The organism is Actinosynnema sp. NPDC053489 (assembly GCF_044544865.1).
Classification (GTDB): domain Bacteria; phylum Actinomycetota; class Actinomycetes; order Mycobacteriales; family Pseudonocardiaceae; genus Actinosynnema.
Genome location: NZ_JBITXT010000004.1, coordinates 284,142 through 340,321, shown reverse-complemented (window position 1 = coordinate 340,321; position 56,180 = coordinate 284,142). Strand labels below are relative to the sequence as shown.

Here is a 56,180-nt window from a genome sequence, read left to right as displayed (position 1 = left end):
GACGGGCACATCGCGTTCGGCGAGTTCGCCACCGACCCGTGCCGCTCCCTCTTCAGCCGCTTCTTCACCCACCCCCGCCTGCGCCGCACCACGAACGCCAACGTCAACGTCACCACCGACGGCGACCGCGACTTCGCCCTCACCGAGACGCCGATCGCCGTCGAGTTCGACCGCGAGACGCTGGCCACCGTCGGCCTCACCGACTACGACGACGCCCTCGACGGCCACGTCACCACCGCCCACCCGCACCGCGCGCCGCTGACCGGCGACCTGGTCAACTACGTGCTCAAGTTCGGCAGGCGCAGCGTCTACCAGCTCTACCGGCAGCGCGACCTGACCCGCGAGGTGCTCGCCGCGATCCCCGCCGACCGACCCGGCTACATGCACAGCTTCGCCATCACCGAGCGGCACGTCGTCCTCGCCGTCTTCCCGCTCGTCGTCAACCCCTTGACGCTGCTGCTGCGCGCCAAGCCGTTCATCGAGAACTACCGCTGGCGGCCCGAGCTGGGCACCCGGTTCATCGTCGTCGACCAGCGCGACGGCAGGGTGGTGGCCGACGCGCGCGCCGACGCCTGCTTCGCGTTCCACCACATCAACGCCTACGACGAGGGCGACCGGGTCGTCGTGGACCTCTGCGCCTACCCCGACGCCACCGTGGTCGACGCCCTGTACCTGGACCGGGTGCGGGGCGAGGCCGAGCTGCCGCCGGCCTTCCCGACCCGGTACGAGGTCAGCCTCACCGGCGGCGGCGTGCGGTCACGGCGGCTCGCCGAGGACTCGCTGGAGCTGCCGCGCATCGCCTACGACACGCACAACGGGCGCGACTACCGGTACGCCTACGGCGTCGGCGCGCGCGACAACGGCACGCGCGACTTCGTCAACCAGCTGGTCAAGGTCGACGTCCGCAACGGGCGGACGTGGCGGTGGCACGAGGCGGGCGGGTACCCGGGCGAACCGGTCTTCGTGCCCGCGCCCGACGCCCGGGCCGAGGACGACGGCGTGCTGCTGTCCGTGGTGCTCGACAGCGGGGCCGGCCGCTCCGGGCTGCTGGTGCTGGACGCGGCCACGTTCACCGAACTGGCCCGCGCCTCGGTGCCGCACGCGATCCCGTTCGGCTTCCACGGCCGGTTCACGTCGCGTCGATCGTGAGCACGCACCCGTCGGGGTCGACCGTGGGGACGTCCGGCTCGTCGAACCAGTGGCCGCCGTCGCCGAGGTAGCGGAACCGGTGCGTGCCCGGCGGGAGGACCACGGTCACCGTGCGCGTGCCGTCGCGCCGCGGCACCAGCTCGTGCACGCCGGGGGTCCAGTCGTTGAACGTGCCGACGACGCTCACCGGCCCGCGCGGGTCGTCGAGCGGCAGCGAGAAGGTCACGCGGCGCTTCGGGCCGAACAGGCGAGTGCTGCGGAGCATCGTTCCCCTCGCGAGTCGATCTTGCCAGGCCTTCGGCCACCAGGGTTCCGCCACCGTGCGGGCGTTTCAACCCGGCACGCCCGTCCGAACCGCACCCTCACCCGACGAGGTGACGCGACGCCGCTACCGGGCGCCGACGTGCGCCGCCGGCGCGGCCAGGTCCTCCAGCAGGGCTCGCGCGCCCCTGCCGCGCAGCGTGTCCAGCGCGGAGGTGTGGGCCCCGTCGGGCAGCCCGCTCTTGATCAGCTCGTAGGGCGCGACGTCCGGCACGAACCGCACGCCCACCCGGTCCAGCGGCGGCCGGTCGTTGCAGAAGGCGTCCTCCACGACCCACTGGCTGAACGGCTCGGTGATCACCGGCCAGCGGTCGTCGATGCGGAACTCGCGCTCGACCTCGTCCCGGTCCTCCGACGTGGTCGCCGGGGTGATCCGGTCCGCCATGCTCCCGGGGAAGGTGACCCGCTCCGCGATCCACCGCGCGAGGGCCGGGTCGCGCCGCCGGGCCGGCGCCATGACCGACTCGCGCACCGCGGCGGCGGAGTCCGGCAGGTTGTCGCACGACAGGACGGTGAACGGCGCGCGGCGGGCGCGGCGGCGGGCGCCCAGGGCGTCGACCAGCAATCCGAACACGGAGTCGCGCGCCCGCTCGGGGTCGTCGGGCACGGCGTAGCCGTCGGCGGTGATCGTCAACGTCACCAGCCGGATCTCCGGGTCGGACAACCGCTCCCGCACCGCGTCCGGGTCGTCGGCCGGCAGGAGGTGCTCGACCATGCCGGCGACCACCCTCGCCTGGCCGGCGTGGGACCCGCGCCGGACCACGGTGAACAGGTTGTCCTGCGCGCTGAGCACCTCACCCGTCTCGGGGTGCTTCATCCCCACCTCGATGACGCCCCAGTGGGTGAACCCCAACTCGGCCGGCTTGTCGAAGTACATCGCCTGGTGCGCGCGGTGGAACCCGCCGACCCCGAAGTGGACGACGGCGGGCCGCAGTCGCGAGCGGTCGTAGGCGGGCACCACCACGCGGTCAGCGGAAAGGCCGAAGAGTTCATTCGAGAGTGGGACAGCTGCTTCAGCTTCAAGATTTTCCGTCACGGCAGTCTCCGCAAGTGATCGGCCGTCCGGCGAAATCCCCCCTACCGGGTGGCACCACGAACAATCGTGAACGAGGTGCCCACCGTTCCCGGCCGCGCGGGCCTGGGGGTCATCGGGTCGAATCCGTGTGGACGGCGAGGGTGGTCGGCGCGCTTTTGACCGATGCACCGCAGCGATGATTCCGACTGCCCCGCATCGGGCGGGGCAAACTCGCCGGCGGAAAGCGTTTTGCGTCACCGACGGTCCACTGTGGATCACGCCGGTTACCGATCGGTCCGGAAATCTCACTCGTTCGAGTGGTAAGCCGAAACGCCGGACCGAGCGGGGGGTGAGGTGGGGATCAGGAGGGCGCGGCACTCCTGCCCACTTCGAACATATATCACACCGGGGGTCTTGTGGCAAGGCCCCGTTCGTGCCGCACAATCGCCCGGCCGAGGCGGACGTGCGGAACACGGGCGGAGGGGTCGGTGGTGCGAGTGCCGGACGAGGGTCGGATCACAATGGTGCAGTCCCTGCAAACTTGCAGTGAGTGCACTTTTATTCCTACGCTGGCCCGGTGACCCCGCAGGGAGCCGAGGGGCTCCGCGACCGCAAGAAGCGGCAGACCCGCGAGGCGCTCGGGCGCGCCGCCGTCCGCCTGGTCGCCGAGCACGGCCTCGACCACGTCACCGTGGAGGACATCAGCGCCGCCGCCGACGTCTCGCCGCGCACCTTCTTCAACTACTTCCCGAGCAAGGAGGACGCCGTCCTCGGCCCGGACCCGGACGCCGGCCCGCGCGTCCGCGCCGCGGTCGTCGCCCAGGCCCCGGACCTGTCCGCGGCCTCGGCGGTGCGCGAGGCGCTGCTGGCGGAGGTCTCGGCGGAGCTGGCGGACGACCGCGAGCACTGGCTGCTGCGGATGCGGGTGGTGCAGCAGCACCCCGTGCTGCTGGCCCGCCTGTTCGCCGGGGGCGAGGCCCTGGAGCGCCAACTGGTCGAGGGCATCGCCGAACGGGTGGGCCTGCCCGCCGACGACACCTACCCGCTGCTTCTCGGCGCGGCGGCGGGCGCGGCGTTCCGGGTGGCGGTGGCGCGCTGGTCCAACACCGCCGCGTCCCTGCACGACCTGCTCGCCGAAGCGCTCGACCTCCTCGCGGCGGGGCTCGACAACCCACCCAGCGCCCGATGAACCGACCACGCGATCACCGACCACGCGATCACCGACCACGCGATCACCGAACGAGCGATCACCGAACGAGCGATCACCGAACGAGCGATCACCGAACGAGCGATCACCGAACGAGCGAACACCGAACACGCGATCACCACATGGGGGAATCGATGTCCACCGAAACCGGCACGACCTCGCGCCGGGACGTCGTGCAAGCCATGTCCGGCCTCATGCTGGGCATGTTCATGGCCATCCTGGCCTCGACCATCGTGTCGAACGCGCTGCCGCGCATCATCGCCGACCTGCACGGCACGCAGTCGGTCTACACCTGGGTCGTCACGACCGAGCTGCTGGCGATGACGGCGACCGTGCCGCTGTGGGGCAAGCTCGCCGACCTCTACAGCCGCAAGCTGCTGATCCAGCTCTCCCTCGGCCTGTTCGTGGTGGGCTCGCTCATCGCGGGCTTCTCGCCGAACGTCGAGGTGCTCATCGCGAGCCGCGTCGTGCAGGGCCTGGGCGCGGGCGGCATGACGGCGCTGGCCACCATCGTGATGGCGGCGATGATCCCGCCGCGCGAGATGGGCCGCTACGCCGGCATCTTCGGCGCGGTGTTCGGCGTCGGCACGGTCGCCGGCCCGCTCATCGGCGGCCTCATGGTGGACACCTCGTGGCTGGGGTGGCGCTGGTGCTTCTTCATCGGCGTGCCGTTCACGCTGGCGTCCATCGTGCTGCTCCAGCGCACGCTGAACCTGCCGGTGGTGCGCAAGGAGGTCACGATCGACTACCTGGGCGCGGCCCTGATCGTCGGCGGCGTGTCCACGCTGCTGGTGTGGTCGACGCTGGCGGGTCACCAGTTCGAGTGGGCCTCGGCGTGGACGGCGGTGCTCGTGGCGGTCGGCGTGGTGCTGCTCGCGCTCGCGGTGTGGGTGGAGTCGCGGGCGGCCGACCCCATCGTGCCGCTGACGATCTTCGCCAACCGCACGGTCGCGCTGACGACGCTCGCCAGCGCGCTGGTCGGCGTGGCGATGTTCGGCGGCACGGTGTTCCTGTCCCAGTACTTCCAGATCGGCCTGGGCAAGTCGCCGACGCAGGCGGGCCTGATGAGCCTGCCGATGATCTTCGGCCTGCTGGTGTCGTCCACCGTCGCCGGGCAGCTGATCACCAAGTGGGGCCGGTGGAAGGCCTTCCTCGTCGCCGGTGGCGTGATCATGATCGGCGGGATGCTGCTGCTGGCCACCATCGACGCCGACACCGGCGTGCTCGTGGTCAGCGTGCACATGGCCGTGCTGGGCATCGGCGTCGGCATGCTCATGCAGAACCTGGTGCTGGCGGCGCAGAACGACGTGCCCGCCCGCGACCTCGGCGCCACCACGTCGACCCTCACGTTCTTCCGCAGCCTCGGCGGCGCGATCGGCGTGAGCGCGCTCGGCGCGGTCCTCGCGAACCGGGTGACGTCGTTGAGCGAGGAGAAGTTCGGCCCGGCGCCCGGTGGCGGCGAGGGCACGGTGCCCGACCTGGCGCTGCTGCCCGAGCCGGTGCGGCTGGTCGTGCGGGAGATCTACGCCACGGCCACCGCCGAGCTGTTCCTCATCGGCGCGCCGATCGCGGTGCTGGCGCTGGTGGCGGTGCTGTTCATCAAGGAGAAGCCGCTCAAGACCCTCAGCGGTGACGAGCGGTTGGCGGCCGAGATGGCCTCGGGGCACTAGCGAGACCTCGGGGCACCGGCGACACGGTGTCGCACTTGTCCGGCTCGCGGTCGGGCGGGTGCGACACGGTGTCGCACTTGTCCGGCTCGCGGTCGGGCGGGTGCGACACTTTCGCCCGTGTCAGGACTGCGCGAACGCAAGAAGCTGGCCACGCGGACGGCGCTGGCCGACGCCGCCCTGCGGCTGTGCGTGGCGCACGGGCTCGACGGGGTGACCGTGGAGCAGGTGGCCACCGAGGCGGGCGTCTCGCTGCGCACGTTCTTCAACTACTTCTCCTCCAAGGAGGAGGCGGTGGTCGCCGGTGACGTCGCCACCGCCGCCGCGTTCGTCCGGGCGTTCCAGGACCGGCCCCGGGAGGAGCCGGTCCTGCACGCCCTGCACGCCGCGCTGGTCGCCGTCGTGCCCGACCGGGTAGACCCGGACCGGGTGGCGCAACTGCGCGCCCTGCGCCGCACGCCCGCCCTGCTGCCCCACCAGATCGCCGCGTTCGCGGTGCAGGAGCGGGAGTTGGCCGAGGTGGTCGCGGCCCGCGTCGGTGTCGACCCCGCCGCCGACCTGTACCCGGCCATGTTCGCGGCCACCGTCATGGCGACCCTGCGGGTGATCGTGGGCTGGTGGCTCGACGCGGCCGAGCGGCCCGAGATGGCGGACCTCATCGACGTGATGATCGCGAGGTTGGAGGTCGGCTTCGCCGCCGTCCGCCCCGATCCGGCCTGACGCCGGGGAAACCGGTCACGCCGGGGGTCAGTCGCCGATCGTGACGGGCTTGGCCTCGACCGGGTCCACGGTGGTGACGCCCGCCGCGCCGCACGCGCCCAACAATTCGGCGCGCTTGCCCGGGTCGGCGTACTCCTGGCCGAAGTGGAACGGCACCACGAATTTCAGCTCCTCGATTCAGACGACGACGTGTCGAATGCCCGACCGCGCCGGCGGCGCGGTCGGGGCGAAACGATCGGAAGACGAATCGCGGAATGTGGACGCCCGTGGCGATCCGGCGTCAAACGCCGCCGTTCGGGGCCGCAGCGCGTTCGTCGTCCCACGTGATCGGCAGTGAGTGCACGCCGTAGACGAGCATGTCGTCGCGCATCGGCACGTCGGCCGCCGGCACGGCGAGGCGCAGGCCGGGCAGGCGGGTGAGCAGCCCGGTGAACGCGACCGCCATCTCCACCCGGGCCAACTGCTGGCCGAGGCACTGGTGCACGCCGTGGCCGAACGCCAGGTGCGGGCCGCGCGGCCGGTTGACGTCCAGCACCTCCGGCCGGGGGTACTGGTACGGGTCGCGGTTGCCCGCGGGCACGGACACGAGCACGGTCGCGTCGGCGGGGACGACCTCGCCCGCGATCTCCACCTCCTCCAGCGTGGTGCGCACGACGCCGAGGTGGACGATCGACAGGTAGCGCAACAACTCCTCGATCGCGCCGGCGATCAGCGCCGGGTCGGCCCGCAGGGCGGCGAGCTGCTCGGGGTGCTCCAGCAGCGCGAACGTGCCGAGCGCGAGCATGTTGGCGGTGGTCTCGTGGCCCGCGACCAGCAGCAGGTTCGCCATGCCGACCAGCTCGTCGTCGGTGAGCGTCGGGTCGGCCTGGATGAGCCCGGACAGCAGGTCGTCGGTGGGCTCGGCGCGCTTGCTCCGCACCAGGCCGTGCATGAACGCCCGCAGCTCGTCGGCCAGCCGCATCACCTCGTCCACCGGCGTGCCCAGGCGCAGCAGCTTTCCGGTGCGCTCCTGGAACTCGCCGCGGTCGGCGTACCCGACGCCGAGCAGCTCGCAGATCACCAGCGACGGCACGGGCAGCGCGAACGCCCGCACGAGGTCCGCGCCCGGTCCGGCGGCGATCATCGCGTCGAGGTGTTCGGCGACGATCTGCCGCACGCGCGGTTCGAGCTGCCGCATCCGGCGCACGGTGAACTGGCCGGTGAGCAGCTTGCGGTACCGGGTGTGCTCCGGCGGGTCCATGGTGATGAAGCTGCCCGCGCGGGCCCGATTGTCGGTCAGCCGGGCGCGCACCGGCTGCGGCAGCTTCTCCAGCACGCGGCGGCTGCGGAACCGGTCCGAGCTCAACCGCGGGTCGCCGAGCAGGGTGCGGGCCAGTTCGTGGCTGGTCACGAGCCACGCCGGGTCGCCGTCGAGCATGGTGACCCGGTGCACGGGGCCCTGCTCGGTCAGGCGGGTGAGGGCGGTCGGCGGGTCGAACGGGCCCGCGTCGCGCACGGTGAGCTCGGGTGGCAGGGGGACGGTCGGCCGACCGGTGGCGGCGCGCTTGTGCGGGGGAGCGGTGGTCATCGGCGTCCGTTCCCGACCCGGGGCGTCACCGGGCCGTTGCTCGGCGTAGTGATGACTTACGGTACCAAAACGTGCACGCCGTGCAGCTTTCAAAGTGTAACTCACTGCACTCTGGGCAAACTTGCACAACGTGCAACTTGGGGCGATAGTTGTATGTGGCAAGCAAAGCGAGGAGACAGGGGGACGGCATGGACGCCGTCGCGCGTGAGCTGGAGGACCGGTTGCGCGACCTCATGCGGGTCGTGCGGATGGTCAAGCAGCGACCTCATCCCGTGCCGAGCGGCTTGATCGGCATCCTGGCGCAGATCGACCGGGTGGGGGAGAACCCCACCGGCTGCCACGCCAAGGAGCTGGCCACCAGCGCCGGGCTCGACCCGTCGACGGTCAGCCGGGCCGTGGCCGCGCTGGTCGCCAACGGGTTGGTCGAACGACGGGCCGACCCCGCCGACGGCCGCGCCAGCATCCTCGTGGTGACCGGCCGGGGTCGGGCGGCGCTGGCCGACGCCCGCGACTGGTACGACCGGCTGCTGGGCCGCGCGCTTGCCGACTGGACCCTGGAAGAGGTCGAGGCGCTGACCGGGTCACTCGGGCGCCTGACCACCGACATCGAAGGAGCCCTCGGCTCCACCTTGGAGGCCGCGCGATGAGCGCACCCGCCACCACCGACGGCACGATGAGCCACCGCCAGGTCCTGGAGGCCCTGAGCGGACTGCTGTTGGTGTTGTTCGTCGCGATGCTGAGCGGCACCGTGGTCTCGACGGCCCTGCCGCAGATCATCGGCGCGCTCAACGGCTCGCAGACGCAGTACACCTGGGTGGTGACGGCCACCCTGCTGACCGCGACCGCCGCCACCCCGATCTGGGGCAAGCTCGCCGACCTGTTCGACAAGAAGACCCTGGTCCAGGTCGCCATCGTGATCTTCGTGGTCGGCTCCGCGATCAGCGGTTTCGCGCAGAGCGCGGGCCAGCTCATCGCCGCCCGCGCCTTCCAGGGCATCGGCGTCGGCGGCCTGCAGGCGCTGGTGCAGGTGGTGATCGCGGCGATGATCCCGCCCCGCGAGCGCGGCCGGTACAACGGCTACCTCGGCGGCGTGATGGCGCTGGCCACGGTCGGCGGCCCGCTGCTGGGCGGCCTGATCGTGGACACCTCGTGGCTCGGCTGGCGCTGGTGCTTCTTCATCGGCGTGCCGGTGGCCGTGATCGCCCTGTTCGTGCTCCAGGCGACGCTGAAGGTGCGGACCGTCCGCCGGGAGAACGTGAAGATCGACTACCTGGGCGCGAGCCTGATCGCGGTGGGCGTGAGCGTGCTGCTGGTCTGGATCTCGTTCGTGGACGGCTCGTTCGCGTGGCTGTCGTGGCAGACGTTCGCCATGGTCGGCGCGGCGGTGGTGCTGCTCGGCGCGGCGATCGCCGTGGAGGCCCGGGCGGCGGAGCCGGTGGTGCCGCTGCGCATCGTCAAGCAGCGCACGACCGCCCTGGCGATCCTGGCCAGCGTCGCGGTGGGCATGGCCATGTTCGGCGGCGCGGTGTTCCTGGGCCAGTACTTCCAGATCGGCCGCGGCTACACCCCGACCGAGGCCGGCCTGCTGACCATCCCGATGATGGTGGGCGTGCTCGGCGCGTCGATCGTGTCCGGGCGCCTGATCACCAAGACCGGTCGGGTCAAGCCCTACATCGTGGTCGGCGCGATCACGCTCGTGATCGGGTTCTTCGCCCTGGGCCAGATCGACCACGCCACGTCGCTGGTGCTGGTCGGCGGCGCGATGCTGCTCGTCGGCGTCGGCGTGGGCATGACGATGCAGAACCTGGTGCTCGCGGTGCAGAACACCGTGCCGCTCAAGGACATCGGCGCGGCCAGCTCGACCATCGCGTTCTTCCGGTCGCTGGGCGGCACGATCGGCGTGTCGGTGCTCGGCGCGGTCCTGGCCCGCCGGGTCGAGACGGCCATCACCCGCGACCTGACGGCGGCGGGCATCCCGGTCACCGGCGGTGGCGGCGGCAGCCTCAACCTGAACGTGCTGCCGGACGCCGTGCAGCACATCATCCGCGCCGCCTACGGCGACGCCACCGGGCACATCTTCGTGATCTCGGCGGCCATCGCGGTCGTCGGCGTGGTCGCGGCGCTGCTGCTCAAGCCGATCACGCTGCGCTCCAGCCTCGACCTGGGCGAGGCGCAGCCCACCGAGGCGACCCCCGTCCGGTAGTTGGCGAGAACCCGTTGGGGTCTGGCACCGCGGCCACTGCCCAGTCGGCCGCGGTGCTCTTAACGTCCGGGGGGTACCTGTCCCCCGGACGTTGAGGACTTCCCAAGATGGTCGTGGTCTCGGCACTGCTCATCGGTGTGCTGTACGTGCTGGCGAACTCGCTCGTGCCCGAGCGGCACCGCCGGCCGTTCAACGCGGTCATGGTCGGCGGCGCCGGCGCGGCCTACCTCAGCGGCGGCGGGCTCGGCGGCTGGGAGTTCGCCATCACCGCCGCCATCACGTACTGCGCCTACCGCGGCCTGACGTCCTGGACGTTCATCGGCGTCGCGTGGCTCCTCCACACCGCCGCGGACGTGGCGCACCACCTGTACGGCAACCCGATCGTGCCGTTCGCCGAGCACTCGTCGCTCGGTTGCGCGATCTGCGACCCGGTGATCGCCCTGTGGGCGTTCGCGGGCGGCCCCGGCATCGGGTCAACGACCCCCGCGGCACTCGTGCGGGCTCTCGGCCTCCGCCGGGCGCGGCACGCCTCCGGCCGCGGGCTCCGCGAGTAGCGGCACCTCGCCGTCCCGGCAGACCGGCCGCGGGAACCCCAGCGCCTCCACCCGGTCGGTCGGCGCGACCTCGACGCCGATGCCCACCACCCGGTCGATCGCCGACGCCGCCACCACCTCGGCCGCCGGGTGCGTGCCGGTGAGCGCCGACCGGCCGGGGAACCGGGCGCACCGGCCGTCGAGCCGGTCCCGCGCCGCCCTGGCGGCCCGCGCGGCCGGCGTGTCCGAGTCGTCGAGCACGACCACCGGCCCGCCGAGCGCCACCGCCGACCCGGCCACGTCCACCTCACCCGACACCCGGGCGGACAGCGCGGGCACGGCGCCGAGCCAGGTCATCAGATGACGTCCACGAACACCGGGTTGGCGTAGAACCACAGGTCCGACCACGGGTCGGCGTCGCCGACGACGTCCATCACCGGGTTGCCGTCGGAGGTCAGCCGCTTGCCGTCCGACCCGCGCACCCGCAGGTAGAACGCACCCTCGACACCGCGGAAGGTGTGCGTGAACTTCACCGTGCCACGGGCGCCGCGGGCGACCTCGAACGTCTTGACCACCTTCGTCGCCGGCGCGGAGAACGCGTCGCGGTCGACGACCGGGCCGGTGACCGGACCGGCGATCAGGTCCACCTTGGCGAGCCGGGGCACCACGCCCGAGAAGTTCGGGCCCCGCGCCAGGTCGACCTCGACCACCACCTCGACGTCGTCGCCGCGCCGGACGAACGTGCGGCCGCCGATCGTGACGCCCCGGTTGTCGCCCTCGCCGAGCGAGCGCACCCGCAGGTTCAGCCCGTTGACGATCCGCCCGTGCACCGCGACGACCCGGCCGCCCTGCATGCCGCGCATCACGTCCACGTAGGACTTCGAGTCCGCGCCGACCAGGGTGGAGCTGTAGAAGCCGGGCCAGTAGTCGCCGTAGACCTGCGGCGTGCCGGTGTCCACGGGCGCGCCGCGGCTGCCGGTGGTGTTGTGGTCGCCCGGACCCGGCTTGTGCGTGTCCAGGTGCACCTGGTGCGCGTCGGAGGTCGCCGTGACCCACCACGGCCTGCCCTCGGCCAGCAGCGAGTCCCACAGGCCGCCGACCTTGGCGGTCATCCAGTCGAACCCGCCGTAGGTGCGGTACGGGTTCTCCGCCGCGTTCGGTGCGAAGCCGGGGAAGCTGTCCTGGTTGGGGGCGCCGTCGTAGTAGCCGCGCGCGCCGCCCCGCCCGCCGTCGGCGGTCCGGATGCCCGCCGCCTGGTGACCGGGCGCGCCCTCCATGCCGACCGCCACGCCGGGCGCCGCGTCGCGCCACCCCCGCAGCTCGTGCGGGCTGTCCACGCCGCGCCGGGCCGGGTGGTTGGCGAACATCAGCGCGATCTCCGTGCGCCCGGCGAGCACCTGCGCCTCCAGGAACCGCAGGGCCGCCAGCGCGTACGGCTCGCCGTCGGCCGAGGTGGCGCGGGCGATCAGGCCCTTGCCGCCGCTCGCGACCGGCGTGGACAGGACGCCGCCGTCGTAGGCCGCCTCGAACGCCCGCAGGACGTCCACCGCGGAACCGCCGGGCGGCAGGAACACCGTGGCGTGCTCGGCGCCGGGGATGTTCCACTCCAACCCCTGGTAGACCAGCACGTCGCGGTGGGCCTCGCGGGCCTGCTCGACGTCCGGCGCGACCTGGCCGACGGAGAACTTCTCGTGCGCCACGCCGCCGTGGTCGGTGATGACCACCCAGTCCAGCCCGTGCTCGCGCGCCTTGGCGACCTGCTGGGCCACCTCGTACTGGCCGTCGGAGGAGTACTTGGTGTGGATGTGGTGGTCGCCCGCGAACCAGCGCCCGCGCCCGCCCCACGGGTTCACCGGCACGGGCGGCCGGTCGTCGTGCGCGTGCGCCGGCCCGGCACCCAGCGTGGTGGCGACGCCCGCGGCGCCCAGACCCGCCAGGAACCGACGTCGCGCCACCGACAGCGGCCGGTCGTCCCGCTCGTCGCGCCAACCGCCCTCCACCTCTTCGTGGTGGTGCTCGTGGGTGTGGTCGTGGTGGTCGTGAGACATGCGGTGCTCCGATCCTGACCGAACGCGGCAGGCCGAAGTATCGGTTTCCGCCCGCGCGCCGGGGTGGTGCGCGGAGCCGAACTCCGCGTGAACACTTCGACCGGGCGTCAAGACCGCGTAAAGGGACGAGGTCCGGTCCCGCGCCCCGGTGGGCACGAGCACACTGTGCCCGTGGCAGGCAAGCGCAAGCGCGGCGAGCTGAGGATCTACCTCGGCGCGGCGCCCGGTGTGGGCAAGACGTTCGCCATGCTCGGCGAGGCGCACCGCCGCCTGGTCCGCGGCACGGACGTCGTCGTCGGCGTGGTCGAGACGCACGGCCGGGAGAACACCGCCGCGCTGCTGGACGGGCTGGAGCAGCTGCCCCGCCGCCCGGTCCGCGGCGACCTCACCGAGCTGGACCTCGACGCGCTGCTGGCCCGGCGGCCCGAGGTGGCCGTCGTGGACGAGCTGGCGCACACCAACGCGCCCGGTTCCCGCAACGCCAAGCGCTGGCAGGACGTCGAGGAGCTGCTGGAAGCGGGCGTCGACGTGCTGTCCGCGGTCAACGTGCAGCACCTCGAATCGCTCACCGACGTGGTCGAGCGCATCACCGGCGTGCGGCAGCGCGAGACCGTGCCCGACGAGGTGGTGCGGCGGGCCGAGCAGGTCGAGCTGGTCGACCTCACGCCGGAGGCGCTGCGCCGCCGCCTGGCCCACGGCAACGTCTACGCCGCCCACAAGATCGACGCGGCGCTCGGCAACTACTTCCGGCTCGGCAACCTCACCGCGCTGCGCGAGCTGGCGCTGCTGTGGCTGGCCGACCAGGTCGACGTGGCGCTGCAGCGCTACCGCTCCGAGCAGAGCATCACCGACACGTGGGAGACCCGGGAACGGGTCGTGGTCGCCATCAGCGGCGGCCCGGAGAGCGAGACGCTGATCCGCCGGGCCCGCCGCATCGCCGCCCGCGCGGGCGCGGAGCTGATGGTCGTGCACATCCTGCGCGGTGACGGGCTCACGGGGGTGTCGCCGCAGCTCGTGGCCGCGTTCCGGCGGGTGACCGAGGACGTGGGCGCGACGTTCCACACCGTCGTCGGCGACGACGTGCCGACCGCGCTGCTGGACTTCGCCCGCGGCGTGAACGCCACCCAGCTCGTGCTCGGCACGTCCCGCCGGTCGCGGCTGGCCAGGGTGTTCGACGAGGGCATCGGCGCGGCGACCGTGCAGGCGTCCGGGCCGATCGACGTGCACATGGTCACCCACGACGAGTCCCGGCGCGGCCCGCGCTGGAGGTGGGGCGGGGTGGCCCGGCCCCGGTCCCGCGTGCTGCTCGGGTGGGTCCTGGCGGTGCTGCTGCCGGCCACCGTGACGGCGCTCGGGTTGCTGTGGAGCGACGGCCTGCGGTCCTCGACCGACCTGGTCGGGTTCTTCCTGGCCACCGTCGTGGTCGCGCTGGTCGGCGGGCACGGCCCGGCGCTGACGGCGGCGTTCCTCGGCGCCGGGCTGCTGAACTTCTTCTTCACCCCGCCCTACTACAGCCTGGCCGTCGCGACCCCGGGCAACGTGGTCACGCTCGTCGCCATGCTGGTGGTCGCGGTCGTCGTCGCGCTCGTGGTCGACCGCGCGTCCCGGCTGGCCGAGCAGGGCGCGCGGGCCCGCACCGAGGCAGCGCTGCTCGCCTCCTACGCCCGCACCGTGCTGACCAGCCCCTACCCGCTGGCCCGGCTGCTGGAGAAGGTGCGGGAGAACTTCGCCCTGGAGTCGGTGGCGCTGCTGGAACGCCGGGACGGCGAGTGGGAGCGGGTGGCGTGCGTCGGCCCGCGGCCATGCGCCGAGCCCGACGACGCGGACGTGGACGTGCCCGTGACCGCGGACGTGCACCTGGCGCTGCGCGGCCGGGCGCTGCCCGCCGCCGACCAGCGGGCGCTGGAGGCCGCGGCCGGTCAGGCGCTGATGGCGCTGCGGCAGCAGCGGATGGCCGCCGAGACCGCCGAGGCGCAGCGGCGCGCGGAGACCACCGAGCTGCGCACCGCGCTGCTGTCCGCCGTCGGCCACGACCTGCGCACGCCGTTGACGTCGATCAAGGCGGCGATCGGCAGCCTGCGCGACGCGGACCTGGCGTTGTCCGCCGAGGACACGGCCGAGCTGCTGGAGACCGTGGAGGTGTCGGCGGACCGCCTCACCGGCCTGATCGACAATCTGCTCGACTCCTCCCGGCTGGCCACCGGCGCGGTCGTGCCGCAGTTGCGCGCGGTGACCTACGACGAGGTGGTGGCGCGGGCCCTGGCCGGCATCGACGAACGCCGCACGGTGTCGGTAGACGTGGCCGAGCACCTGCCGCCCGTGCTCGCCGACCTCGGCCTCCTCGAGCGCGTGGTGGCCAACGTGGTCGACAACGCGCTGCGGCACGGCAGGCTCACCCCCCGCCGCCGCGTCGACGTCAACGGCGACGGCCTGATCCGGGTCGACGAGCCGGAGGTCGCGGTGCGCGCCAGCGCCTACGGCGACCGGGTGGAGCTGCGGGTGGTGGACCACGGGCAGGGGTTGCCGAAGAACACGGCGAGCGCGGTGTTCGCGCCGTTCCAACGCCTCGGCGACCGGGACGCCACGCCCGGCGTCGGCCTCGGGTTGAGCGTGGCCAAGGGCTTCGTGGACGCGATGGGCGGCTCCATCACCGCCGAGGACACGCCCGGCGGTGGTCTGACGATCGTCATCTCCCTGCCGATCGCGGCGGCGAAGACGGCATGACCACGGTCCTGGTGGTGGACGACGACCCGCAGATCGTGCGCGCGCTGCGGATCAGCCTCAACGCCCACGGCTACCGGGTGCTGACCGCGGCGGACGGCGCGTCGGCGTTGCGGGCGGCCGAGGAGCGCCCCGACGTGGTCGTGCTCGACCTCGGCCTGCCCGACCTCGACGGCGTCGACGTGATCACCGGGCTGCGCCGGGTCACGACCGCGCCGATCGTCGTGCTGTCCGCCCGGCTCGGCTCGGCGGACAAGGTGCGGGCGCTGGACGCCGGCGCGGACGACTACGTGACCAAGCCGTTCGGCGTGGACGAGTTCCTGGCCCGGCTGCGCGCGGCCGTGCGGCGGGCGACCACGCGGCAGGCGCGGGCGGACGAGCCGACCGTGCGCGCCGCGTCGTTCACCGTCGACCTGACCGCGAAGCGCATCCACCGCGACGGCGCCGAGGTGCACCTGACCCCGACCGAGTGGGGCCTGCTGGAAGCGCTGGTGCGGGCGCGCGGCGAGGTGCTCAGCCCGCGGCGGCTGCTGGCGGAGGTGTGGGGGCCGAACCACACGTCGGCCACCCACTACCTGCGCGTGTACCTGGTGCAGCTGCGCCGCAAGCTGGAGCCGGACCCGGCGCACCCGCGGCACCTGCTCACCGAACCCGGTCGGGGCTACCGGTTCCAGCCCTGAGCCACCGGACGGGCGTGGCGGTCGGCGGGGTCCACTTCGCGGCCTTCAGCGCGCCGTCGGGGGTGGTGGCCTCGCCGACGACCACACCCCGGTCGTTCAACGCCGTCGGCAGGCTGTGCGCGCCGCCCAGGGAACCCGGGTGGACGACCTTCCCGGCACGTTGAGCGCCTGCCGGCCGAGGGCCACGCCGCCGGAGGCGCTGAGCACCGTCACGCCGGCGCCGTCCCAGCGCAGCGCCTGCGGGTCCGGGCTGCCGACGACCACGCCGGGTTGAGCCCGGAGGGGCGTCCCGCGCCCAGGTCGGTGGCCGCGCGGTGGGTGGGGCAGTCGGGGAGCCCGGGCAGTTCGGCGACCAGGACCGCTGCCCCGGCCGCGTGGGAGGTCACCAGCGGCAGTGCCACGGCCGGCGCGAGGACCGCCGCGGGCGTGCGTGACTCGGGCATGATCGCTCCAGTGCGAGATGTCCGCTGAATCGATCTCGACGCCAGCCCCGCCGGTTCTCCCGATGGGCGGGAATCACCCCCGTCGCGCTGGGCCAACCGGGTGGGACCTCATCACCGTAACTCCCCGAGGTGGTCAAGTCACTTGAGGTGACGGTCCGGTGAGGGGAGTTCCGATGGCGCGCAGGACACGGGCACTGCTAGGGCCGGTGGCCGTGGCGGTGACGATCGCCGCGGGCGTCCCGGCCGCCGCCGCACCGCCGGAGCCGGCCGCACGACCTACGGCCCCTCCGGCCGACGCGGGACCGGAGGGCACGGTCACGCTGCTCACGGGCGACGTCGTCGCGCTGCGCGGCGGGCGTGCCGCGGTGCGGCCCGGTGCCGGGCGCGACCACGTGCGGTTCGTGCAGCGGCTCGACGAGCACGGCGACCTGAGCGTGCTGCCGACCGACGTGCTGGGCGACGTGGCCTCGGGACGGCTGGACGCGCGCCTGTTCGACGTCACCGGCCTGGTCCGGGCCGGCTACGACGACCGGTCGACCCGCGTGACGCGGCTGATCGTGACCTCGACCGGGCCGGGGGTGGCCGGCGAGCCGCTGCCCGTCATCGGCGGGTACGCCGTCGAAGTGCCCAAGGGCACGACCGCCTGGGCCGGCATCCGGGGCTCCGGGGTGGCGAAGGTGTGGCTGGACGGCCGGGTCGAGGCGGCGCTCGACCGCAGCGTCCCGCAGATCGGCGCGCCGGTGGCGTGGCGGGCCGGGCACACCGGCGCGGGCGCGCGGGTCGCGGTCCTCGACTCCGGCGTCGACGTCACGCACCCCGACCTCGCGGGCGCGGTCGTGGAGTCGCGCAACTTCACCGACAGCCCGGACACCGACGACCGGGTCGGCCACGGCACGCACGTCGCCGCGACCATCACCGGCTCGGGCGCCTACCAGGGCGTCGCGCCGGGCAGCTCGGTGCTCAACGGGAAGGTCCTCGGCGACCAGGGCGGTGGCTACGAGTCCGACGTCATCGCCGGCATGGAGTGGGCCGCGGCGGCGGGCGCGGACGTGGTCAACCTGAGCCTCGGCGGCTCGACGCGCACCGACGGCACCGACCCGGTGTCGCTGGCCGTCAACCGGCTGACCCGCGCGAGCGGCGCGCTGTTCGTGGTGTCGGCGGGCAACAGCGGGCCGTCCGAGCAGACGATCGGCAGCCCGGCGGCGGCCGACCTCGCCCTCACCGTCGGCGCGGTGGACCGGTCGGACCGGCTGGCCGACTTCTCCTCGCGCGGGCCCCGCTGGGGCGACGAGGCGGTCAAGCCCGACCTCACCGCGCCGGGCGTGGGCATCGTGGCCGCCAGGGCGGCGAACGGCCGCATCGGGACGCCGGTCGACGCCGGGCACGTGGCGCTGTCCGGCACCTCGATGAGCGCGCCGCACGTGGCGGGCGCGGCGGCGATCCTCGCCGCCCAGCACCCCGACTGGACGGCCGCGCAGCTCAAGAGCGCGCTCATGACCAGTGCGAGCCCCAACCCCGACCTCACCGTGCACGACCAGGGGGCGGGCCGGGTCGACGTGGCCGCGGCGATCACCCAGGCGGTGACCACCGAACCCGCGTCGCTCGGCCTCGGCGTCGCCCGGTGGCCGCACCACGACGACGAACCCCTCCGGTCGCGGGTCGACTACCGCAACACCGGCCCGACCGCCGTCACCCTCACCCCGACCGCCGACCTGCGCGACCCGAACGGCGACCCCGCGCCCGCGGGCATGGTCTCGTTCACCCCGTCCTCGCTCACCCTGCCCGCCGGCGGCGAGGCCACCGTCCGCGTCACCGTCGACACCTCCCTGGACGCGCCCGACGGCCGCTACACCGGCGCCGTGGTCGCCACCGGCGGCCCCGCGCCGCTGCGCACGCCGATCAGCCTCACCAGGGAGGTGGAGAGCTACGACGTAAAGCTCACCTTCCTGGACCACACCGGCGCGCCCACCCCCGAGCACTCCTTCCGGCTCGTCGACGTGGAGCACCGCCGCACCTTCGCGGCGCACGACCCCTCCGGCACCGTCGTCACGCGCGTGCCGAGGGGCACGTACTACGTCGACGCGTCCGTCCTGACCCCGGCCACCGGCCGGCTGACCCAGGTGCTGGAACCCGCCCTCGCCGTCACGGGACCGACCGAGCTGGTGGTCGACGCCCGCGCCGGCAGACCCATCGGGCTGTCGGTGGACCAGCGCGAGGCCCGGGCCGGCTACACCGAGGTGTTCTTCCACCGCACGGCCTCCTGGGGCGAGACCGGCACCGGCTTCGTCGGGTTCCTGCCCGGTGACGTGCTGTTCGCACCCTCCCGGACGTCCGCTCCGGGCGCGGCGGGCTTCACCGTCACCGGACGCCTGGCCCGGCCGGACGGCGCCGGCGGCTTCGTCGGCAGCCCTTACCAGTACTCGGTCGCGTGGCGGCACGACGGCGCGGTGCCCCGACGCCTCGACCGCGCGTTCCACCGCCGCGACCTGGTCCGGGTCGACTCCGTGGTCGCCTCGGCCGCGCCCGGCACGTCCGGCTTCCGCGACCAGGTCGCGGGCGGTCCGCTGCCGCTGCGGATCACCGAGTTCTACGCGCCCGGCGTCGACTGGCACGGCGACTTCCTCCAGATGCCCGCGCCGCACGCCTACCCGCCGCAGAGCTACCAGGCCACGGCGCGGCCGCGCCGGTTCACCCCGGGCCGGGCGGTGGCGGAGAGGTGGAACGCGGCGGTGTTCGGGCCGGCGTTCCCCGAGTCGGCCCGGGTCGCCGAGTGGGCGGGCCGGCTCGGCGACGGGGTCGCGGTCTCCGTGCCGCTGTTCACCGACCAGGACGCCAACCACTACGGGCACTCCGAGACCACGGCGGCGAGGACCACGCTGAGCCGCGACGGCGTGCTGCTCGGCGAGTCGCCCTACGCGGGCTCCGTGTCCGGCGTGCTGCCGCCGGAGGAGGGCACGTACCTGGTGCACGCCGAGGCGGAGCGGGTGGGGCTGTCGTCACGCGTGGTCGCCGACTGGTCGTTCACCTCGCGGCACGTCGCCGGCGCGGAACCCGCGGCGCTGCCGCTGCTGGCGGTGCGGTTCGCCCCGTCGCTGGACGCGGACAACCGGGCCGCCGCCGGCCGGCCCTTCGTGATCCCGGTGTCCGTGCGGCGCAACGGCGTCACCGGTGTCGCGGACGTGGCCAGGCCGGTCGTGCAGGTCTCGTTCGACGACGGCGCGTCGTGGCGGCCCGTGCCGCTGGTCGGGTCGGGCGGGCGGTGGCTCGCGGCCGTCGCCCACCCCGCCGGCGCGCGGTTCGTCTCGCTCCGGGCACGGGCGCGTGACGCCGCGGGCAACTCGGTCGACCAGACGATCATCCGGGCCTACGGGCTGCGGTGAGCGCGTCAGCCCGGTTGCCCCGGCACGACGCCGTCGGCGACCAGGCCGGCCCAGATGGCCTCGCCGACCGCCGTCAGCGCCGACTGCGGCCGGATCATCACGGTGAACGTGCCGATCCGGCCGTCCGCGTCGAGCCCGATGAGGTCGATGCCCTCGACCTGCTTGCCGTTCACGGTGGTGCGGAAGTGCAGGACGTGACCGTCGGTCCCGTCGTAGCGGCCCACGTACCGGAAGTCCTCGAACGTCCGCTGGAGCACCCGGAACAGGGCGCGGACCGCGTCGATCCCCTCGAACGGCCGGAACTTCACCGGGCTGTGGAACGTGATGTCGTCGCTGAAGAACTCCGTCGCGCCGACGACGTCGCCCGCCTCGACGGCCTCCTGGAACCGCAGTGCCGCGTTCACCGGTCCTCCTGGTCAGATCGTGGCCGCGAGTCGCGTGCCCTGGTCGATGGCGCGCTTGGCGTCCAGTTCCGCGGCGACGTCCGCGCCGCCAATGACGTGGGTGACGACGCCGCGCGCGGTGAGCGCGTCCACCAGGTCGCGCACCGACTCCTGCCCGGCGCACACCACGACCGTGTCCACGTCGAGCACCCTGGGCCGCTCCCGGCCGGGCCCGAACGTGACGTGCAGGCCGGCGTCGTCGATCCGCTCGTAGTTGACCCCGGTCAGCTGCTCGACGCCCTTGGCCGCCAGCGCCGCCCGGTGCACCCAGCCGGTCGTCCTGCCCAGCCCCTTGCCGATCCGGGACTCCTTGCGCTGCAACAGGTACACCCGGCGGGCGGCGGGCGCGGGCCGGGGCGCGGTCACGCCGCCGCGCACGCGCTCCGGGTCGGTGACGCCCCACTCGGCCCGCCACCGCTCGACGTCGAGGGCGGGGGAGGAGGCGTGGGTCAGGAACTCGGCCACGTCCACGCCGATCCCGCCCGCGCCGATGACCGCCACCCGGTCGCCCACCGGCGCGCCGTGCCGCACGACGTCCACATAGGACAGAGCGCGCTCCACGCCGGGGATCGCGGGCACGCGGGGCACGACGCCCGTGGCGACCACCACCTCGTCGAAGTCGGCCACGTCGTCGGCGGTCACCCGGACGCCGAGCCGCAGCCGCACCCCGGTCAGCTCGATCCGCCGCCGGAAGTAGCGGATCGTCTCGGCGAACTCCTCCTTGCCCGGGATGCGGCGGGCGATGGCGAACTGGCCGCCGATGTCGTCGTCGGCCTCGAACAGCACCACGTCGTGGCCGCGTTCGGCCAGCGCGGTCGCCGCGGCCAGCCCCGCCGGACCCGCGCCGACGACGGCGACCCGCTTGGCGCGGCGGGTCGGCAGCAACCGCAGCGTGGTCTCGTTGCCCGCGCGCGGGTTGACCACGCAGGACGCCTTCTTCAAGGAGAACGTGTGGTCCAGGCACGCCTGGTTGCACGCGATGCAGGTGTTGATCTCGTCCTCGCGGCCGGTCTCGGCCTTGCGCACCCAGTCCGGGTCGGCCAGGAACGGTCGCGCCATCGACACCAGGTCCGCGTCGCCGCGCGCCAGCACCTCCTCGGCGACCTCGGGCATGTTGATCCGGTTCGAGGTGACCACCGGGATGCCGAGGTGCGGGCGGAGCCCGGCGGTGACCGTCGTGAACGCGGCTCGTGGCACGGAGGTGACGATGGTGGGCACGCGGGCCTCGTGCCAGCCGATGCCGGTGTTGACGATCGTCGCCCCGGCCGCCTCGACCTCCCGGCCGAGCGCGACCACCTCGTCCCAGGTCTGGCCGTCCTCCACCAGGTCGAGCGCGGAGAGCCGGTAGACGAGGATGAAGTCCGGTCCGGCGGCCTCGCGGCAGCGGCGCACGACCTCGACGGCGATCCGCCGCCGGTTCTCCGCGCTGCCGCCCCAGCGGTCCGTGCGCCGGTTGGTGCGCGGCGCGAGGAACTGGTTGATGAGGTAGCCCTCGGAGCCCATGACCTCGACGCCGTCGTAGCCCGCCTCGCGGGCCAGTGCCGTGGCGCGGGCGAACGCGTCGACCTGCGCCCGCACGCCCCGGTCCGACAGGGCCCGTGGCCGGAACCTGCTGATCGGGGCCTTGAGGGGTGACGCGGACACGCTGAACGGGTGGTGGGAGTACCGGCCCGCGTGCAGCAGCTGGAGGGCGATCTTGCCGCCGTGCTCGTGCACGGCCTGCGTGACGACGCGGTGGCGGCGCGCTTCGCGGTGCGTGGTCAGCTTGGACGACAACGGGTAGAGCGAGCCGACCAGGTTGGGGGAGAACCCGCCGGTCACGATGAGTCCGACGCCGCCGCGCGCCCGTTCGGCGAAGTAGGCGGCCAGCGCGTCGAAGTCCTTGGCGCGGTCCTCGTTGCCGGTGTGCATGGAGCCCATCACGACGCGGTTGCGCAGGGTCGTGAAACCCAGGTCCAGCGGTCGCAGCAGGGTGGGGTAGGGGGTCATCGCCGGTCGTCCTCCCGCATCGCGGCCAGCACCTCGTCGCACCACTCGACCAGCGCCCGCTCGGCCCGGATGCCGCCGCGCAGCACCAGGTGCTGGTGCAGCCGCCGTCCCGACAGCGCCGACCGGTCGGGGAAGTCCTTCGCCTCGATCGCGAGGTAGACCCCGAGGCGCTCGGCGTGCAGGTCCCGGTGCCGGGCGACCTCGGCGAGCAACGCGTCCCGGTCGCCCAGCGACGCGCCGCGGACCTTGACCGACAGGTCGTGCCGGATCGTCTCGGGCTCGCCGGGGGAGGCCAGCCACCGGGTCAGCTCGGCCCGACCGGCCTCCGCGACCTCGTACACCTTCTTGTCGGGCCGACCGTCCTGCGCGACCTCGTGGCAGGACACCCAGCCCAGCTCCACCATGCGCTTGAGCGTGCGGTAGATCTGCTGGTGGGTGGCCGCCCAGAAGAAGCCGATGGACTTCTCGAACCGCTGGGCCAGCTCGTAGCCGGAGCCCGAGCGCTCGTCCAGCGACACGAGGATCGCGTGCTCCAACGCCATGCCGACGACCGTAGCCGTGCAACGGGGTGCAGTGCAACTAGTTGCATAGGAGGCGGTGATCACGCGTCGACGAGGGCCGTTACCCTTCGCGGTGGCGATCCACTGGGCTGTTCGGCCCAGTCGAAAGGGGCGGGTGTGTCCGACGGGCGGCGGAGTGCGGGGTGCTCCGCCGCCGCGCGGTCCGCGTCAGAACTGGAGGGACCAGCCGTTGATCCGGCCGGTGTCCGCCGAGGCGACGTCCTGCACGCGCAGCTTCCACGTGCCGTTGGCGACCTCCGAGGACGCGTTCACCGTGTACGTCGTCACGATGTCGTCCGCGCTGTCGTTGCTGGAGCTCTTCAGCCGGTACGCCGAGCCGTCCGGCGCGACCAGGTCGATCACCAGGTCACCCCGGTAGGTGTGGGTGATGTCCACGCCCACCGCCAGCGCCGCCGGCGCGTTGCCCGTCACCCCGGTGACCGTGATCGGGCTCTCGACCGTGGTCAGGTCGGGGATCGTCACGTCGGTCGGGTTCTCGAACCGCGGCCCCGGCGGGGTGCCGCCCGAGCCGGCCAGCGTCCACAGGGCGTAGGCGATGGCGTCGCTGTTGCGGTCCAACGCGGTCACGTCGATGTTGCCGATCGTGTCGCACGAGCGGTGGTAGCAGCGGTCGAAGGCGACGCCCGCCGTGCCGCCCCACTTCTGCGCCTGCGCCGAGGTCTTGGTGGTCTCCGCGCCGGTGAACGTGCCGCCGACCGGGATGCCCGCCCGCGCGAACGCCGCGTGGTCGGACCGGCCGCCCACGCTCGTCAGCTCGGTCGGCACGCTGAACGCGGCCTGCAGGGTCTGCTGGAGCTGCAACGACCCGGTCGGCTGGCCGGAGGCGCTGTAGACGAAGTAGCCCGGGTTCGGCGAACCGATCATGTCGAAGTTCAGGTAGGCCTTGATCCTCGACCGCTCGGTCGACGGCAGGTTGTCGACGTAGTACGTCGAGCCCACCAGGCCCAGCTCCTCGGCGCCCCACCAGCCGAACCGCAGGTGCTTGGTCGGCGCGAGGGACTGCCGCGCCACGGTCAGCGCGACCTCCAGCAGGCCCGCCGAGCCGGAGCCGTTGTCGTTGATGCCGGGGCCCGCGGTGACGCTGTCGAGGTGGCCGCCCAGCATCAGCACGTCGTTCGGGTCGCCGCCCGGCCAGTCGGCGACGAGGTTGTAGCCGGTCGCGCCGCTGCTGCTGAACGACTGCACGGCCGTCTGGTAGCCGGCCGCGTCGAGCTTGGCCTTGACGTAGTTGACCGACGCCAGGTAGCCGGGCCTGCCGTGCGCCCGGTTGCCGCCGTTGTTCGTGGCGATGGCCTGCAGGTCGTTCAGGTGCGCCTGGACGTTGGCCACCGCGATGTCGGGCACGGCCGACGCGCCCGGGGCCGCGGTCGCGACCGGTGGGCTCAGCAGGGTGGCCGCGAGCAGCAGGGCGCTCACGGCCGGGGTGGTCCTTCTCGAGTGCCTCAAGGGCATGGCCGCCTCCGCAGGGTGTTGGGAAAGCCACGCACGAGCGTGCGTGCTGGAACACCACCGCGGTAGCGACTTTCGTCGTGGCACGTTCGGACGCAGAGCGGACACCACTGTCCGCTCGATAACTTCAGTGCAAACCGAAAATCATTGGTTGGCCCGCTGGGCGCGAGCGCGGCGCTTGCCCTCGTGCATGGCCTGGACGCGGGCCACGGGGATGGTGTGCCCCTCGGCCACCAGGTCGTCGGGCAGCGGCTGCGGTTCGGGCATCCGCGCGTTCCACGGGTCGTCGCCGCCCAGCAGCGCGGGCGCGGTCTTGACGGTGAAGTCGGCCGGCGTCACGGAGCCCAGGTCGTCCCAGTCGACGGGGAACGACACCGTCGCGCCCGGACGGATGCGCGGGCTGTACGCGGCGGCCACGGTCGCGCCGTAGGCCCGCGTCGAGTCGAGGAACACCCGGCCGCCCCGGTCGTCCTTGATGAACGCCGTGGTCGCCAGCCCGGGGTCCAGCCGTTCGGCCCGCGCCGCCAGCGCCCGGGTCGCCGCGGCCACGTCGTGGTCCACCCCGGTCACCGGCACGAACACGTGCACGCCCTTGGAACCGCTGGTCTTCACCACGCCGGTCAGCCCGTCCTCGGCCAGCGCGCGGCGCACCAGCCCGGCCGCCGCCACGACCACGTCGAAGCCCGCGCCCTCCGGCGGGTCGAGGTCGAGCACCAGGTGGGTGGGCCGGTCGAACGCGCCGGCCGGGGCGAGCGTGACGTGGTACTCGACGGCGCGCTGGTTGGCGAACCACAGCAGCGTGCGGCGGTCCTCGCACACCGCGTACCGGATCTCGCGCTTGGACGTCTCGGCCCACAGCGTCACCGACGGCACCCACGGCGGCGTGTACTTGGGCAGATTCTTCTGCGTGAACGCCTCCTGCCCGGGCCGGATCCGCACCACCGACAGCGGTCGCCCGGCCAGGCCGGGGATGATCCGGTCGGCGACCGCGTCGAGGTAGTCGACGAGGTCGCCCTTGGTCGCGTCGGCACCGTCGAACAGCGGCTGGTCGAGGTTGGTCAGCGACACGCCGTCCCGCTCTTCACCCATCGCACCACCCTTGCGGTTGGGCGGGTCGGGGGCAAGCCGGGCGCGGCCCGCTCCGCGGGGGAGCGGGCCGCGCGGGCGGTGGTCAGGCGGGGAGCCGCCAGACCTGGTTGGTGCCGGCGAAGCAGTCCCAGATCTGGAGCCGGGTGCCGTCGGCGGAGCTGGGGCCGGTGGCGTCGAGGCAGCGGCCGGAGGCGGGGTTGCGCAGCGTGCCGTCGGAGGCGGCCTGCCACTGCTGGGCGCCGGTGCCGTTGCAGTCCCAGATCTGGACGGGGGTGCCGTTGGCGGTGCCGGCGCTCGCGACGTCGAGGCACTTGCCCAGGGCGCGCAGGGTGCCGTCGGAGGCGACGGTCCAGTTCTGGGCGGTGGTGCCGTTGCACGTCCACAGCTGGACGGCGGTGCCGTTGGCGGAGGAGGCGCTCGCCACGTCGACGCACTTGCCGGCGATGCCGGTGACGGGTCCGGTGCGGCCGGGCGGGTTGGTGGTGCCGCCGGTGGCGGTGTCGTAGATGGCGCTGACGAGGGAGGTGCTGCCGGTGGTGTCCTGGGAGAGTTCCCAGTTCATGATGCCGCCGGCGTTGGCCGTGGCCCACTGGGTCTTGCGCTTGATGGTGGGCACGCCGTTGTAGCACTGCTGGACGCCGCTGACGGTGGTGCAGTCGCGGTTGGCGTTGGCGGGGTCCAGGGCGACGAGCTGCGAGTAGGTGTAGTAGGTGGGTCGGCTGTAGAAGGGGACGCCGAGGACGGTCTTGGCGGCGGGGAGGCCGCGGGACTTCCAGTAGTTGGCGGCGGCGATGGACCAGTCGTAGTTGGCGTGGGGGCTGCCGCCGTCGTAGGCCATGATGTTGAGCCAGTCGACCTGGCCGAAGACGGCGGTCTGGACGCCTTCGGCGGTGCCGCCGCCGGAGACGACGGCGGCGGTGAGGAGCTTGCCGCGGCTGTGCAGGGCGGTGCCGAGCTGTCCCATGAGGGCGGTGAAGTTGGCGGCCGAGGCGCCGGGGTCGGGGTACTCCCAGTCGATGTCGATGCCGTCGAGGTTGTACTGGGTGACGGCGTTGACGGCGCTGTTGACGAAGGTGGTGCGGCTGGTGGCGTTGGCGGCGAGGGCTTCGAAGGCGGAGTCGTTGCCGTCGTTCCAGCCGCCGATGGCGAGCGAGACGCGGACGCCGTTGTTGTGGGCGAGGGTGACCAGCGAGGAGAGCTTGCCGGTGTCGGGGATGGCCTGGAGCGTGCCGTTGGAGTTGGGCAGCGCGAAGGCGTAGTTGATGTGGGTGAGCTTGGTGTACTGGACGGCGTTGACGCTGCCGGCCCAGGAGGGCAGGTAGCCGACGCTCTTGAAGCCGTTGGGCAGGGCGGCGGCCTGGGCGGTGGGGGTGGCGGCGGTGGTGAGGCCGGCCGTCGCGGTGAGGAGGGCGAGTGCGGTGGCGGCCCACCGGGTGGTGCGCCGCGTCGGTGCGGGTGGTCGCATGGGGCGGGGGTCCTTTCGCAGGGGGCGGCCCACGGCGTCGTTCGCGCGCGGTGGCGGCGGGTCCGTGCGGTTCGGACGCGAGCAGGGTGGTGCGGCAGCCGCGGCCGACCTTACTAGCGCACTTGATTCAAGTCACGATAAAAGTGTGATCGCGAGTCGGCGGAGGCGGGCGGGGTCGGCGACGACCTCGTAGGCGGCGATCCGGTCGCCCCGGACGGTGAGGGTGAGGGCGAGCCGCGCGCGGCCGTGCCGGGCGACGACGATGCCGGGGCGCCCGTCCACGAGGGCCGGTCGCGCGGCGCGGGCGTTGGCGGTGAGCAGCACGGTCTCGGCGGCGACGGCGTGCGCCCCACGGACCTCGGCGGGCGCGCCGGGCGGCAGGGCGGTCGGGTCGGCGCGGCGGACGACGTCGGGGGCGAGCACGGCGAGCAGCGCGGCGAAGTCGCCGGCCCGGGCGGCGGCGAGGAAGGCGTCCACGACGTGCCGGTGGCGGGTGGTCGGCTCGGGGGCGGGGTGCGCGCCGCGGACCTTGTGGCGGGCGCGGCTGGCGAGCTTCTTGGTGGTGGCGGTGGTGCGGCCGACGATGGGGGCGATGTGCTCGAAGGGGACGGCGAAGGTGTCGTGCAGGACGAACGCGACGCGTTCGGCGGGGGTGAGGGTGTCGAGGACGACGAACAGGGCGCGTTCGACGGCGTCGGCCAGGACCGCGTCGGCGGCGGGGTCGTCGGCGGCGGGGGTGTCGGGCAGGTGGTCGACGGTGTGCTCGGGGCGGGCGCGGCGGCGGCGCAGGGCGTCGAGGCAGACGCGGGAGAGGGCGGTGCGCAGCCAGGCGGCGAGGTTGTCGATCTCGTCGGGGTGGACGCGGCACAGGCGCAGCCAGGTCTCCTGGACGGCGTCCTCGGCCTCGGCGGGTGAGCCGAGCATCCGGTGGGCGATCGCGCGCAGGTGCGGGCGGTGCTCCTCGAATCGGTCCGCCGTCTGCTCGCGCATGGGTGCCCTCCCGGCTCGTCCACCCCTTCGACGTGCCGGGCGGCGGAGAGGTGACAGGCGGGTGTCGGACCTGGTAGGAGAGTGGTCACGGCCGCCGCCGGAGACCTGAGGAGATCGTCCGATGGGTAATCGCCTGGTGGCGGTGGGTGTGGTGGTCGCGTGCCTGGTGGTGGGGCACGTGGCGGCGGCGCGGGCCGAGGTGGCGCGGTTGACGGCCTCGTTCAGCCGGCCGTCGGTGTGGGGCACGGGGTACGGCGGGCAGTTCGTGGTGACCAACACCGGTGACGCGGAGAGCGCCGGGTGGGTCGTGGAGTTCGAGCTGCCGGCCGGGTCGTCGGTGGGCAACGCGTGGAACGCGGTGCTCGGCCGGGACGGGCAGCGGTACCGGTTCGCGAACGCGGCGTTCAACGGTCGGCTCGCGCCGGGTGGGTCGGCGAGCTTCGGGTTCACCGTCTCCGGGGTGGGGTTGCCGACGGCCTGCGCGGTGGGCGGGGTGCCGTGCGAGGGCGTGGGCCCGGCCCCGGACGGGTCGGCGCCGTCGGTGCCCGGCGAGCCGCGGGTGACGGGGGTGACGGCGGGGTCGGTGTCGTTGGCGTGGGCGGCCTCGACCGATGACGTCGGGGTGGCGGAGTACGAGGTGCTGCGCGGGTCGACGGTGGTGGCGACGGCGACGTCCCCCGCGGTGTCGGTCGGCGGGTTGCTGCCGGGCACGGGGTACGCGTTCCGGGTGCGGGCGCGTGACGCGGCGGGCAACGTGTCGGGGTCGAGCGCCGAGGTCGTCGCGACGACGGCGCCGGCGGCGGGCGGGTCCGCGGTGGACGTGTCGACGGCGGGGCAGTTGCGGGCGGCGCTGGACGCGGCCGTGCCGGGGCAGACGATCCGGATGGCGCCGGGCGTGTACCGGGGCTCCTTCGTGATCACCCGGCCGGGTTCGGCCTCGGCTCCCGTGACGTTGACCGGGCCGGCGGACGCGGTGCTGGTCAACGACGGGCCGTCGGGTTCGGGGCCGGGCTGCCCGGTGCCGACGGCGGGCTGGGACTCCGGCTACGGGCTGTGGCTGTACGGCGCGCCGTACTGGAACCTGGCGGGGTTCGCGGTGCGCGAGTCGAAGAAGGGGATCGTGGTGGACGACTCCCACCACGTGGTGATCGACCGCGTGCGGGTGGACCACGTGGACGAGGAGGGCGTGCACTTCCGGCGGTCGTCGGCGGACGGCGTGCTGCGGGACTCGGTGATCACCGACACGGGGTTGGCGCAGCCGGGGTACGGCGAGGGCGTGTACCTCGGGTCGGCGTCGTCGAACTGGGCGTGCCACGGCAACTCCGGCGGCGTGGACCGCAGCGACCGGGTGCAGGTGCTGGGCAACCGGGTGGGGCCGGGTGTCGCGGCGGAGCACGTCGACGTCAAGGAGGGCACGGTCGGTGGCGTGATCCGGGGCAACGCGTTCGACGGCACGGGCATCTCGGGGGAGAACTCGGCGGACTCGTGGGTCGACGTGAAGGGCGTCGGCTACCTGATCGAGGGCAACACGGGCACGTTCGCCGCGCCGGGGGTGTTCGCCAACGGCTACGAGACGCACAACCCGGCCACGACGCCGTCGTTCGCCAACGGCTGCGGCAACGTCTGGCGCGACAACCGGTCGGACCTGGGCGGTGTCGGGCAGTACGCGATCCGGATCACCTCGACGTCGAAGTGCGCGGACCGGCCGAACGTGGTGCACGCGTCGAACGCGGTGACGCGGGCGGTGAGCGGGTTGACCAACATCGCGGTCACGCCGTGACGCGCTCCGCGAAATGCATTTCCGGGGTCGACCCGAAGTATTTTCCCGCTTTTAGGTTAGGCTCTCCTCAATGTTTTCGTGTTGCGGTACCCGCTGGTCGGTGGCACCGTCGCCGGTGAGGAAACTGCTGCCCGGAGGAGCTGTCATGACCACCACGGAAATGCCGGCCGTCAACGAGTGCACGGTCACGGGTTGTTCCTACAACCACGACGGGTGCCACGCTTTCGCGATCACCGTGAACGGTGCGAACGGCGCCGCCGACTGCGGGACGTTCATCCCGCTGGCCCGCAAGGGCGGCCTGTCCAAGGTCGTCGCGCAGGTCGGCGCGTGCTCGCGCACGGACTGCGTGCACAACTCCGACCTGGAGTGCACCGCGTCGGGGGTGCGCGTCGGTCCCGGCCCGGGCGACCACGCCGCCAACTGCCTGACCTACACCCGGGCCACGGACGTGCCGACGCCCGCCCTGTCCTGAGCGCCCGGACCGCCGGCCGGTCGGCACCCCTCAGAGCCGACCGACCGGCGGGACGGCGTCGTCGACGCCGTCGGCGGTGGTGCCCCGGCCGCGCCCCCCTGCGGCGGCCGGCGGCACCAGGTCCTTCAGCAGCCGGGTCGCGTCCGGCCCGGTCGCGTTCGGCCCGGTCGGGTCAGGGCCGGTCGCGTCAGGGCCGGCAGGGCGGGCGTCCCCGGCGCGGTCACGTCGCCACCCCCTCGACCTCGACCAGCAGGTCCGGGCGGCAGACGTCGACGGTGAACACCGCGAGGTCCGCGCGCCGGGAGAACTCGTCCCGGCACAGCCGCGCCACCAGCGGCACGTCCTGCGGCCGCTTGACGTAGACCTTGATCGCGCGCAGGTCGCCCAGCGCGTACCCGGCGTCGACACCGTGCCGCGCGAGGTTGTCCGCGCCGATCAGCGCGGCGATGTTGGCCAGCGTCACCTGGACCTGGCGGGCCACGTCCCCCGGCGCGACCGTGGCGTGGTCCAGGATGCTCGCGGTGCCCGACACGTACAGCGCACCGCGGCCGCGCTCCGGCTCGAGGTAGGTCCCCCGGGCGAAGCTGGGCGACCTCGGCCCGTACCGGCTCGGGTACTCGTGCGCGGGCACCTGCAACGGGTTCTCCAGGTGCACGGCCGCGTGCGACCGGTGCGCCAGGAAGTAGAACGCGACACCGCCGCCCAGCGAGCCGATGCCCGTCGACGCCGGCATGGCGTGCCCGCGCGCGTCGAACGCCCTCCCGCGGCCCACGCAGAAGTCCGCGTACACCTCCGTGCCGCGAGCGGTGCGGTCGGTGATCCCTTCGAGGGTGTTCCACATCCGGAACACCGTCGGGTAGCCCAGCCGCTCCACCAGGTCGAACGCCGCCAGGTACGCCCGGCGGGTCGCCTCGCCGCAGTCCGCCGACGGCCCGATCCACCCGGCGCAGAACAGCGTCTCGCCGTCGTGGGCGTACCGCAGCCCCTCGTGCTCACCCGTGCGCACCACGTCGCCCCCGGCGTGCCAGACCTCCACCACCTCGGGCTCACCCGGCCGCGCCATGTGCAGCGGCAGCACGGGCAGCCCGTGCTCCCATCGCGGCGGACCGCCCGCGGTCGAGTAGCGGACGGCGCCCAGCACCCCCGTGCCGGCCCGCTCGGCGAACTCCCCCGCCGTCCGCAACGCGCACGGCGGCGTCACGATCACGTTGCCACGCACTGGTTTCCCCCTTCGTCGTCGGTGTCCCGCGTCGGTGTCCGGCGTCGCTGTCAGGGCCCGTGCCACGCCGCGACCACGGCGAGCGCCTGCGCCGGGTCGAGCCGCGGGTCGCACAGGCTCGTGTACGGCCCGGTCGGGAACTCGTCCCACCCGCACTCGGCGACGTCGTCCGGCGTCGTCTCCAGGTGCAGCCCGCCGGCCACCCCTCCGGCGTCGCGCACGGCCGCCAGGAAGCCCGCGACCTCGCGGACCGCCGTCGCCACCAGGCGCGTCTTGCGGCCCGCCGCGTCGGCCACCGTGTTGCCGTGCAGCGGGTCGCACAGCCAGACCACCGGGTGGCCCGCCGCGCGGACCGCCGCCACCAGCGACGGCAGCAGCCCGGCCACCAGGTCCGCGCCCGGACGCGCGATCAGCGTGAGCCGACCCGGCTCGCGCCCCGGGTCCAGCCGCTCGCACAGCGCCCGCAGCTCGTCCGGCCGCGTGCCCGGACCGACCTTGCACGCCACCGGGTTCGCCACGGAGGCCAGCAGCCGCACGTGCGGCCCGTCCACCGCCCTGGTGCGGTCGCCGATCCACGGCCAGTGCGTCGAGGTGAGCAGCGCGGCGCCGTGCTCGTCGGGGCGCACCAGCGGCAGCTCGTAGTCCAGCACCAGCGCTTCGTGGCTGGTCCACAGCCACGGGTGGTGGACCCGCAGCAGTTGCGTCGCCGACCTGGCCGCGTGGTAGCCCGCGAGCAGCCGCGCCGGGTCCGCCTGCCGGGCCAGGACGTGCGGCTGCGGCGCGTTGACCAGGTCGCCCCGGTACACCGGCAGCTCCACCCCGGCCACCACCTCCGTCGGCCGCGACCGGGGCTTGGCGAACTGCCCCGCCACCCGGCCCACCCGCACCACCGGCGACCCGCCGCCGAGGGCCCGGGCCAGCCGGTCCACCAGCGCCGCCTTCGGCGTCACGTGCCGCGGCCCGCACTCGGCGAACGGCTCGGCGCAGTCACCGGCCTGCAGCACGAGCCGCCGCCCGGCCGCCACCTCGGCCAGCTCCGCCCGCAGCGCCGCCACCTCAGCCGGCGCCACGAGGCCCGGCAGCCGGGCGAGGCGGGCCCGGAAGGCCCGCGCCCGGTGTTCCGGCCACGGCGGCTGCTGCGCCGCCGGCGCCGATTCCTCGCGCACCGCCTCCCATTCGGACAAGACCGCCGCCCGGGCGCGCACAACGGGTTCGGTGGACACTAGTGCCTCCGTTGATCCGGTTCGACCTGCTGCCGTCACCGGACAATCGTGCGCGACGGCCGGCGGCCTTTTCGTCGGACCGCCGGGGGAATCGCGGTGTCCTCTTTCCCCTGGTGCGTCGCCCGATCGAGGTAAGCCCGGAGGGGGATCGTCAAGCTCCGACGCAGGGTGGACGATATTCCGGGGGAGGGGGTGGTCCCCTTGTCTGCGGCGCGTGGTGAATAGCGCGCGGTGAACGCGGGGGATCGCGTGACAAGGGGAGGAACAATGCCGGTTTCCGACGTGCGACTCGTGGTGTCGGTCCAGGCTCGCGGTTTCGAGGAGAAACCCTGGGAGGGCCACCTGGCCACCGGGCTGCTCACCGGGCCCGCCGAGGTGCTCGTGCCCGCAGCGGGCGACAACCTCGCCGAGGCGGTCGACGGCATCGACCTGCTCGTGCTGCCGCTGCCGCTGGGCCCGGGCGGGCGCGTGGAGCGGCTCGTCGCCGAGCGCGTCGCGTTCTGCGCGCCGTCCTGGGGCGACGGCCGCCGGTTCGCCGTCCTGCGCGCGGCCAACGACTCGCGGCACGAACCGACCGTCGGCCGGTTCACCGAGTGCGAGCTGGCGGAAGCGCTGCGCCGCCACGAGGGCGACCTGTGGGCCGCGCTGGAGTCCCTCGGCGCGATCGAACCCGGCTCGCGCGACGCGGTGACACCCGAGCTGCTGCGGCAGGTGCCCGAGGTCGAGGCGGCACAGCGGCGGCCGGTCTTCGACGAGCCGGAGGACGGCGTGCTGCCGGGCGACCCGTGCGACCTGCTGCCGACGTGCCGCAAGGAGCCGGCCTGATGGTCGGTCGGGGACGGCCGCGGCGGTTGTCCCGCGCCACGGCGGTCGACGTGGCCCTGGCCGCGTCGGCCGCCGTGGTGGACGCCTTCCTGTTCTCCGCGGTCAGCAGCCGCGACCCCCGGGGCGCGGACCTGTGGCTGTTCGTCGCGCTCGTCCTCGTCGGCTTCGCCGCGCTGCTCGTGCGCCGCAGGCGGCCGGTGCTCGTGTTCGCCGCGGTCTGGACGTGGGCGGTGCTCGTCACGCCCACCAGCCACCTGGAGTTCCAGCCCACCGCCATCCCGTGCGTGGCGCTGTTCACCGTCGCGCTGCGCGCCAGGGCCAAGGTGTCGACCGGCGCGCTGCTCGCCTGCGCCGTCCTCGCAGTCCTGGCCGCCCTGCGCGAGGCCGCGTCCCGCCCGCCCGAGGCGCGCGCGGTCGCCACCTACGCCACCCTGGCGTTCTACCTGCTGGTCTACGGCTGCGTCTGGGCGGGCGGCCGGTGGGCGCGGCTGAGCCGCCAGCACGCCGACGACCTCGAGTTCCGCCGCCGCGTCGAGGCCCACGAGGCCGTGACGGCCGAGCGCACCCGCATCGCGCGCGAGCTGCACGACATCGTCGCCCACTCGGTGACCGTGATGGTGCTGCAGGCCGCCGGCGCCCGCCGCGTCCTGGACACCGACCCCGTCCGGGTCCGGGACGCCCTGGGGCACATCGAGGAGGCCGGGGAACAGGCGATGGGCGAACTGCGGCGCATGCTCACCGCCCTGCGCCTGAGCGACGACCAGCACGGCGGCGCGACCGGCCGGCCCCAACCGGGCCTCGCCGACGTCGAGCACCTGGTCGGTGCCGTCGCCGCCGCCGGCGTCCGCGTCGACACGCGCGTGGAGGGCGAGCCGCGCCGGCTGGCCGCCAGCGTCGACCTCGCGGCCTACCGGGTCGTGCAGGAGGCGCTGACCAACGTGACCAAGCACGTCGGCCCCGGCGCGCACGTCGACGTGCGGCTGCGCTGGGCGCCGGAGCAGCTCACCGTCGAGGTCACCGACGACGGCCGCGGCCGCCGGCCGGAACGGCGGCTGTCCACCAACCACGGCCTGGCCGGGCTGCTCGAACGCCTCGCGATCGTCGGCGGCAGGCTCGCGGCCGAACAGGTGCCGGCCGGCGGGTTCCGGGTCACCGCCGTGCTGCCCGTCGCCGGGCCCGCCACCACCGAACCCGTCCGGGAGCCCGGGTGATCCGGGTGATGCTGGTCGACGACCAGCCGCTCGTGCGGGCCGGGTTGGCGATGCTCCTCGACGCCGAGCCGGACATCGAGGTGGTGGCCGAGGCCGACGAGGGCGCGGACGCCGTGGCCCGGGTCGGCGAGGTGCGCCCCGACGTGGTCCTCATGGACGTGCGGATGCCCGGCGTCGACGGCGTGGAGGCCACCCGCCGCATCATCGACGCCGACCCGCCGGGGGAGGGCCACGCCACCAAGATCATCATCCTGACGACGTACCACGTGGACGAAGCCGTGTACGCGGCGCTGCGCGCCGGGGCGTCCGGGTTCCTGCTCAAGGACGCCGTGCCGCGCGAGCTGGTCGACGCCGTCCGCACGGTCGCGTCCGGCGAGGCGTGGCTCGACCCCACCGTCGCGAAAGGACTGATCCGCGAGTTCGCCGCCCGCCCGCGCCACGAGATGCCGACATCGGCCGAGATGTGCGAGCTGACCGCCCGCGAGCGCGAGGTCCTGGTGCTCGTGGCCCACGGGTTCTCCAACCCGGAGATCGCCGCGCACCTCGTCGTCGGCGAGGCCACGGTGAAGACCCACCTGGGTCGAATCCTGATGAAGCTCGGCCTGCGGGACCGGGCCCAGGCCATCGCCGCCGCCTACCACAGCGGCCTCGTCGCGCCCGGGAGCAGCCCGCCCCCACCGGCCGGCCGGCCGTGACACCGCGACGACTTGTTATCGCTAACAGATGGGCCGGACGGCCCAGTCTTCGACGCCTTCGACCGCACTCCGTCGAATCACGGCGTTCGACACTCGGCTGTTGAATCGTCGCCGCGTGTGCTGTTAGCGTTAACACGTCGCCTTCGAAGGCGGTGCCGCACCACCCCGGGACGCCGTGCCGGGGCTCGTCGAAAGGCACACGGCCGATGCTGCTGCAACGACGCACACCGCTCGCCGGAGGCTTGGCCTCGCCGGCCCCGACCCGCACCGGGCTCGCCGCCGAGAACGCCAACCCGCTGTCGAGGTGGGGCGCGCCGACCTGGAACCCCTGCCAGGACTCGACGTGGCGCCCGGTGCCGGGCCTTGGGTCGTCGCCCGAGGCGTCGTTCTCCCCGCACAACCCCCGCGACCGCCACCTCCGGCACACCAGGTGCGTCCCGCGCTGCGACCCGATCGGCACCACCGCCGAGCGCGCGGACGCCACGTTCCAGGTCGGTCACCGACCGCTCGGTCGGCCCGACCGGGCCGTGGGCGCGACACCTCGGCGGCGTGCCGCGCCCACGGCAGCTCCACCCCGGCAGTTCCGCCGGGGCACGGGCGGTGTTCGGCCCCGCGATGCGCCCGGGTCGGTGAAGTGCCGGTAGCGCGGTCCGAAGCGCGGTTCGGGCAACGCGTGCGCCCGCTCGACGTCGAACGCGGTCGCGCCGGCACCCCTCGGCCCGCCCCGATCCCGCCGGCCGGCCCGGTCACGCCGGCCGGCCCGGTCACGGCGGCCGGCCCGGTCACGGCGGCCGGCCCGGTCACGGCGGCCGGCCCGGTCACGGCGGCCGGCCCGGTCACGGCGGGATCGGGGTCACGGCAGGATCGAGTCGACGTAACCCCCGTCCACCCGCACGGCCGCGCCCGTCGTCGCCGACGCCTGCGGCGAGGCCAGGTACACCACCAGGTTGCCGATCTCCTCCGGCTCGATCAGCCTGCCGAGCAGCGACTGCGGCCGGTGCAGGCGCATGAACTCCCGCTGCGCCCGCTCCCACGGCAGCGACCGGTCCACCAGCTGGTAGACGAACTCCTCCACGCCACCGGTGTGCGTGGGGCCCGCGATCACGCAGTTCACCGTGACCCCGCTGCCCGCCGCCTCCTTCGCGAAGCCGCGCGACACGCCCAGCAGCGCCGTCTTCGACACCCCGTAGTGGATCATCTCGGTCGGGATCACCACCGCCGAGTCGCTGGCGATGTACTGCACGCGCCCCCAGCCGCGCTCCCGCATGCCCGGCAGGTAGGCGCGGGTCAGCCGCACGGCGGCCAGCACGTTGACCTCGAAGTAGCGCCGCCACTCGTCGTCGTCGACCTCCAGCGCCGGCCGGGCGCCGAAGATGCCGACGTTGTTCACCAGCACGTCCACCCCGGGCAGCGCCGACGTCAGCGCCGCCGCGCCCTCGGCCGTCGACACGTCCGCCGCCACGCCCACCACGTCCGCGCCCGGCACGGCCTCGCGCAGCCGCGCCACCGCCCGGTCGACCGCGTCGGCCTTGCGCCCGTTCACCGCCGTCCGCGCGCCGGCCCGCGCCAGCGCCACCGCGATCGCCTCGCCGATCCCCTGCGTCGAACCGGTGACCAACGCCGTCCTGCCGCTCAGATCCAGGTGCATGCCGACCATGATCGCGCAGCCGGCCCAACGCCGCCGCTCACGAGTACAGCGCGCTCAGGAACTCCACCAGCAGCCGCTCGCGCAGCGCGGGGGAGGCCGCCGCGAGGAGCGTGTTGACCGTGGCCATCCGCTCGGGCAGCACCCCGCCGTCGCCGCCGCCCATGCCGGCCGCCGCGAGCAGCCCGGCGAACTCCTCGGGCGTCAGGGCGTCCGGCTCCAGCCCGCCCACGAACGCCAGCACCTCGGGCGCGACGCGCACCGGCCCCGCTTCGACCGCCGCCTCGACCGACGCGCGCAGGTCGGCCAGCAACTCCGCCTCGTGCCCCGCGTTCGCCGCCGTCACGGTCAGGTGCAGGTTGGCGGGGGAGGAGCGGTGGGCGAACTGCGGCTGCACGTACCAGTTCCGCGCCTTCATCTCGTCGGCCACCGTGAACACGTCGAAGTCGTCGCGGGACGCCGCGACCGCCAGCAACGTCGCCGTGGGCGTGCCCAGCACCCGCAACCCGTCGATGTCCGCGATGCCCTCGCGCAGCACCCGCGCGCTCTCCAAGGCGCGCAGCGCCAGCGAGCGGTAGCCGTCGTCGCCGATGTGCCGCAGCACCGCCCAGGCCGCCGCGAGCGGTCCACCCGATCGGGTGGACTGGGTGGTGGAGTTCAGCATCGTGTAGCCCGGCCAGGCCGCCGAGGCGAAGAACTGCGCCCGGCGCAGGTCGGCCGACGCGTGCAACAGCACGGACGTCCCCTTCGGGCAGTACGCGTACTTGTGCAGGTCCACCGAGATGCTGGTGACGCCCGGCACGGAGAAGTCGAACGGCGGCGCGTCCGGCGCGTGCGGCAGCACCCACCCGCCGATGCAGGCGTCCACGTGGCAGCGCACCCCGCGCTCCAGCGCCGCGGCGGCGATCTCCGGCACCGGGTCGACCACGCCGTGCGCGTACGACGGCGCGCTCGCCACCACCAGCACGGTGGTGTCGTCGATGGCGTCCGCCACGGCCCGCGGGTCGGCGCGGAAGGTGACCGGGTCGACCGGCACCGCGACCACCCGCACGCCGAAGTAGTGCGCGGCCTTGTGGAACGCCGCGTGCGCGGTCTCCGGCAGCACCATCGACGGCCGCGCCACCTCCGGCCGCGAGTCGCGGGCCGCGACGACGGCGAGCAGGCACGACTCGGTGCCGCCGGAGGTGACCGAGCCGACCGTCCCCGCGCCGCCGCCCAGCAACCGGGCCGCCGTGCGCACCACGTCGTTCTCCAGCGCCAGCAGGCTCGGGAACGCCGTGGGGTCGAGCCCGTTCACCGAGGACGCCAGGGCGTGCGCCGACGCGGCCAGCTCGTCCAGGCCCGGCAACGCGCTGTCGTAGACGTAGGCCAACGTCCGCCCGCCGTGCGTGGGCAGGTCACCGGCCCGCAGCGCACGCAGCTCGGCCAACACGTCACCGGTCACGCGGTCTCTCCTCACGCAGCAGGGGCAGGGCCGCCAACGCCAGCACGGCCGGGATGGCGGTGAAACCGAGCAGCGCGGCCGTCACCGCGCCGGGGGACTGCACGGCCGAGCCGTCGGTGCTCGCGACGTACCCGCCGGCGGCCAGGACCAGCCCGTACACGCCGGGGCCCAGCGCCAGGCCCAACGTCTCGCCCGCCGTCCACACCCCGGAGAACAGGCCCGCGCGCGTGCCGCCGGTCCGCCGTTCCTCCGCGGTGATCACGTCGGGCAGCATGGCCAGCGGGAACACCTGCATGCCCGCGTACCCCACGCCGATCACGGCCATCAGCGCCAGCACCGCCGCCACCGGCAGCACGCGTGCCGCGGTCAGCCCGGCCACCGCCGCGGCGAACAGCACCGACGCGGCCACCAGCCCGACGCGCTTGCCGTGCCGCCGCCCGACCCGCTGCCACAGCGGCATGACCAGCAGCGCGGGGCCGACGAACCCGGCGAACAACGCGGTCTGCAACCCGGGCTCGCCCAGCACCAGCCGGGCGAAGTAGTCGACGCCCGCGAGCATCGTGCCCAGCCCCACCGCCTGCACCACGAACGCCGCCAGCAGCAGCCGGAACGGCCGCGACCCGCGCACCGCCGCGACGAGGTCGCCCACCCCCGCCGCCGCGTGCACCCGCCGCCCGACCGGCGCGCCACGCGTGCCGAGGAACGTCGCCACCGCGCCGAACACCATGAACACCGCCACCGCGACGCCCATCGCCGGGTAGCCGACCGCGTCGCGCACGGCGGGCGCGCCCGCGCCGCTGACCAGGATCGCCAGGGCCAGGAACGCCATGCGCCACGCCATCAGGCGGGTGCGCTCGTCGTAGTCCTCGGTGATCTCCGCGGCCATCGCCACGTACGGCACCTGGAAGAACGCGAACGCCGTCGCGCACGCCAGGAACACCAGCGCCACGTACGCCACCGCGCCGCCACCGGTGAACGGCCCGGCGAACAGCAGCGCGAACAGCACCGCGGTCGCGACCCCGCCGCGCAGCAGGAAGGGCCGCCGCACCCCGGCCCGGTCGCTGATCCGGCCGGCGACCGGGTTGAACACGACGTCCCACGCCTTCGGCACGAGGACGAGCAGGCCGGCGACGGCGGCGGGCACGGCCAGCCCGTCGGTCAGGTAGGGCAGCAGGAGCAACCCGGGCACGGTGCCGAACGCGCCGGTCACGAAGGACCCGGTCGCGTACCCCACCCGAACACCACGCGTGATCTGCCGCATAGGCGGAGAAGTTTCGCATTTCCCGCTTGTCGACGCGAGGACCACTTCGGACGCCCGGATCACGGGACGCGCCCGGCGGCGCCACCCGGCCGGCGGCCCGGCGTCAGGCCCGGGTGGGCCGGGTCAGTTCGGCCACCAGGGCCACCGCGACCTCGCCCGCCCGTTCCCCGCCCGGGTGGGCCGCGCTCGCGTACATCCCCTCGATGGCGAGCCAGACCCGTTCCGCCAGCAACTCCGGCCGCGCCGCGCCGGTCCGCCCGGCCAGCTCGCCCACCTGCGCCCGCACGTCCGCCAGGTGCTCCGCGGCGAACCGGCCCACCCGGTGCCGGGGGAACTCGGTCAGGCAGTTGCGGAACGCGCAACCCCGGTAGCCCGCCTCCGCCACCTGCGCCGCGGCCAGCTCCGCCAGCGCCACGAGCTGCGCGGCCGGGTCGTCCGCGAGCGGCGCGAGGGTGGCGTGGACCTGGGCCAGCCAGATCTCCCGCAGCCGCGCCAGGTGCGCCACGACCAGGGCGTCCTTGCTCGGGAACTCGCGATAGAGGAGGTTCTTGCCGCAGCCGCACTCGTCGACGATCCGCTGCATCCCCACGGCGCGCACCCCGTGCGCGGTGAACAGCCGGGCGGCCGTGTCGAGGATGCGCTCGCGGGTGCCCGGTGCCTGTTGACGCGCCACCACTGCCTCCCCCGACCGCGCAACCCCTGTCACCCAGTCTAGTGGACCGGTCGGTCCGCCCGGTTTGACGCGGTGCCGCGACCACCGCAGGATGATCGGACCGATCGGTCCGGGACCGGTCGGTCCGCGACCTGAGAGGGAGATCCACACCGATGTCCGCACCCAGCGTGCTCGTGTTCGGCGCCACCGGCAGGACGGGCGGCGCCGTCGTGCGCCGCCTGCTCGGTCAGCACCAGGCCGGCGAGCTGCGGCTGATCGCCGCGGTGCGCCGTCCCGAGGCCGCCGCGCCGTTCGCCGAACAGGGGATCGAGGTCCGCCACCTCGACCTGGACCGGGCCGAGCGGCACGGGGTCGGGCCGGTCGTGGCCGCGCTGCGCGACGTGCGGCGCGTGTTCCTGGTGACCGGCAACGACGTGCGGATGCTGACCCACGCCAAGACGGTGATCGACGCGGCCCGCATCACCGGCGTCGAGCACCTGGTCTACCTGGGCGCGCACGCCGTCCGGGACACCACCGTGGTGCACTTCTCCTGGCACCAGCTCGTCGTGGCCTACCTGGAGCGGTCCGGGGTCGCGCACACCGTGCTGCACCCGACGTCGTTCATGCAGAACCTCCTGATGCCGGCGGTGACCGACCCGCGCTCGGGCGTGCTCACGCACTACGTCGGTGACGCCGCGATCAGCCTGGTCGACGTGGAGGACGTCGCCGAGGTCGCGGCCGTCGTGCTGCGCTCCCCGGAGGGGCACCGCGGCCGGACCTACGGCCTCGGCACCGAGGTCGCGGCGTTCGACCGGGTCGCCGCGACGCTGTCCGAGGTCACCGGGCAGTCCTGGAAGTACGAGCCCGAGGAGCCCGCGCAGTTCGTGGCGAGGATGACCGCGGCGGGTGCCGACCCGATCTACATGGAGTGCGTGCGCAACGTCTTCGAGCGCACCCGGGACGGTTCGCTGGTCGAGGCGGCGGACACGTTCGACACGGTCGAGCGGATCACCGGGCGGCCCGGCGGCTCGCTGCGCGACTTCGTCGAACGCCACCGCGCCCACTTCGCGCAGCCGGTGTGACCGGGGGTCGGGCGACGTCGCCCGACCCCCGGGTCCGGCTCACCCGGCGGGAACCGTGTCGACGTGGTCGACACCGGCCGTGCGGTAGCCCGCCACCCGCGACTGCACCTGCGCGGGGCTCAGCGCCTGGTCCTCGGCGAAGTACACCCAGTCCACGTGCTGCTGGTAGGCGCGGTCGCCGGGCGCGCCCGCCAGGCCGCCCGAGATGAACCACAGGTTGAAGTTGATCGACATCGGCGTCTCCGGGTAGTACTTGTCACCGTGGTCGGCCACCTGCGCGCCGTCCACGAAGTACTTCACCCGCCCGCCCGCCACCTGGATCACCAGGTCGTGCCACCCGGCGTGGCTCTGCCGCTGCTCGGAGTGGACGTTGTCGGCCAGCCACGGCTCGTTGCGGTAGGTCTCCCAGGTCGTCTCGTACAGGATGTTCGCTGGCTCGCCCCACCCGCCGTTGGGCAGGTACTCGAAGTCCAGCTCGCCGTAGTTCGGGTCCAGGTCGCTGTTCAACGGGGTGATCGTGAAGAACGTCTCCACCACCTGGTCGCCGTCGGGGCCGTAAACGGGCGCGTCGGAGAACTTCACCCGCGCCGCGTACGTGCCCTCGAAGAACTTCCGCTGGTGGTACAGCTCGGTCTGCCGCGCCGACGACCCGTTGTTCGACGACTCCAGCCGCAGCGACTTCTGGCCGTCCACGGTCGGGAACGTCACCAGCGCCGGGTCCCACACCGCGCCCGGCACGCCCGGCCCGCCGCCGCCGGAGCGGACGGTCCAACCGCGCTGCGCGATCCGCGCGTCACTCGATCCCGTGTAGTTGAAGTCGTCGAACAACGCCGGGCCGTTCGGGTTCGGCGGCGTCGACGTGGTGGTGGTCGTCGTGGGGCCGGTGCCGCCGGGAGGCGTGCCCCACAGCAGCGCCCCGCCCCGGTGCACGGTCACCCGAGACCACGCCGAGTAGGTGCTCGCCGCGCGGAACGAGTAGTCGTCGGACTGGGTGATCTGCCCCCAGTTGGCCCGGTAGAACCGCAGCTGCAGGTCGCCGGTGTCGGCGCCCGGGCCCAGCGAGCCCGCGCCGGAGGTGAACCCGACCTCCAGGTAGCGGTCGGCGGGCCCGCCGGTCAACGTGCCGAACGAGCCGGTGACGTTGCCGCACCCGCGCACCGCCCACGAGCACGCGAAGCGGTAGCCGACGTCGGGCGTCTCGCTCTGGAAGTAGTAGCGGACCTTCAGCTCGCTCAGCGGCACGGTGGTGCCGCCGGTGTTGACCAGCTTGAGCCACGGCTCGACCTGGTCGGTCGTCGCACCGGACGCGCTGGTGCGGTACTGGGCGGTGACCGAGTCGGCGGCCAGCGCCATCGGCGCGGCCACCAGCGCGGCGACGGACACCGCGGCGGCGCCGAGCGCGGCGATCATGCGTGCGTGCACTTCGGTTCTCTCCTCGAGTCAGCAGGGTGGGACAGGGGAGCGCGCTTCGTCCTCCTTCCTCTCGTCCTCCTTCCTCGACACGGGCACGGACAGCGCGCTCAGGCGGCCGGTGTGCGCGCGCATCCGTTCGCTGAAGTCGGCCCACGACGGGCGTTGCGCCCACAGCGTGTCGGCCGGCGCCGCCGGCCGCGGGTACGCCAGCCGTTCCAGGTGGTGCGCGGTCGGCGCGTACTCCGTCCACAGGGCGCACTGCGCGCCCAGCACGCCGTCGGGCAGCGGCAGGTCGTACACGTCCCGCGCGGTCACCACCAGGCCGGGCTGCCCCCGCGGCTCGTCGGGTTCGGCGGACTGCGGGTAGTCCAGGTAGGTCGACCGGTGCGGTGCCATCACCACGTCGTGCCCGAGGTCCAGCGCGGTCCGCGCGTCCGCCGCGTCGCGCCACGGCATCACCACCACGCGGGGGGCGCCGACCGGTTCCCACGACATCGGCGTGCGGCCGCGCGCCACCACGTGGTCGGCCATCGCCGCAGGAACCAGCCGTGCAGCTCGTGCGGCCCGGCCAGGCCCTCCTCGCGCACCCGCCGCAGCGCCGGGGCTCGACCCCCACTCGGCGGTCGTGCACTCGTCGCCGCCCAAGTGCATGTGCGGGCCGGGGAACACGTCCACCACCTCGTCCAGCACGTCGCGGCAGAACTCCAGCACGGCGTCGTCCACGCCGAACACCGCCTCGCTTACGCCCCACCGCGTCCACACCGGCAACCGCCGGCGCGGGAAGTTGCCCAGGTGCGGGTAGGCGGCCGGCGCGGCGCGGGCGTGACCGGGCATCTCGATCTCCGGCACGACCCGCACCCCGCGCTCGTCGGCGCAGGCCACCAGCCCCGCCAACTCGGACCGGGTGTACGAGCCGCCGTGCGGCACGCCGTCGCCCGTGCTCTCCGCCCGCCACCCGCCGACCGACGTCAGCCGCGGGTGGCGCGGCACGGGCATCCGCCGGCCCTGGTCGTCGGTGAGGTGCAGGTGCAGCACGTTCAGCTTGTGCACGGCCATCAGGTCGACGAACCGGCGCAGCACCGCGACCGGCTGGAAGTGCCGCGCCACGTCCAGCAGCACCCCGCGCCACGGCCGCGGCGCGTCCCGGACGTCCACCCCGGGCAGCGACCAGTCCACACCGGACACCGGCCGCGAGCCCGGCGCCACCGGCCACACCAACTGCCGGATCGTCTGCACGCCGTGCGCCAACCCGTGCCGCGTGGCCGCGCGCAGCACCACCGCGTGCTCGTTCACGGTCAGCGAGTAGCCCTCGTCGCCGAGCCCCACCAGCCGCTCGTCCAGCGCGAACACCACGCGGCCGTCCTCGTGCAGCGGCAGCGGCAGGCCGGTCGCCGGTCGCAGCGACGCGCGCAGCAACCGGGCCGCGCCCTGCGCGCCGGGCGTGGCGCGGATCGCCGTGTCGCGGTCGAACGCGAACCGGCCGTGCCGCCGGATCAACCGCGTCGGTCGTGGCACGATCACGAGGACCCCCGATCAGCCTTTCACCGCGCCGCCGACGATCCCGGTGGTCACCCGGCCCTGGAGCACGAGGAACACCAGCAGCACCGGCAGCATGAACAGCGTCGAGGCGGCCATCGTGGCGCCCCAGTCCGTGCCGAACGTGTTGCCGAACGACGACAACCACACCGGCAGCGTCCGGTCGTCCTGGTCCTTGATGATCAGCACGTTGGCGAAGGCGAACTCGTTCCACGCCGTGATGAAGCCGAACAGCGAGGTCGCCAGCAGGCCCGGCGCGAGCAGCGGGAACACCACCCGCCGGAACGCCTGCGCCCGCGAGCACCCGTCGACCAGCGCCGCCTCCTCGAGGTCGACCGGGATAGCCGCGAGGAACCCGCGCAGCGTCACCACCGTGAACGGCAGCGTGATCATGAAGTAGACGAGCGTGAGCATCCACAGCGTGTCGAGCATCCCGGTGTCCCGCGCGATCACGTAGACCGGGATCAGCAGCGCCTCCCACGGGGTCATCTGCGCGATGAACACCACCAGGACGAACCCGCGCCTGCCCCTCCACCGCAGCCGCGCCACCGCGAACGCCGCCGCCAGGGCCACCACCAGCGCCAGCAGCACCGCACCGCCCGCGACCAGGGCGCTGTTGCGCCAGAACGACCAGAACCCCGGCGCCGACACCGCCGTGCCGAAGTGCTCGAAGGTCACCGACAGCGGCAGGAACGCCGGCGTCGGCGCCTGGATGTCGCGGGTCGGCTTGAACGCCGTCAGCACCATCCAGTACACCGGGAAGACCGACACCGCGAACACCACCGCGGCCGCGGACCCGCGCAGCACCCGGCCGGTCACGACGCCCCCTCCTGCCGGTACAGCTGCCGGAAGTAGGCCAGCAGCGCCAGCACGAGCAGCAGCACCATCAGCATCGACACCGCCGCGCCCAGGTCGTAGCGCTGCAACGACTGCGCCACCTGGAACGCGTACACCGGCAGCGTCGTGGTGGCCCGCCCCGGCCCGCCCTGCGAGATGACCCAGATCTGCACGAACGCCTTGACGACCCAGATCACCTCCAGGCAGGTGATCAGCCCGAACATGGCCCGCAGCACCGGGAAGGTGACGGAGGCGAACACCCGCCACGCGCCCGCGCCGTCCATCCGGGCCGCCTCGTACAGCTCGGCCGGGACCGTCACCATCGCCGCGTACAGCGACAGCGCCGCGAACGGCACCGACTGCCAGACGATCAGCGCCACCAGGATGACGAACGTCGCCGTGCCGTCGGCGAACCACGCGTAGTCGCGGTAGCCCTCGAAGCCCAACCCGACCAGCGCCCAGTTCACCACCCCGAGCCGGGACTGGAACAGCCACTGGAACACCGTGGTCGCCGCGATCACCGGCGTGGCCCACACCAGCACCAGCCCGGACATCACCAGCAGCCGCGCCCACCGGCCCAGCCGCACCAGCAGCAGCGCGACGAGCGTCGACAGCACCACGATCAGCACGACGTTGACCGCGGTGAACACCAGCGTCCGGCGCACCACCGCCCAGAACTCCGGGTCGCGCAGCACCCGCGCGTAGTTCGCCAGGCCGACGAACCGTGCGTCGCCGCGCACCAGCTGCGGCAGGCCGAACTCCTGCACCGAGATCAGTACGTTGCGCGCCAACGGGTACAGCAGCAGGAACCCGGTGGCCGCCAGGGTCGGCGCGATCAACAGGTACGGCCACCAGGACGTGCGGCGGCGCGGCGGGGGAGGGGCGGCCCGCGGGTGGTGCTCCACCGCCCGCGTCAGCGTCGTCGTCACGGCTACGCGCCCGAGTCGAGGGCCTGGGTGATCACCTGGTCGGCCCGCGCGGCCGCCGCCGCCGGGTCCGCACCGGTCAGCACCGCGGTCAGGAACTCCTTGATCGGGTTGCGCGCCTCCACCGCGGCCCAGTTCGGCGAGTTCGGCGTCGCGTGCCCGTTGACCGCGCCCGCCGCCATCGCCGCCGCGCCGGGGTCGTCGCCGACCGAGCCCGCCAGCGACGTCCGGTTCGGCACGTAGTTCATCGCCCTGGCCAGCTCCACCTGCCACTTCTCGCCGGCCAACGCCTTGACCACGGCGTAGGCGCCGTCCTGGCGCGGCGAGGCGAGCGGGATGATCAGGTCCGAGCCGCCGGTGAACACCGCGCCCGGCGTGGCGGCGGTCTTGCCGGGGACGGGGAAGAAGCCGAGCCGGTCGGCGAGGTCGGGGTTGGCCTCGGCGACCAGCTTCGCCGCGCCCGGCACCGCGATGAACTGCGCGACCTGCCCGGCCGCCACCACGTCGGTCTGCTGCGGCCTGGCCTCGTCGGAGTCCTTCGGCCCGTCGCCCAGCGCCTGCAACCGCCGGTAGAAGTCCGCGGCCGCCAGCCCCTGCGGCGTGTTCAGCGCGCCGGTCCACCGGTCGCCGTCCGGCACGGCGAGGTCGCCGCCCTCGTCCCAGACGAAGCCGGACAGCACGTACCAGTTCTGCCCGGGCAGGTAGATGCCCTGGGTGTCGCCCCGGTCCAGCTTCGCGGTGGCGGCCAGCCACTCGTCCCGGGTCTTCGGCGGGGTGACGCCGGCCGCCGCGAACAGGTCCTTGCGGTAGACGACCACGCGGTTGGCCGCGTAGAACGGGATGCCGAACTGCTTGCCGCCCACCGCGCCCGGCTCGGCCAGGCCGGGAATCCAGTCGCCGCCGCCCAGCTCCTCGACCTTGCCGGACAGGTCCGTGACGCCGTCGCTGGAGGCGTACTGCGCCACCTGCGTGTTGCCGACCTCGATCACGTCGGGCGGGTCGGTGCTCGCCAGCGCGCTCGTGACCTTCTGGGTGATCCCGTTCCACTCCTGGACCTGGACCCGGAGGTCGAGCCCGGGGTGGTCGCGCTCGAACTCGGCCTCGAAGCGGCTGACGAAGTCGTCGGTGGCGGAGTCCTTCATCAGCCACACGGTGATGTCCTGCCCGCCGCCCGACCCACCGGGCCCGGGAGCGCAGGCGGACAGGGCGAGCAACGACGCGAGGACCAGGGCTACGGGGCGGTTCGGCACGTCTCACCTCTCAGTTGACCAATTGGTAACCTCGGTGGAGCCCGTCCGAAGATGGCATAGACCAATGTGGCAGTCAACACCCCAGTTCACAGCCGTGAGAGCGCTCTCGATCTTCAGCTGGCCAGACCTGACCACTGGTCTGCCATACTGGTCGGTGACCGGGCAAGACGAAGCGAGGCGGCATGGCCGAACCGATCCTCAAACGCGAACGGGTGCGCGACTACCTGCTCGAACTGATCGAGACGCACCCGCCGGGCGCGCCCATCCCCGCCGAACGGGTGTTGTGCCGCCGGCTGTCGGTGTCCCGGCCCACGCTGCGCTCGGCCGTGGACGAGCTGGTGAACACCGGCCTGCTGGTCCGCCAGCACGGTCGCGGCACGTTCGTCGCGCCCGCCAAGATCACCCAGGAGCTGGTGTCCGCGGACCGCGCGATGACGCTGCCGCAGGCGAACGGCGTGTGGACCAGCCGGGTGCTGGAGCACGCCCGCGTCCCGGCGGGCGCGCGGGTCGGCCGCAGGCTGCGCGTGTCACCGGCCGCCGAGATCCTCTACACCGCCCGGCTGCGGCTGGTCGACGGTGCGCCGATGGCCGTCGAGTACCTGCACGTCCCCGTCGCCGTCGCGCCCGACCTCACCGTGCGCGACCTGGAGTCGGGCAACTTCTACGACCGGCTCGCCGACCACGGCGTGCACGTCAGCGACGCGGTGCAGTCCATCGAGCCCACGGTCACCAACGACGCCGAGTCCGAGCTGCTGGGCGTGCCGGTGTTCGCGCCCGCGCTGCTGTTCGAGCGACTGACCAACGACACCACCGGCCGGCCGGTCGAGTACGTGCACTCGCTGTACCGCGGCGACCGCTACCGGATCGTCTCCCGGCTCTCGCTCGCGCCCTCGGCGCCGCCGCCCGGCGCGCGGACCGGGCACCACCCCGGCATCCCGCCCGGCGACCTGTCCTCCGGCCCGGTCCGCTCGGCCACGACCGGCGACGTCCAGTGACCCGCCCGGGATCGCTCCCCGCTGCGGCTGCGGGTGGGTGCTGCCACGATGGGCTGCCACGGGCTGCCACGACGGGCAGTCCCGCGCCGGCGTCGAGGAGGAACCGGTGGCTTCGCGACTCAACCCCTACGTCCACTTCGCCGGCAACGCCCGCGAGGCGCTGGAGTTCTACGAGTCCGTGTTCGGCGGGACGCTGCGGATCAGCACCTCCGGCGAGTACGGCCAAGCCGACGCGCCCGAGGCGGGCGAGGTCGTGCACGGGCAGCTCGAGACGCCCGGCGGCTACACCCTGATGTGCGCCGACACCCCGCCCGGCATGCCGCACAACCCCGGCGACACGATCAGCATCAGCCTCAGCGGCGACGACGCCGACGAGCTGCGCGGCTACTGGTCGAAGCTCTCCGGCGGCGGCACCGTCACCGTGCCGCTGGAGAGGCAGGCGTGGGGCGACGAGTTCGGCTCCTGCCAGGACCGGTTCGGCATCCGCTGGGTGGTCGACATCGCGGGGTCCTGAGCGCACGGCCCTACCCGGGGGCGGTGCCGCGGAAGGCCGAGCGGTAGGCCTGCGGGTTCGTCCCGACGACCCGTCGGAACCGGTCGCGGAACGCGGTCGGCGAGCCGAAGCCGACCCGCGCGGCGATCCGGTCCACCGGGTGGTCGGTGGCCTCCAGCAGGTGTTGCGCGCGGCGGATGCGGGTGCGGTGCAGCCACCGCACCGGCGTCGTGCCGGTCTGCTCGCGGAACCGGCGGTTGAGCGTGCGGGTGCTCATGCCCGCGTGCGCGGCGATCTCGGCCAGGCCCAGGTCGCGCGCGCTGTTGTCCTCCAGCCACCGCAGCAGGGGCTCCAGCGCCGAGCCGCGCGGTGTCGGCGGCAGCTCGTGCGCGATGAACTGCGCCTGCCCGCCCTCGCGCTCCAGCGGCATCACCGACAGCCGGGCGGCGTCGGCGGCCACCGCGGAGCCGTGGTCCCGGCGGATCAGGTGCAGGCACAGGTCCAGCCCCGCGGCGGCGCCCGCCGACGTGAGCAGCCGGCCGTTGTCGACGTAGAGCACGTCCGGGTCGACCTCGACCCGCGGGTGGCGGGCCGCCAACGCCGCCGCGCCCGCCCAGTGGGTCGTGGCGCGCAACCCGTCGAGCAGGCCGGTGGCCGCGAGCACGAACGCGCCGGAGCAGATGGACGCCAGCCGCGCGCCGCGGGCGGCGGCCTCCCGGAGGGCGTCCAGCACCGCGTCCGGCACCGGCGCGGTCGCGTCGGCGCAGCCCGGCACGATGACCGTGTCGGCGTCGACCAGGGCGTCCAGGCCCCACGGCGCCTGGAGCGTGAACGAGCCCGCGTCGACGGTCGGCGTCGCGCCGCAGACCAGCACCCGGTAGGCGGGCGTGCGGTCGGGCAGCAGGGTCCGCGTGAACACCTCGATGGGCGTGGACAGGTCGAAGGGGACGACTCCGTCGAGGGCGAGGACGGCCACCGTGCGCATGCCGCGACCGTAGCGGCCCCGCTGTCCCGGGCGAGGGGTTGTCCACGTGGCCCGGATCACCTACCGTCGAGTAAAAGTGAAGATATTTCGCGTATCGCGTCGGCTCGGGGGAGTGCTCATGCGGGTGTCGGGACGGTCGTCGGCGGCGGCGCTGGTCGGCGCGCTGGTCGTGGTCGGGCTGCCGGTCGTGGCGTGGTCGCCGGCGGCCGCCGCACCGCAGCCGTACCTGGTCGGGCGGGGCATCTCCGACGTCACCGGGCCCGCCGCCGAGAACGGCATGATGGGCTGCTCGGCGTTCGACCAGAAGACCACCGGCATCCACCAGCGCCGGCGCTCCCGCGCCTTCGTCGTGGTCGACCGGGCGACCGGCAAGCGCGTCGCCTACGTCAACGCCGACCTCGCGATGATCTCCCGGCGGTGCAGGAGGGCGTCCTGGCCGGGCTCCAGGCCAGGTACGGCCCGCTCTACACCCGCGAGAACGTGCTGCTCTCCGCCACCCGCACGCACGCCGGACCGGGCGGCTACTCGCACAACCTCGCCTACAACCCCTCGATCCTCGGCACGCAGCCGCAGACGTTGGCCGCCGTCACCGACGGCATCACCGAGTCGATCGTCGAGGCGCACGAGGACCTCCGGCCCGGCGAGCTGTCCCTCGGCCGCGGCGAGCTGACCGACGCGAGCGTCAACCGCTCCCGGGTCGCGTTCGAGCGCAACCCCGACAAGGGCCACTTCCCGCTCGGCATCGACCTCGCGATGACCGTGCTGAAGCTCCGGCGCGTCGGCGCGGACGTCGGCGCGATCAGCTGGTCCGCCACCCACAACACGTCGATGACCAACGAGAACACGCTCATCAGCCCCGGCAACAAGGGCTACGCCTCCTACCGGTGGGAGCACGACGACCGGGGCGTGCGCTACCTGGACCGCCCGCCCGGGTTCGTCGCCGCCTTCCCCAACACCAACGCGGGCGACATGTCGCCCAACCTGAACCTGCGCCCCGGCTCCGGCCCGACCGAGGACGAGGTGGAGAACACCCGGATCATCGGCGAGCGGCAGCACCGCGAGGCGCAACAGGTGTTCGCCGGCCCCCGGACCCCGGCACCGGCCCCCAGACCCCGGCACCGGCTCCGTGGACCACCGGATGCGGTTCGTGGACATGCCCGCGGTCGACGGCCGGTACACCACCGACGGCAGGCCCGGCACCACGTGCCCCGGCGTGGTCGGCGCGTCGACCATGGCGGGCAGCGTGGAGGACGGCCCGGCGATCCCCGGCTTCAGCGAGGGCATGACGAGCCCGTGGGAGGCCCTGTTCGAACCGCTCGCAGTCGAGGTGCCGCAGTGGCTGCGCGACTGCCAGTACCCCAAGGCGTCGCTGGTGCCGACCGGGCTGGTGCGGGCCACGCCGAACGTGCTGCCGCTGCAACTCGTGAAGATCGGGCCGCTGCACCTGGTGGCCGTGTCCGGCGAGGTCACCATCGTGGCCGGCCTGCGCATCCGGCGCGCGGTGGCCGCCGAGGTGGGCGTGCCGCCGGAGGACGTGCTGGTGCAGGGCTACGCCAACGACTACAGCCAGTACATCACCACCCCGCAGGAGGACGACCTCCAGCAGTACGAGGGCGGCTCGACCCTCTTCGGCCGCAACACCCTGCCCGCCCATCGGCAGGAGTTCGCCGCCCTCGCCGCGTCCCTGCGCGCCGGCACGCCCCCTCGCGCCCGGCCCGGCACCGGGCAAGCCGCCGTTCACGGAGCTGAACCTCCAGACCGGCGTGGTCTTCGACGACGAGGCGCCGTGGCACCCCTTCGGCCAGGTGCTCACCCAGCCCGCCGCCGCGTACGCGCGCGGTCGGACGGCCACGGCGGTCTTCGTCACCGGGCACCCCAAGAACGACCTGCACCGCGACGGCACGTTCCTGGAGGTCCAGCGCCTCGTCGGCGGCACGTGGGTCCGGCACGCCGACGACGGCGACTGGTCCACGCGCTACCGGTGGCGGCGCGAGGGCGTGGCCGCCTCCACCGCCACGATCACCTGGACGATCCCGGCCGATACCCCGGCGGGGGAGTACCGGATCGCCCACCGCGGCGACTGGAAGAGCGGCTGGACCGGTGCGATCACCCTGTTCACCGGGGTGATCGCGACGTTCACCGTGGGCTAGCTAGCCCTCGCGGTCCAGCGGGCCCCAGCTCGTGGCGGCGTGCTGGTCGACCAGGTGCTCGCACTCGACCAGCACGTCGTCCGCGATCCACCCGATCGGGTGGTGGCAGCGGACCAGGGGCTCGTTGTCCGGGCCGCGGCCGACCTCGGACCCCTCCAGGATCCACGGCCGCGTGCCCGCGGCCCGGCGCTCGCGCAGGTGGCGGTAGTCGTGCAGGCGGCGGGCGACCCACAGCCGCAGCGGTCGGTCACCCCACCACGGCTCGATGGCGAGCGAGTTCGCGGACAGGCCGGGCAGCCGCACTCCGCTCAACCCGTCGCGGCTGCGCCGGTCGCTGTCCGCCTCCGGGCCCTGTGACCAGCGGACGTACAGCTCGCGCGCGGGCGCGTGCCGCTCGACCAAGGCGACCAGGTCGGTGAGATCGGAGAAGGTGCGCATGGGCCCGGGTTACCGCGTGCGCGGAGGTTCGAACGCGAACAGCCCGGGTATGAGCTAGGACATGACGGAAGCGACCACGACCGCCCTCCACTCCCTCTGGGCGGAGGCGATACCGCACGGCGAGTTCCCCGTGCTCACCGGCGAGACGGCGGTGGACGTGGCGGTGGTCGGCGGTGGCATCACCGGCGTCACGACGGCGTTGCTGCTCAAGCGCGCGGGCCTGCGGGTCGCCCTCGTGGAGGCCGACCGCGTCGGCAGCGGGGTGAGCGGCAACAACACCGCCAAGGTGACCGCGTTGCAGTCCACGGTGTACTCCACGATCGTCAAGAAGCACGGCGCCGCGGCGGCGGCCGACTACGCCAACGGCAACACGGCCGCGGTGGAGCGGGTCGCCGCGCTGGTGTCCGAACTGGACCTCGACTGCGACCTGCGCCGCGCGCCCGCCTACACCTTCGCGTTCGACGCGTCCGAACTGGCCGCGGTCGAGCAGGAGGCCGCCGCGGCGACCGAGGCGGGCCTGCCGGTGGTCCGCGACCGCGGTGAGCTGATGGGCGTCCCGTTCCCGGTCGCGGGCGCGGTGCGGCTGGACGACCAGCTGGTCATCCACCCGGTGAAGTACGTCCGCGGGCTCGCGCGCGTCGTGGACGGCGGCGGTTCCCGGGTCTACGAGGGCGGCCGGGTGCTGCGCATCGAGGACGGCAAGCCCAGCCGCGTCCACACCGAGCAGGGGACCGTGGTCGCCGACCGCGTCGTGGTCGCCACGCACTACCCGATCCTCGACCGGGGCCTGTACTTCGCCCGGCTGGAGCCGATGCGCTCCTACTGCATCGCGGTGCGGCTCGCCTCGGGCACGCCGCCGACCGGCCTGGCCATCAGCACGGGCAGCCCGTCGTGGTCGCTGTCGCACCACCACGACCTGCTCATCGTGTGCGGGCAGGGTCACTCGACCGGGTCGTCACCGGGCGAGCCGTACGAGGAGCTGACCAAGTTCGCCGCCGAGCACTGGGACATCGCCGAGGTGACCCACCGCTGGTCCGCCCAGGACCCCTCGGCCTACGACAACCTCCCGATGATCGGCCCGTACACGCCCGGCTCGACCACGCTCTACGGCGCGAGCGGGTACATGAAGTGGGGCCTGAGCAACGGCACCCTGGCCGCCGAGCTGCTGACCGACCTCATCGTCGGCCGGGAGAACCCGCTGACCGACCGGTTCAGCCCCCACCGGTTCACCCTCGGCGCCACGCCGAAGCTCGCCAGGATGAACGCGAAGGTGGCCGCCGAGCTGGTCGGCGACCGGCTCAAGTCGGCCGAGGTCGACTCGGTCGCCGACGTGCCGGTCGGCGAGGCGCGCGTGGTCCGCGACGGCTCCGGCAAGGCGGGCGTGTACCGCGACGAGGCCGGCGGCGTGCACGGCGTCTCGCTGCGCTGCACCCACCTGGGGTGCCTGGTCCGGTTCAACCCGGCCGAGCGCAGCTGGGACTGCCCGTGCCACGGCTCGCGGTTCGACGTGGACGGCGCCGTGCTCGAAGGGCCCGCGACCAAGCCGCTGCCCCGGCGGGACCCGTCCTGACATGACGATCGGGGTCGAAGAGGAGTTCCTGCTGGTGGACCCGTCGACGCGCCGCCCGGTGGCGCGGGCGGCGGACGTGCTGGCACGGGTGCGCGACCTGCCGCCGGGCGCGAAGGCGCACCGCGAGCTGAGCGGCGTGCAGGTGGAGTTCGCCAGCGGCGTGTGCGCCGACCTCGACGAGCTGCGCGAGCACCTGGTCGCCGGCCGCCGCGCGTTGACCGAGGCCGCGCGCGCCGAGGGGCTGTGGCTGGTCGCCTCGGGCACCCCGCCGCTGGCCGACCCCAGCCCGGCGTTGAGCGCGGGGGAGCGGTTCGAGCAGATCGAGGTGATGTACCGCCGCCAGGTGACCGGCTACCAGTGCTGCGGCTGCCACGTCCACGTCGGCGTGCCGGACGTGGAGACCGCCGTCCACGTGGTGGACCACCTGCGGCCGTGGCTGCCGACGCTGCTCGCGCTGGGCGCGAACTCGCCGTTCGACGACGACGGCGACACCGGGTACGCGAGCTGGCGCATGATGGACCAGGCCCGGTTCCCGAACTCGGGCGTGCCGCCGCTGTTCGGCTCGGCCGCCGCGTACGACGCGCGCCTGGCCCGCCTGGTCGACTGCGGCGTCCTGGTGGACCACACCCAGACGTTCTGGCTGGCCAGGCCGTCGCCGAAGTACCCGACCGTCGAGGTCCGGGTCGCCGACGCGGCGGCCACCGTCGATCACGCCGTGCTCCAGGCGGGCCTGACCAGGGCCCTCGTCGACACCGCCCGCGTCGCCGGACCGGCGCCCGAGCTGGACGACCAGGTGCTCGCCGCGGCCGTCTGGACGGCCGCTCGGTACGGGCTGTCCGGCCCGGGGGTCGACCCGTTCACCGCGCGCCGGGTGCCCGCGGTCGAGCTGCTGGAGGCGCTGCTGGAGCACGTCTCGGACGCGCTGGGCGAGGACCGCGAGCCGGTCCGGGCCCTCGTGGACGACGTGCTGGAGCACGGGACGGGCGCGCAGCGGCAGCTGAGGGCGGGATCACCCGACGAGGCGGTCGACCTGCTCGCGTGCGACCCCGCCGGAGCGGGTAGTCCACGGGCATGACCACTGTGGACCACCCCGTCGACCGCGCGGTGCTGCCCGCGCCGCGCGGCCCCCTCTCCGCCGCGGTGCTGGACGCGCTGCGCGGCGACCCGCCCGCCGCCGGCCTGCCCTCGTCGGTGTCGGGCGACCCGTACGGCGAGGACGTGCAACTGGCGTTGCACCTGTGCTACGAACTGCACTACCAGGGCTTCGCCGGCGTGTCGGACGACTGGGAGTGGGACCCGGAGCTGCTGCGGTTCCGCGCGGCGCTGGAGCGGCTGTTCCTCGACGCCCTGCGCGCCGACGTGCCCGGTGGCGCGGACATCGGGGGCGTGCTGGACGAACTGCTGGTCGAACCGGTCGACGGCAGGGGCGTGAGCCACTTCCTCAAGGACGAGGGGCAGTGGTGGCACATGCGCGAGTACCTCGTGCTGCGCTCGATCTACCACCTCAAGGAGGCCGACCCGCACGCGTGGGTGATCCCGCGGCTGCGCGGTGCGGCGAAGGCGGCGCTGGTGGCCGTGGAGTTCGACGAGTTCGGCGGCGGGCGCGGCGACCGCATGCACTCGCGGCTGTTCGCGGACCTGCTCGCGGGCGCCGGGCTGGACAACGGCTACCTGCGCTACCTGGAGCACGCGCCGGCCGTGATGCTGGCGACGGTGAACCTGATGTCGTTGTGCGGGCTGCACCGGTCGTTGCGCGGGTCGCTGGTCGGGCACTTCGCCGCCGCCGAGATCACCACCGCGCCCAGCGCCACCCGCATGGCGAAGGCGCTGGAACGGCTGGACGCCCACCCCGCGTGCGTGGAGTTCTTCACCGAGCACATCGAGGCCGACGCGGTGCACGAGCAGGTGATGCGGCGCGACGTCATCGGCGACCTGCTGTCCCGCGAGCCGGAGCTGACCGAGTCCGTCGTGTTCGGCGTGCAGGCCACGGAGCTGTTGGAGCAGCGGCTCGGCGACCACCTGCTGGGCGCGTGGGAGAAGGGGCAGACGGCGTTGCGCCTGCCCCTCGCCGAGAACCCGAACGCCGAGAACCCGAACGCCGGGAACCCGAACGCCGGGAACCCGAACGGCTAGGACCCGAACGGCCGGGACGGGCCGGTCACCGTCGTTTGCGGTGGCTCGTGTCGCACAGCGGGTAGCGCTTGCTGCGGCGGCACGCGCACACCGCGACGACGAACCGGTCCGAGCGGACCACCGTCCCGTCTTCCAACCGCACCTCAACAGGCCCCTCCACCAGGACGGGCCCACCGGGCACGACGGTCACCACCCTCGGCTCACGCGGCGTCGGCACGGATCACCACCAGTTCCTCCTGCTCCTGGCCGCGGTCGATGAGACCGCGGCGGGCCAACCACTCCGCC

52 protein-coding genes and 2 pseudogenes (2 of these 54 cut by a window edge) are annotated in these 56,180 nt (G+C 73.8%); 25 read left to right on the top strand and 29 right to left on the bottom strand.

Translation table 11 applies throughout. The features are described from left to right. Positions 1-1,149, top strand: partial view of a carotenoid oxygenase family protein gene (locus ACIGNX_RS11325; protein ID WP_396538782.1) — the 3' portion only. The gene continues 252 nt to the left of window position 1, outside the view; the window shows 1,149 of its 1,401 coding nt (coding positions 253-1,401); its start codon lies beyond the left edge, outside the window; it ends in the stop codon at positions 1,147-1,149. Here the strand turns inward: ACIGNX_RS11325 and ACIGNX_RS11320 are convergent. Then, on the bottom strand, positions 1,130-1,414 hold the full coding sequence (locus ACIGNX_RS11320) for an isoamylase early set domain-containing protein (protein ID WP_396538780.1): 285 nt from the start codon (positions 1,412-1,414) through the stop codon (positions 1,130-1,132). The two genes, ACIGNX_RS11325 and ACIGNX_RS11320, sit on opposite strands and share 20 nt — an antisense overlap. Positions 1,415-1,537: 123 nt before the next feature. Then, positions 1,538-2,434: a hypothetical protein gene (locus tag ACIGNX_RS11315; protein WP_396538779.1), complete on the bottom strand. Its 897-nt coding sequence runs from the start codon at positions 2,432-2,434 to the stop codon at positions 1,538-1,540. 628 nt (positions 2,435-3,062) lie between these two features. Between ACIGNX_RS11315 and ACIGNX_RS11310 the strand changes: the two genes are divergently transcribed. The 3 genes from ACIGNX_RS11310 to ACIGNX_RS11300 all read left to right on the top strand — a co-directional run bounded on the left by ACIGNX_RS11310 (position 3,063) and on the right by ACIGNX_RS11300 (position 6,079). After that, entirely contained in the window at positions 3,063-3,674 is a 612-nt protein-coding gene (locus ACIGNX_RS11310; protein ID WP_396538777.1) for a TetR family transcriptional regulator, read from the top strand. A gap of 152 nt (positions 3,675-3,826) precedes the next feature. Beyond that, positions 3,827-5,362, top strand: a complete 1,536-nt coding sequence (locus ACIGNX_RS11305; protein ID WP_396538775.1) for an MDR family MFS transporter — start codon at positions 3,827-3,829, stop codon at positions 5,360-5,362. Positions 5,363-5,479: 117 nt separating this feature from the next. Continuing rightward, positions 5,480-6,079 (top strand): TetR/AcrR family transcriptional regulator, encoded by a 600-nt coding sequence (locus ACIGNX_RS11300; protein WP_396538773.1) that lies wholly within the window; start codon positions 5,480-5,482, stop codon positions 6,077-6,079. 27 nt (positions 6,080-6,106) lie between these two features. On the opposite strand, the gene ACIGNX_RS11295 is transcribed toward ACIGNX_RS11300, so the two are convergent. Together ACIGNX_RS11295 and ACIGNX_RS11290 are read right to left on the bottom strand one after the other, a co-directional pair. Next, complete coding sequence (locus ACIGNX_RS11295; protein WP_396538771.1) at positions 6,107-6,238, bottom strand: hypothetical protein; 132 nt, start codon at positions 6,236-6,238, stop codon at positions 6,107-6,109. A gap of 121 nt (positions 6,239-6,359) precedes the next feature. Further along, the gene (locus tag ACIGNX_RS11290; RefSeq protein ID WP_396538769.1) at positions 6,360-7,646 is read right to left on the bottom strand and encodes a cytochrome P450; all 1,287 of its coding nucleotides are present in this window, start codon (positions 7,644-7,646) and stop codon (positions 6,360-6,362) included. 188 nt (positions 7,647-7,834) lie between these two features. Here ACIGNX_RS11290 and ACIGNX_RS11285 point away from each other — a divergent pair, with 188 nt between their 5' ends. From ACIGNX_RS11285 to ACIGNX_RS11275, 3 genes are all read left to right on the top strand, one after another. Further along, a complete protein-coding gene (locus tag ACIGNX_RS11285) occupies positions 7,835-8,293 on the top strand; it encodes a MarR family winged helix-turn-helix transcriptional regulator (RefSeq protein ID WP_396538767.1) in 459 nt (152 codons plus the stop codon). Then, the gene (locus tag ACIGNX_RS11280) at positions 8,290-9,849 is read left to right on the top strand and encodes an MDR family MFS transporter (protein WP_396538765.1); all 1,560 of its coding nucleotides are present in this window, start codon (positions 8,290-8,292) and stop codon (positions 9,847-9,849) included. The genes ACIGNX_RS11285 and ACIGNX_RS11280 overlap by 4 nt, the downstream gene beginning before the upstream one ends. A gap of 107 nt (positions 9,850-9,956) precedes the next feature. Next, positions 9,957-10,403, top strand: coding sequence for a DUF6010 family protein (locus ACIGNX_RS11275; RefSeq protein ID WP_396538763.1), 447 nt, complete (start codon positions 9,957-9,959; stop codon positions 10,401-10,403). Here ACIGNX_RS11275 and ACIGNX_RS11270 read toward each other — a convergent pair. Together ACIGNX_RS11270 and ACIGNX_RS11265 are read right to left on the bottom strand one after the other, a co-directional pair. Beyond that, positions 10,323-10,739, bottom strand: a complete 417-nt coding sequence (locus ACIGNX_RS11270) for a hypothetical protein (RefSeq protein ID WP_396538761.1) — start codon at positions 10,737-10,739, stop codon at positions 10,323-10,325. The genes ACIGNX_RS11275 and ACIGNX_RS11270 overlap by 81 nt on opposite strands. After that, positions 10,739-12,430: a PHP domain-containing protein gene (locus tag ACIGNX_RS11265; protein ID WP_396538759.1), complete on the bottom strand. Its 1,692-nt coding sequence runs from the start codon at positions 12,428-12,430 to the stop codon at positions 10,739-10,741. The genes ACIGNX_RS11270 and ACIGNX_RS11265 overlap by 1 nt, the downstream gene beginning before the upstream one ends. Before the next feature lie 171 nt (positions 12,431-12,601). Here ACIGNX_RS11265 and ACIGNX_RS11260 point away from each other — a divergent pair, with 171 nt between their 5' ends. After that, entirely contained in the window at positions 12,602-15,154 is a 2,553-nt protein-coding gene (locus tag ACIGNX_RS11260; RefSeq protein WP_396538757.1) for a DUF4118 domain-containing protein, read from the top strand. Then, on the top strand, positions 15,151-15,831 hold the full coding sequence (locus tag ACIGNX_RS11255) for a response regulator (protein WP_396538755.1): 681 nt from the start codon (positions 15,151-15,153) through the stop codon (positions 15,829-15,831). The genes ACIGNX_RS11260 and ACIGNX_RS11255 overlap by 4 nt, the downstream gene beginning before the upstream one ends. Before the next feature lie 209 nt (positions 15,832-16,040). Here ACIGNX_RS11255 and ACIGNX_RS11250 read toward each other — a convergent pair whose 3' ends face one another. Further along, entirely contained in the window at positions 16,041-16,274 is a 234-nt protein-coding gene (locus ACIGNX_RS11250; protein ID WP_396538753.1) for a hypothetical protein, read from the bottom strand. A 173-nt stretch (positions 16,275-16,447) separates the two neighbouring features. Here ACIGNX_RS11250 and ACIGNX_RS11245 point away from each other — a divergent pair, with 173 nt between their 5' ends. Further along, positions 16,448-19,654: a S8 family serine peptidase gene (locus tag ACIGNX_RS11245; RefSeq protein ID WP_396538751.1), complete on the top strand. Its 3,207-nt coding sequence runs from the start codon at positions 16,448-16,450 to the stop codon at positions 19,652-19,654. A gap of 5 nt (positions 19,655-19,659) precedes the next feature. Here the strand turns inward: ACIGNX_RS11245 and ACIGNX_RS11240 are convergent, their stop codons facing one another. The 7 genes from ACIGNX_RS11240 to ACIGNX_RS11210 all read right to left on the bottom strand — a co-directional run bounded on the left by ACIGNX_RS11240 (position 19,660) and on the right by ACIGNX_RS11210 (position 27,660). After that, positions 19,660-20,058: a nuclear transport factor 2 family protein gene (locus ACIGNX_RS11240; protein WP_396538749.1), complete on the bottom strand. Its 399-nt coding sequence runs from the start codon at positions 20,056-20,058 to the stop codon at positions 19,660-19,662. 12 nt (positions 20,059-20,070) lie between these two features. After that, positions 20,071-22,086, bottom strand: coding sequence for an FAD-dependent oxidoreductase (locus ACIGNX_RS11235; RefSeq protein WP_396538748.1), 2,016 nt, complete (start codon positions 22,084-22,086; stop codon positions 20,071-20,073). Further along, positions 22,083-22,628 (bottom strand): PadR family transcriptional regulator, encoded by a 546-nt coding sequence (locus ACIGNX_RS11230; RefSeq protein WP_396538746.1) that lies wholly within the window; start codon positions 22,626-22,628, stop codon positions 22,083-22,085. Before ACIGNX_RS11230 ends, ACIGNX_RS11235 begins: the two co-directional genes overlap by 4 nt. A 186-nt stretch (positions 22,629-22,814) precedes the next feature. Next, positions 22,815-24,083 carry a M28 family metallopeptidase gene (locus ACIGNX_RS11225; RefSeq protein ID WP_396538744.1) on the bottom strand — a complete coding sequence of 423 codons (1,269 nt, stop codon included), beginning with the start codon at positions 24,081-24,083 and terminating at the stop codon, positions 22,815-22,817. Between the two features lie 177 nt (positions 24,084-24,260). After that, complete coding sequence (locus ACIGNX_RS11220; protein ID WP_396538742.1) at positions 24,261-25,205, bottom strand: DNA polymerase domain-containing protein; 945 nt, start codon at positions 25,203-25,205, stop codon at positions 24,261-24,263. Positions 25,206-25,287: 82 nt separating this feature from the next. Beyond that, a complete protein-coding gene (locus ACIGNX_RS11215; RefSeq protein WP_396538740.1) occupies positions 25,288-26,670 on the bottom strand; it encodes a glycosyl hydrolase family 18 protein in 1,383 nt (460 codons plus the stop codon). 132 nt (positions 26,671-26,802) lie between these two features. Continuing rightward, positions 26,803-27,660, bottom strand: a complete 858-nt coding sequence (locus ACIGNX_RS11210) for a sigma-70 family RNA polymerase sigma factor (protein ID WP_396538738.1) — start codon at positions 27,658-27,660, stop codon at positions 26,803-26,805. Between the two features lie 121 nt (positions 27,661-27,781). On the opposite strand from ACIGNX_RS11210, the gene ACIGNX_RS11205 reads away from it, so the two are divergent. Together ACIGNX_RS11205 and ACIGNX_RS11200 are read left to right on the top strand one after the other, a co-directional pair. After that, a complete protein-coding gene (locus tag ACIGNX_RS11205; RefSeq protein WP_396538736.1) occupies positions 27,782-29,440 on the top strand; it encodes a cellulose binding domain-containing protein in 1,659 nt (552 codons plus the stop codon). Positions 29,441-29,585: 145 nt separating this feature from the next. Next, a complete protein-coding gene (locus ACIGNX_RS11200) occupies positions 29,586-29,912 on the top strand; it encodes a DUF1540 domain-containing protein (RefSeq protein ID WP_396538734.1) in 327 nt (108 codons plus the stop codon). Positions 29,913-30,132: 220 nt separating this feature from the next. On the opposite strand, the gene ACIGNX_RS11195 is transcribed toward ACIGNX_RS11200, so the two are convergent. Both ACIGNX_RS11195 and ACIGNX_RS11190 read right to left on the bottom strand, forming a co-directional pair. Further along, positions 30,133-31,131: an FkbO/Hyg5 family chorismatase gene (locus ACIGNX_RS11195; RefSeq protein ID WP_396538733.1), complete on the bottom strand. Its 999-nt coding sequence runs from the start codon at positions 31,129-31,131 to the stop codon at positions 30,133-30,135. 50 nt (positions 31,132-31,181) lie between these two features. Further along, entirely contained in the window at positions 31,182-32,297 is a 1,116-nt protein-coding gene (locus tag ACIGNX_RS11190; RefSeq protein WP_396538731.1) for a 3-deoxy-7-phosphoheptulonate synthase, read from the bottom strand. 324 nt (positions 32,298-32,621) lie between these two features. Between ACIGNX_RS11190 and ACIGNX_RS11185 the strand changes: the two genes are divergently transcribed. The 4 genes from ACIGNX_RS11185 to ACIGNX_RS11170 all read left to right on the top strand — a co-directional run bounded on the left by ACIGNX_RS11185 (position 32,622) and on the right by ACIGNX_RS11170 (position 35,729). After that, positions 32,622-33,179 carry a hypothetical protein gene (locus ACIGNX_RS11185; protein ID WP_396538729.1) on the top strand — a complete coding sequence of 186 codons (558 nt, stop codon included), beginning with the start codon at positions 32,622-32,624 and terminating at the stop codon, positions 33,177-33,179. Further along, complete coding sequence (locus ACIGNX_RS11180; RefSeq protein WP_396538727.1) at positions 33,179-34,390, top strand: sensor histidine kinase; 1,212 nt, start codon at positions 33,179-33,181, stop codon at positions 34,388-34,390. The genes ACIGNX_RS11185 and ACIGNX_RS11180 overlap by 1 nt, the downstream gene beginning before the upstream one ends. Further along, positions 34,387-35,085, top strand: coding sequence for a response regulator (locus ACIGNX_RS11175; RefSeq protein ID WP_396538725.1), 699 nt, complete (start codon positions 34,387-34,389; stop codon positions 35,083-35,085). Before ACIGNX_RS11180 ends, ACIGNX_RS11175 begins: the two co-directional genes overlap by 4 nt. Before the next feature lie 206 nt (positions 35,086-35,291). Beyond that, positions 35,292-35,729, top strand: a complete 438-nt coding sequence (locus ACIGNX_RS11170) for an AbfB domain-containing protein (RefSeq protein ID WP_396538723.1) — start codon at positions 35,292-35,294, stop codon at positions 35,727-35,729. Between the two features lie 209 nt (positions 35,730-35,938). Here the strand turns inward: ACIGNX_RS11170 and ACIGNX_RS11165 are convergent, their stop codons facing one another. The 4 genes from ACIGNX_RS11165 to ACIGNX_RS11150 all read right to left on the bottom strand — a co-directional run bounded on the left by ACIGNX_RS11165 (position 35,939) and on the right by ACIGNX_RS11150 (position 40,108). Next, positions 35,939-36,733 carry an SDR family NAD(P)-dependent oxidoreductase gene (locus tag ACIGNX_RS11165; protein WP_396538721.1) on the bottom strand — a complete coding sequence of 265 codons (795 nt, stop codon included), beginning with the start codon at positions 36,731-36,733 and terminating at the stop codon, positions 35,939-35,941. Positions 36,734-36,770: 37 nt separating this feature from the next. Then, complete coding sequence (locus ACIGNX_RS11160; protein ID WP_396538719.1) at positions 36,771-38,174, bottom strand: pyridoxal phosphate-dependent decarboxylase family protein; 1,404 nt, start codon at positions 38,172-38,174, stop codon at positions 36,771-36,773. After that, positions 38,164-39,435 carry an MFS transporter gene (locus tag ACIGNX_RS11155; protein ID WP_396538717.1) on the bottom strand — a complete coding sequence of 424 codons (1,272 nt, stop codon included), beginning with the start codon at positions 39,433-39,435 and terminating at the stop codon, positions 38,164-38,166. Before ACIGNX_RS11155 ends, ACIGNX_RS11160 begins: the two co-directional genes overlap by 11 nt. A gap of 103 nt (positions 39,436-39,538) precedes the next feature. Beyond that, positions 39,539-40,108, bottom strand: coding sequence for a TetR/AcrR family transcriptional regulator (locus ACIGNX_RS11150; RefSeq protein WP_396538715.1), 570 nt, complete (start codon positions 40,106-40,108; stop codon positions 39,539-39,541). Positions 40,109-40,260: 152 nt separating this feature from the next. Here ACIGNX_RS11150 and ACIGNX_RS11145 point away from each other — a divergent pair, with 152 nt between their 5' ends. Next, positions 40,261-41,169, top strand: a complete 909-nt coding sequence (locus tag ACIGNX_RS11145; protein WP_396538713.1) for an NmrA family NAD(P)-binding protein — start codon at positions 40,261-40,263, stop codon at positions 41,167-41,169. Positions 41,170-41,208: 39 nt separating this feature from the next. Here the strand turns inward: ACIGNX_RS11145 and ACIGNX_RS11140 are convergent, their stop codons facing one another. Genes ACIGNX_RS11140 through ACIGNX_RS11120 form a run of 5 tightly spaced genes read right to left on the bottom strand, consistent with a single transcriptional unit; the run spans position 41,209 to position 47,131 of the window. Then, positions 41,209-42,591, bottom strand: coding sequence for a cellulose binding domain-containing protein (locus tag ACIGNX_RS11140; protein WP_396538711.1), 1,383 nt, complete (start codon positions 42,589-42,591; stop codon positions 41,209-41,211). A gap of 18 nt (positions 42,592-42,609) precedes the next feature. After that, entirely contained in the window at positions 42,610-44,097 is a 1,488-nt protein-coding gene (locus tag ACIGNX_RS11135) for a beta-N-acetylhexosaminidase (protein WP_396538709.1), read from the bottom strand. 18 nt (positions 44,098-44,115) lie between these two features. After that, entirely contained in the window at positions 44,116-44,937 is an 822-nt protein-coding gene (locus ACIGNX_RS11130) for a carbohydrate ABC transporter permease (protein ID WP_396538707.1), read from the bottom strand. Next, on the bottom strand, positions 44,934-45,884 hold the full coding sequence (locus ACIGNX_RS11125; RefSeq protein ID WP_396538705.1) for a carbohydrate ABC transporter permease: 951 nt from the start codon (positions 45,882-45,884) through the stop codon (positions 44,934-44,936). The genes ACIGNX_RS11130 and ACIGNX_RS11125 overlap by 4 nt, the downstream gene beginning before the upstream one ends. A 2-nt stretch (positions 45,885-45,886) precedes the next feature. After that, complete coding sequence (locus tag ACIGNX_RS11120; protein WP_396538703.1) at positions 45,887-47,131, bottom strand: extracellular solute-binding protein; 1,245 nt, start codon at positions 47,129-47,131, stop codon at positions 45,887-45,889. 182 nt (positions 47,132-47,313) lie between these two features. Here ACIGNX_RS11120 and ACIGNX_RS11115 point away from each other — a divergent pair, with 182 nt between their 5' ends. Continuing rightward, on the top strand, positions 47,314-48,126 hold the full coding sequence (locus ACIGNX_RS11115; protein ID WP_396538701.1) for a GntR family transcriptional regulator: 813 nt from the start codon (positions 47,314-47,316) through the stop codon (positions 48,124-48,126). Positions 48,127-48,232: 106 nt separating this feature from the next. Further along, positions 48,233-48,640 (top strand): VOC family protein, encoded by a 408-nt coding sequence (locus ACIGNX_RS11110; RefSeq protein WP_396538699.1) that lies wholly within the window; start codon positions 48,233-48,235, stop codon positions 48,638-48,640. 10 nt (positions 48,641-48,650) lie between these two features. On the opposite strand, the gene ACIGNX_RS11105 is transcribed toward ACIGNX_RS11110, so the two are convergent. Then, positions 48,651-49,604 carry a GlxA family transcriptional regulator gene (locus ACIGNX_RS11105; RefSeq protein ID WP_396538697.1) on the bottom strand — a complete coding sequence of 318 codons (954 nt, stop codon included), beginning with the start codon at positions 49,602-49,604 and terminating at the stop codon, positions 48,651-48,653. A 118-nt stretch (positions 49,605-49,722) separates the two neighbouring features. Between ACIGNX_RS11105 and ACIGNX_RS11100 the strand changes: the two are divergent. The 3 genes and pseudogenes from ACIGNX_RS11100 to ACIGNX_RS11090 form a co-directional block, all read left to right on the top strand. After that, positions 49,723-50,627 (top strand): annotated as a pseudogene (locus tag ACIGNX_RS11100) (neutral/alkaline non-lysosomal ceramidase N-terminal domain-containing protein); the annotation flags it as partial. A 115-nt stretch (positions 50,628-50,742) separates the two neighbouring features. Further along, positions 50,743-51,204, top strand: a pseudogene (locus ACIGNX_RS11095) (neutral/alkaline non-lysosomal ceramidase N-terminal domain-containing protein); the annotation flags it as partial. A gap of 163 nt (positions 51,205-51,367) precedes the next feature. Beyond that, positions 51,368-51,754, top strand: a complete 387-nt coding sequence (locus tag ACIGNX_RS11090; RefSeq protein ID WP_396538695.1) for a neutral/alkaline non-lysosomal ceramidase C-terminal domain-containing protein — start codon at positions 51,368-51,370, stop codon at positions 51,752-51,754. Here the strand turns inward: ACIGNX_RS11090 and ACIGNX_RS11085 are convergent, their stop codons facing one another. Beyond that, the gene (locus ACIGNX_RS11085) at positions 51,755-52,192 is read right to left on the bottom strand and encodes a DUF6098 family protein (RefSeq protein WP_396538693.1); all 438 of its coding nucleotides are present in this window, start codon (positions 52,190-52,192) and stop codon (positions 51,755-51,757) included. A 61-nt stretch (positions 52,193-52,253) separates the two neighbouring features. Between ACIGNX_RS11085 and ACIGNX_RS11080 the strand changes: the two genes are divergently transcribed. The 3 genes from ACIGNX_RS11080 to ACIGNX_RS11070 are packed head-to-tail and all read left to right on the top strand — an operon-like array spanning position 52,254 to position 55,895. Next, positions 52,254-53,762 (top strand): FAD-dependent oxidoreductase, encoded by a 1,509-nt coding sequence (locus ACIGNX_RS11080; RefSeq protein ID WP_396538691.1) that lies wholly within the window; start codon positions 52,254-52,256, stop codon positions 53,760-53,762. Between the two features lies 1 nt (position 53,763). Then, the gene (locus ACIGNX_RS11075) at positions 53,764-54,837 is read left to right on the top strand and encodes a glutamate--cysteine ligase (protein ID WP_396538689.1); all 1,074 of its coding nucleotides are present in this window, start codon (positions 53,764-53,766) and stop codon (positions 54,835-54,837) included. After that, the gene (locus tag ACIGNX_RS11070; RefSeq protein ID WP_396538687.1) at positions 54,834-55,895 is read left to right on the top strand and encodes an iron-containing redox enzyme family protein; all 1,062 of its coding nucleotides are present in this window, start codon (positions 54,834-54,836) and stop codon (positions 55,893-55,895) included. Before ACIGNX_RS11075 ends, ACIGNX_RS11070 begins: the two co-directional genes overlap by 4 nt. 25 nt (positions 55,896-55,920) lie before the next feature. Here the strand turns inward: ACIGNX_RS11070 and ACIGNX_RS11065 are convergent, their stop codons facing one another. Further along, positions 55,921-56,112, bottom strand: a complete 192-nt coding sequence (locus ACIGNX_RS11065; RefSeq protein ID WP_396538685.1) for a CDGSH iron-sulfur domain-containing protein — start codon at positions 56,110-56,112, stop codon at positions 55,921-55,923. Continuing rightward, a protein-coding gene (locus tag ACIGNX_RS11060; RefSeq protein ID WP_396538683.1) for a HemK2/MTQ2 family protein methyltransferase crosses the window boundary here: on the bottom strand, positions 56,096-56,180 show its end. The gene runs 563 nt beyond the window's last position; 85 of the gene's 648 nt are visible here — the last part of the coding sequence; its start codon lies off the right edge, out of view; the stop codon is at positions 56,096-56,098. The genes ACIGNX_RS11065 and ACIGNX_RS11060 overlap by 17 nt, the downstream gene beginning before the upstream one ends.

Excerpts from the sequence above, each read along its gene's own strand:
- ACIGNX_RS11320 (WP_396538780.1), bottom strand. The coding sequence starts at position 1,414 with ATGCTCCGCAGCACTCGCCTGTTCGGCCCGAAGCGCCGCGTGACCTTC.
- ACIGNX_RS11305 (WP_396538775.1), top strand. The coding sequence starts at position 3,827 with ATGTCCACCGAAACCGGCACGACCTCGCGCCGGGACGTCGTGCAAGCC.
- ACIGNX_RS11290 (WP_396538769.1), bottom strand. The coding sequence starts at position 7,646 with ATGACCACCGCTCCCCCGCACAAGCGCGCCGCCACCGGTCGGCCGACC.
- ACIGNX_RS11285 (WP_396538767.1), top strand. The coding sequence starts at position 7,835 with ATGGACGCCGTCGCGCGTGAGCTGGAGGACCGGTTGCGCGACCTCATG.
- ACIGNX_RS11280 (WP_396538765.1), top strand. The coding sequence starts at position 8,290 with ATGAGCGCACCCGCCACCACCGACGGCACGATGAGCCACCGCCAGGTC.
- ACIGNX_RS11275 (WP_396538763.1), top strand. The coding sequence starts at position 9,957 with ATGGTCGTGGTCTCGGCACTGCTCATCGGTGTGCTGTACGTGCTGGCG.
- ACIGNX_RS11270 (WP_396538761.1), bottom strand. The coding sequence starts at position 10,739 with ATGACCTGGCTCGGCGCCGTGCCCGCGCTGTCCGCCCGGGTGTCGGGT.
- ACIGNX_RS11265 (WP_396538759.1), bottom strand. The coding sequence starts at position 12,430 with ATGTCTCACGACCACCACGACCACACCCACGAGCACCACCACGAAGAG.
- ACIGNX_RS11255 (WP_396538755.1), top strand. The coding sequence starts at position 15,151 with ATGACCACGGTCCTGGTGGTGGACGACGACCCGCAGATCGTGCGCGCG.
- ACIGNX_RS11250 (WP_396538753.1), bottom strand. The coding sequence starts at position 16,274 with ATGCCCGAGTCACGCACGCCCGCGGCGGTCCTCGCGCCGGCCGTGGCA.
- ACIGNX_RS11245 (WP_396538751.1), top strand. The coding sequence starts at position 16,448 with ATGGCGCGCAGGACACGGGCACTGCTAGGGCCGGTGGCCGTGGCGGTG.
- ACIGNX_RS11235 (WP_396538748.1), bottom strand. The coding sequence starts at position 22,086 with ATGACCCCCTACCCCACCCTGCTGCGACCGCTGGACCTGGGTTTCACG.
- ACIGNX_RS11230 (WP_396538746.1), bottom strand. The coding sequence starts at position 22,628 with ATGGCGTTGGAGCACGCGATCCTCGTGTCGCTGGACGAGCGCTCGGGC.
- ACIGNX_RS11220 (WP_396538742.1), bottom strand. The coding sequence starts at position 25,205 with ATGGGTGAAGAGCGGGACGGCGTGTCGCTGACCAACCTCGACCAGCCG.
- ACIGNX_RS11215 (WP_396538740.1), bottom strand. The coding sequence starts at position 26,670 with ATGCGACCACCCGCACCGACGCGGCGCACCACCCGGTGGGCCGCCACC.
- ACIGNX_RS11210 (WP_396538738.1), bottom strand. The coding sequence starts at position 27,660 with ATGCGCGAGCAGACGGCGGACCGATTCGAGGAGCACCGCCCGCACCTG.
- ACIGNX_RS11205 (WP_396538736.1), top strand. The coding sequence starts at position 27,782 with ATGGGTAATCGCCTGGTGGCGGTGGGTGTGGTGGTCGCGTGCCTGGTG.
- ACIGNX_RS11200 (WP_396538734.1), top strand. The coding sequence starts at position 29,586 with ATGACCACCACGGAAATGCCGGCCGTCAACGAGTGCACGGTCACGGGT.
- ACIGNX_RS11185 (WP_396538729.1), top strand. The coding sequence starts at position 32,622 with ATGCCGGTTTCCGACGTGCGACTCGTGGTGTCGGTCCAGGCTCGCGGT.
- ACIGNX_RS11180 (WP_396538727.1), top strand. The coding sequence starts at position 33,179 with ATGGTCGGTCGGGGACGGCCGCGGCGGTTGTCCCGCGCCACGGCGGTC.
- ACIGNX_RS11170 (WP_396538723.1), top strand. The coding sequence starts at position 35,292 with ATGCTGCTGCAACGACGCACACCGCTCGCCGGAGGCTTGGCCTCGCCG.
- ACIGNX_RS11165 (WP_396538721.1), bottom strand. The coding sequence starts at position 36,733 with ATGCACCTGGATCTGAGCGGCAGGACGGCGTTGGTCACCGGTTCGACG.
- ACIGNX_RS11155 (WP_396538717.1), bottom strand. The coding sequence starts at position 39,435 with ATGCGGCAGATCACGCGTGGTGTTCGGGTGGGGTACGCGACCGGGTCC.
- ACIGNX_RS11145 (WP_396538713.1), top strand. The coding sequence starts at position 40,261 with ATGTCCGCACCCAGCGTGCTCGTGTTCGGCGCCACCGGCAGGACGGGC.
- ACIGNX_RS11115 (WP_396538701.1), top strand. The coding sequence starts at position 47,314 with ATGGCCGAACCGATCCTCAAACGCGAACGGGTGCGCGACTACCTGCTC.
- ACIGNX_RS11105 (WP_396538697.1), bottom strand. The coding sequence starts at position 49,604 with ATGCGCACGGTGGCCGTCCTCGCCCTCGACGGAGTCGTCCCCTTCGAC.
- ACIGNX_RS11085 (WP_396538693.1), bottom strand. The coding sequence starts at position 52,192 with ATGCGCACCTTCTCCGATCTCACCGACCTGGTCGCCTTGGTCGAGCGG.
- ACIGNX_RS11080 (WP_396538691.1), top strand. The coding sequence starts at position 52,254 with ATGACGGAAGCGACCACGACCGCCCTCCACTCCCTCTGGGCGGAGGCG.
- ACIGNX_RS11075 (WP_396538689.1), top strand. The coding sequence starts at position 53,764 with ATGACGATCGGGGTCGAAGAGGAGTTCCTGCTGGTGGACCCGTCGACG.
- ACIGNX_RS11070 (WP_396538687.1), top strand. The coding sequence starts at position 54,834 with ATGACCACTGTGGACCACCCCGTCGACCGCGCGGTGCTGCCCGCGCCG.